The 51,031-nt window shown below is 68.3% G+C and carries 52 protein-coding genes and 1 pseudogene; 39 read left to right on the top strand and 14 right to left on the bottom strand.

The genetic code is table 11. From position 1 onward, the window contains the following. The first annotated feature begins 80 nt into the window (after nt 1-80). The 4 genes from AU193_RS13690 to AU193_RS13675 all read left to right on the top strand — a co-directional run bounded on the left by AU193_RS13690 (nt 81) and on the right by AU193_RS13675 (nt 5,230). Nucleotides 81-548 carry a helix-turn-helix domain-containing protein gene (locus tag AU193_RS13690; protein WP_064422923.1) on the top strand — a complete coding sequence of 156 codons (468 nt, stop codon included), beginning with the start codon at nt 81-83 and terminating at the stop codon, nt 546-548. 71 nt (nt 549-619) lie between these two features. Further along, nucleotides 620-3,280, top strand: a complete 2,661-nt coding sequence (locus AU193_RS13685) for a circularly permuted type 2 ATP-grasp protein (protein WP_064422922.1) — start codon at nt 620-622, stop codon at nt 3,278-3,280. A 5-nt stretch (nt 3,281-3,285) separates the two neighbouring features. After that, nucleotides 3,286-4,209 carry a transglutaminase family protein gene (locus AU193_RS13680; RefSeq protein WP_156425206.1) on the top strand — a complete coding sequence of 308 codons (924 nt, stop codon included), beginning with the start codon at nt 3,286-3,288 and terminating at the stop codon, nt 4,207-4,209. Then, on the top strand, nt 4,202-5,230 hold the full coding sequence (locus tag AU193_RS13675) for a putative zinc-binding metallopeptidase (RefSeq protein ID WP_064422921.1): 1,029 nt from the start codon (nt 4,202-4,204) through the stop codon (nt 5,228-5,230). The genes AU193_RS13680 and AU193_RS13675 overlap by 8 nt, the downstream gene beginning before the upstream one ends. A 96-nt stretch (nt 5,231-5,326) precedes the next feature. Here AU193_RS13675 and AU193_RS13670 read toward each other — a convergent pair whose 3' ends face one another. Both AU193_RS13670 and AU193_RS13665 read right to left on the bottom strand, forming a co-directional pair. Beyond that, entirely contained in the window at nt 5,327-5,800 is a 474-nt protein-coding gene (locus AU193_RS13670) for a nuclear transport factor 2 family protein (RefSeq protein WP_064422920.1), read from the bottom strand. Then, a complete protein-coding gene (locus AU193_RS13665; protein WP_064422919.1) occupies nt 5,797-6,597 on the bottom strand; it encodes an SDR family oxidoreductase in 801 nt (266 codons plus the stop codon). Before AU193_RS13665 ends, AU193_RS13670 begins: the two co-directional genes overlap by 4 nt. Nucleotides 6,598-6,695: 98 nt before the next feature. On the opposite strand from AU193_RS13665, the gene AU193_RS13660 reads away from it, so the two are divergent. The 4 genes from AU193_RS13660 (at nt 6,696) to AU193_RS13645 (ending at nt 9,790) form a co-directional block, all read left to right on the top strand. Then, entirely contained in the window at nt 6,696-7,532 is an 837-nt protein-coding gene (locus AU193_RS13660; RefSeq protein ID WP_064422918.1) for a DUF3097 domain-containing protein, read from the top strand. Nucleotides 7,533-7,552: 20 nt separating this feature from the next. Continuing rightward, a complete protein-coding gene (locus AU193_RS13655) occupies nt 7,553-8,881 on the top strand; it encodes a replication-associated recombination protein A (protein ID WP_064422917.1) in 1,329 nt (442 codons plus the stop codon). A 76-nt stretch (nt 8,882-8,957) separates the two neighbouring features. Continuing rightward, entirely contained in the window at nt 8,958-9,320 is a 363-nt protein-coding gene (locus AU193_RS13650; protein WP_064422916.1) for a helix-turn-helix transcriptional regulator, read from the top strand. Next, nucleotides 9,317-9,790, top strand: coding sequence for an SRPBCC family protein (locus tag AU193_RS13645; protein ID WP_064422915.1), 474 nt, complete (start codon nt 9,317-9,319; stop codon nt 9,788-9,790). Before AU193_RS13650 ends, AU193_RS13645 begins: the two co-directional genes overlap by 4 nt. A gap of 54 nt (nt 9,791-9,844) precedes the next feature. Here the strand turns inward: AU193_RS13645 and AU193_RS13640 are convergent, their stop codons facing one another. Together AU193_RS13640 and AU193_RS13635 are read right to left on the bottom strand one after the other, a co-directional pair. After that, nucleotides 9,845-10,153, bottom strand: coding sequence for a GlsB/YeaQ/YmgE family stress response membrane protein (locus tag AU193_RS13640; RefSeq protein ID WP_064415747.1), 309 nt, complete (start codon nt 10,151-10,153; stop codon nt 9,845-9,847). 74 nt (nt 10,154-10,227) lie between these two features. Beyond that, a complete protein-coding gene (locus tag AU193_RS13635; protein ID WP_064422914.1) occupies nt 10,228-10,854 on the bottom strand; it encodes a hypothetical protein in 627 nt (208 codons plus the stop codon). 131 nt (nt 10,855-10,985) lie between these two features. Between AU193_RS13635 and AU193_RS13630 the strand changes: the two genes are divergently transcribed. From AU193_RS13630 to AU193_RS13605, 6 genes are all read left to right on the top strand, one after another. Next, the gene (locus AU193_RS13630) at nt 10,986-11,387 is read left to right on the top strand and encodes a secondary thiamine-phosphate synthase enzyme YjbQ (RefSeq protein WP_064422913.1); all 402 of its coding nucleotides are present in this window, start codon (nt 10,986-10,988) and stop codon (nt 11,385-11,387) included. A 147-nt stretch (nt 11,388-11,534) separates the two neighbouring features. Next, nucleotides 11,535-14,258 (top strand): alanine--tRNA ligase, encoded by a 2,724-nt coding sequence (gene alaS / locus AU193_RS13625; RefSeq protein WP_064422912.1) that lies wholly within the window; start codon nt 11,535-11,537, stop codon nt 14,256-14,258. 4 nt (nt 14,259-14,262) lie between these two features. Further along, nucleotides 14,263-14,844 (top strand): Holliday junction resolvase RuvX, encoded by a 582-nt coding sequence (gene ruvX, locus AU193_RS13620; RefSeq protein WP_064422911.1) that lies wholly within the window; start codon nt 14,263-14,265, stop codon nt 14,842-14,844. Next, complete coding sequence (mltG, locus tag AU193_RS13615) at nt 14,837-16,078, top strand: endolytic transglycosylase MltG (RefSeq protein WP_064422910.1); 1,242 nt, start codon at nt 14,837-14,839, stop codon at nt 16,076-16,078. Before ruvX ends, mltG begins: the two co-directional genes overlap by 8 nt. Next, entirely contained in the window at nt 16,075-16,881 is an 807-nt protein-coding gene (locus AU193_RS13610) for a shikimate dehydrogenase (RefSeq protein WP_064422909.1), read from the top strand. Before mltG ends, AU193_RS13610 begins: the two co-directional genes overlap by 4 nt. A gap of 9 nt (nt 16,882-16,890) precedes the next feature. Then, nucleotides 16,891-17,316, top strand: coding sequence for an A24 family peptidase (locus AU193_RS13605; protein WP_064422908.1), 426 nt, complete (start codon nt 16,891-16,893; stop codon nt 17,314-17,316). Nucleotides 17,317-17,327: 11 nt separating this feature from the next. Here the strand turns inward: AU193_RS13605 and AU193_RS13600 are convergent, their stop codons facing one another. Genes AU193_RS13600 through AU193_RS13585 form a run of 4 tightly spaced genes read right to left on the bottom strand, consistent with a single transcriptional unit; the run spans nt 17,328 to nt 19,511 of the window. Further along, nucleotides 17,328-17,618 (bottom strand): nitrile hydratase accessory protein, encoded by a 291-nt coding sequence (locus tag AU193_RS13600; protein ID WP_064422907.1) that lies wholly within the window; start codon nt 17,616-17,618, stop codon nt 17,328-17,330. Then, the gene (gene nthA, locus AU193_RS13595; protein ID WP_064422906.1) at nt 17,615-18,235 is read right to left on the bottom strand and encodes a nitrile hydratase subunit alpha; all 621 of its coding nucleotides are present in this window, start codon (nt 18,233-18,235) and stop codon (nt 17,615-17,617) included. The genes AU193_RS13600 and nthA overlap by 4 nt, the downstream gene beginning before the upstream one ends. Then, a complete protein-coding gene (nthB, locus tag AU193_RS13590; protein WP_064422905.1) occupies nt 18,235-18,969 on the bottom strand; it encodes a nitrile hydratase subunit beta in 735 nt (244 codons plus the stop codon). Before nthB ends, nthA begins: the two co-directional genes overlap by 1 nt. Beyond that, nucleotides 18,966-19,511 carry a DUF1097 domain-containing protein gene (locus tag AU193_RS13585; protein WP_064422904.1) on the bottom strand — a complete coding sequence of 182 codons (546 nt, stop codon included), beginning with the start codon at nt 19,509-19,511 and terminating at the stop codon, nt 18,966-18,968. Before AU193_RS13585 ends, nthB begins: the two co-directional genes overlap by 4 nt. Before the next feature lie 145 nt (nt 19,512-19,656). Here AU193_RS13585 and AU193_RS13580 point away from each other — a divergent pair, with 145 nt between their 5' ends. The 7 genes and pseudogenes from AU193_RS13580 (at nt 19,657) to aroQ (ending at nt 24,592) form a co-directional block, all read left to right on the top strand. Beyond that, nucleotides 19,657-20,034, top strand: a complete 378-nt coding sequence (locus AU193_RS13580; RefSeq protein WP_064422903.1) for a nuclear transport factor 2 family protein — start codon at nt 19,657-19,659, stop codon at nt 20,032-20,034. Continuing rightward, the gene (locus AU193_RS13575; protein WP_064422902.1) at nt 20,031-20,522 is read left to right on the top strand and encodes a DUF3237 domain-containing protein; all 492 of its coding nucleotides are present in this window, start codon (nt 20,031-20,033) and stop codon (nt 20,520-20,522) included. The genes AU193_RS13580 and AU193_RS13575 overlap by 4 nt, the downstream gene beginning before the upstream one ends. Further along, the gene (locus AU193_RS13570; protein WP_064422901.1) at nt 20,519-21,127 is read left to right on the top strand and encodes a TetR/AcrR family transcriptional regulator; all 609 of its coding nucleotides are present in this window, start codon (nt 20,519-20,521) and stop codon (nt 21,125-21,127) included. Before AU193_RS13575 ends, AU193_RS13570 begins: the two co-directional genes overlap by 4 nt. 37 nt (nt 21,128-21,164) lie before the next feature. Beyond that, nucleotides 21,165-22,403 (top strand): chorismate synthase, encoded by a 1,239-nt coding sequence (aroC, locus tag AU193_RS13565; RefSeq protein ID WP_064422926.1) that lies wholly within the window; start codon nt 21,165-21,167, stop codon nt 22,401-22,403. Further along, nucleotides 22,403-22,927 (top strand): annotated as a pseudogene (locus AU193_RS13560) (shikimate kinase); the annotation flags it as partial. The gene aroC and the pseudogene AU193_RS13560, both read left to right, overlap by 1 nt. 115 nt (nt 22,928-23,042) lie before the next feature. Continuing rightward, on the top strand, nt 23,043-24,128 hold the full coding sequence (aroB, locus tag AU193_RS13555; RefSeq protein WP_064422899.1) for a 3-dehydroquinate synthase: 1,086 nt from the start codon (nt 23,043-23,045) through the stop codon (nt 24,126-24,128). Then, complete coding sequence (gene aroQ, locus AU193_RS13550) at nt 24,125-24,592, top strand: type II 3-dehydroquinate dehydratase (RefSeq protein ID WP_064422898.1); 468 nt, start codon at nt 24,125-24,127, stop codon at nt 24,590-24,592. Before aroB ends, aroQ begins: the two co-directional genes overlap by 4 nt. On the opposite strand, the gene AU193_RS13545 is transcribed toward aroQ, so the two are convergent. Together AU193_RS13545 and AU193_RS13540 are read right to left on the bottom strand one after the other, a co-directional pair. Next, nucleotides 24,520-25,416: a hypothetical protein gene (locus tag AU193_RS13545; RefSeq protein ID WP_064422897.1), complete on the bottom strand. Its 897-nt coding sequence runs from the start codon at nt 25,414-25,416 to the stop codon at nt 24,520-24,522. The genes aroQ and AU193_RS13545 overlap by 73 nt on opposite strands. A gap of 16 nt (nt 25,417-25,432) precedes the next feature. Next, nucleotides 25,433-25,978 carry a B-4DMT family transporter gene (locus AU193_RS13540; protein ID WP_064422896.1) on the bottom strand — a complete coding sequence of 182 codons (546 nt, stop codon included), beginning with the start codon at nt 25,976-25,978 and terminating at the stop codon, nt 25,433-25,435. A gap of 33 nt (nt 25,979-26,011) precedes the next feature. Between AU193_RS13540 and AU193_RS13535 the strand changes: the two genes are divergently transcribed. From AU193_RS13535 to nusB, 3 genes are read left to right on the top strand one after another with little or no spacing between them, the layout of a single operon-like run. After that, entirely contained in the window at nt 26,012-27,094 is a 1,083-nt protein-coding gene (locus AU193_RS13535; protein ID WP_064422895.1) for a Xaa-Pro peptidase family protein, read from the top strand. A 16-nt stretch (nt 27,095-27,110) separates the two neighbouring features. Beyond that, a complete protein-coding gene (gene efp, locus AU193_RS13530; RefSeq protein ID WP_064422894.1) occupies nt 27,111-27,674 on the top strand; it encodes an elongation factor P in 564 nt (187 codons plus the stop codon). Next, nucleotides 27,667-28,146, top strand: a complete 480-nt coding sequence (gene nusB, locus AU193_RS13525; protein WP_064422893.1) for a transcription antitermination factor NusB — start codon at nt 27,667-27,669, stop codon at nt 28,144-28,146. The genes efp and nusB overlap by 8 nt, the downstream gene beginning before the upstream one ends. A gap of 29 nt (nt 28,147-28,175) precedes the next feature. Here the strand turns inward: nusB and AU193_RS13520 are convergent, their stop codons facing one another. Together AU193_RS13520 and AU193_RS13515 are read right to left on the bottom strand one after the other, a co-directional pair. Continuing rightward, nucleotides 28,176-29,396: an FAD-dependent monooxygenase gene (locus AU193_RS13520; protein WP_064422892.1), complete on the bottom strand. Its 1,221-nt coding sequence runs from the start codon at nt 29,394-29,396 to the stop codon at nt 28,176-28,178. Between the two features lie 17 nt (nt 29,397-29,413). Further along, nucleotides 29,414-30,616, bottom strand: a complete 1,203-nt coding sequence (locus tag AU193_RS13515; RefSeq protein WP_064422925.1) for a serine hydrolase — start codon at nt 30,614-30,616, stop codon at nt 29,414-29,416. Nucleotides 30,617-30,760: 144 nt separating this feature from the next. Between AU193_RS13515 and pyrR the strand changes: the two genes are divergently transcribed. From pyrR to metK, 12 genes are all read left to right on the top strand, one after another. Next, nucleotides 30,761-31,345, top strand: coding sequence for a bifunctional pyr operon transcriptional regulator/uracil phosphoribosyltransferase PyrR (gene pyrR, locus AU193_RS13510; protein WP_064422891.1), 585 nt, complete (start codon nt 30,761-30,763; stop codon nt 31,343-31,345). A 28-nt stretch (nt 31,346-31,373) separates the two neighbouring features. Continuing rightward, nucleotides 31,374-32,324, top strand: a complete 951-nt coding sequence (locus AU193_RS13505) for an aspartate carbamoyltransferase catalytic subunit (RefSeq protein ID WP_064422924.1) — start codon at nt 31,374-31,376, stop codon at nt 32,322-32,324. Then, nucleotides 32,321-33,613, top strand: coding sequence for a dihydroorotase (locus AU193_RS13500; protein WP_064422890.1), 1,293 nt, complete (start codon nt 32,321-32,323; stop codon nt 33,611-33,613). The genes AU193_RS13505 and AU193_RS13500 overlap by 4 nt, the downstream gene beginning before the upstream one ends. A 31-nt stretch (nt 33,614-33,644) precedes the next feature. Then, nucleotides 33,645-34,148: a hypothetical protein gene (locus AU193_RS13495; RefSeq protein ID WP_064422889.1), complete on the top strand. Its 504-nt coding sequence runs from the start codon at nt 33,645-33,647 to the stop codon at nt 34,146-34,148. Further along, the gene (gene carA / locus AU193_RS13490) at nt 34,145-35,272 is read left to right on the top strand and encodes a glutamine-hydrolyzing carbamoyl-phosphate synthase small subunit (protein WP_064422888.1); all 1,128 of its coding nucleotides are present in this window, start codon (nt 34,145-34,147) and stop codon (nt 35,270-35,272) included. Before AU193_RS13495 ends, carA begins: the two co-directional genes overlap by 4 nt. Before the next feature lie 96 nt (nt 35,273-35,368). After that, nucleotides 35,369-38,743 (top strand): carbamoyl-phosphate synthase large subunit, encoded by a 3,375-nt coding sequence (gene carB / locus AU193_RS13485; RefSeq protein ID WP_064422887.1) that lies wholly within the window; start codon nt 35,369-35,371, stop codon nt 38,741-38,743. Then, the gene (gene pyrF / locus AU193_RS13480; RefSeq protein ID WP_064422886.1) at nt 38,740-39,555 is read left to right on the top strand and encodes an orotidine-5'-phosphate decarboxylase; all 816 of its coding nucleotides are present in this window, start codon (nt 38,740-38,742) and stop codon (nt 39,553-39,555) included. The genes carB and pyrF overlap by 4 nt, the downstream gene beginning before the upstream one ends. A gap of 426 nt (nt 39,556-39,981) precedes the next feature. After that, entirely contained in the window at nt 39,982-40,299 is a 318-nt protein-coding gene (gene mihF, locus AU193_RS13475; RefSeq protein WP_003889986.1) for an integration host factor, actinobacterial type, read from the top strand. A gap of 9 nt (nt 40,300-40,308) precedes the next feature. After that, on the top strand, nt 40,309-40,884 hold the full coding sequence (gene gmk, locus AU193_RS13470; protein WP_064422885.1) for a guanylate kinase: 576 nt from the start codon (nt 40,309-40,311) through the stop codon (nt 40,882-40,884). Between the two features lie 131 nt (nt 40,885-41,015). Then, nucleotides 41,016-41,285, top strand: coding sequence for a DNA-directed RNA polymerase subunit omega (gene rpoZ / locus AU193_RS13465; protein ID WP_253867814.1), 270 nt, complete (start codon nt 41,016-41,018; stop codon nt 41,283-41,285). Between the two features lie 32 nt (nt 41,286-41,317). Further along, the gene (coaBC, locus tag AU193_RS13460; RefSeq protein ID WP_064422883.1) at nt 41,318-42,568 is read left to right on the top strand and encodes a bifunctional phosphopantothenoylcysteine decarboxylase/phosphopantothenate--cysteine ligase CoaBC; all 1,251 of its coding nucleotides are present in this window, start codon (nt 41,318-41,320) and stop codon (nt 42,566-42,568) included. A 128-nt stretch (nt 42,569-42,696) separates the two neighbouring features. Further along, nucleotides 42,697-43,905 carry a methionine adenosyltransferase gene (metK, locus tag AU193_RS13455; RefSeq protein ID WP_064422882.1) on the top strand — a complete coding sequence of 403 codons (1,209 nt, stop codon included), beginning with the start codon at nt 42,697-42,699 and terminating at the stop codon, nt 43,903-43,905. Between the two features lie 95 nt (nt 43,906-44,000). On the opposite strand, the gene AU193_RS13450 is transcribed toward metK, so the two are convergent. Continuing rightward, on the bottom strand, nt 44,001-45,482 hold the full coding sequence (locus AU193_RS13450) for an NAD(P)/FAD-dependent oxidoreductase (protein WP_064422881.1): 1,482 nt from the start codon (nt 45,480-45,482) through the stop codon (nt 44,001-44,003). A 29-nt stretch (nt 45,483-45,511) separates the two neighbouring features. Then, complete coding sequence (locus tag AU193_RS13445; protein WP_064422880.1) at nt 45,512-46,480, bottom strand: alpha/beta hydrolase; 969 nt, start codon at nt 46,478-46,480, stop codon at nt 45,512-45,514. Between AU193_RS13445 and AU193_RS13440 the strand changes: the two genes are divergently transcribed. The 3 genes from AU193_RS13440 to AU193_RS13430 form a co-directional block, all read left to right on the top strand. Further along, complete coding sequence (locus tag AU193_RS13440) at nt 46,479-47,201, top strand: lysoplasmalogenase (RefSeq protein WP_064422879.1); 723 nt, start codon at nt 46,479-46,481, stop codon at nt 47,199-47,201. The two genes, AU193_RS13445 and AU193_RS13440, sit on opposite strands and share 2 nt — an antisense overlap. Before the next feature lie 77 nt (nt 47,202-47,278). Continuing rightward, complete coding sequence (locus AU193_RS13435; RefSeq protein ID WP_172798301.1) at nt 47,279-49,225, top strand: primosomal protein N'; 1,947 nt, start codon at nt 47,279-47,281, stop codon at nt 49,223-49,225. Nucleotides 49,226-49,262: 37 nt separating this feature from the next. Beyond that, on the top strand, nt 49,263-51,031 hold a 1,769-nt coding region (locus AU193_RS13430), incomplete at its 3' end, for a DUF2207 domain-containing protein (protein ID WP_064422877.1).

Raw genomic sequence — 51,031 nt, 5'->3', positions numbered from 1 at the left:
GTCTTCGGCCATCTCCACACCGACCAAACCAACCGACAAGAGCCTTGCCAACCGGCAGCGGCTTGACATAGGAGAAAGCCATGACAGTTCTGCAGGGGAGACTGGCCGACCGGGACGCCTGGTCGGCGGTCGGGGAGTGCCCGATCGAGAAGACGATGGCGGTGCTGGGCACGAAGTCGGCGATACTCATCATGCGCGAGGCCTACTACGGCACCACCCGCTTCGACGACTTCTGGCGCCGGGTCGGGATCACCAAAGCCGCTGCGGCGGCGCGGCTTTCGGACCTGGTCGAGGCGGGCCTGCTGGAGCGGCAGCCGTATCAGGAGCCGGGCCAACGCAGCCGCGACGAGTACGTGCTCACCGAGGCCGGCCGGGATTTCATGCCGGTGATCTGGGCGATGTTCGAGTGGGGTCGACGCCATCTGCCCAACCGCACGCCGTTGCGACTTGCGCACCGCGGGTGCGGCGCCCAGGCCACCGTGGAGATCCGGTGCGCCGACGGCCACCGCGTTCCGCCCGAGGAACTGGCGGTGCGCGTCAAGCGCTGAGCCTGTCGGTCGGGCGCCGACGGTCACGCGCTGCGCCGAATCGCGTGAGGACCGGTTACCGTTCAGCACTGATGGCACTACCGGCACCGGATGTTCCCGACGACCTGCTGGGCAGATACCGCACCGCCCGCAGTCAGCAGGCGCTGTTCGACGTCCGACCGGGTGCCGGCAGCGGCTACGACGAGTTCGTCGACGCCGCAGGCGATATCCGCCCGGCATGGGAAGAGCTCGCCCAATGCGTCACCGAGCGCAGCCGCACCGGCCTGGCGCAGTTGCGCGACGTGGTCCGCAGCCTGGTCGACAACGACGGCATCACCTATGTCCAGGTCGACAGGCGCGGTTCGGTGGTCGGCCAGCCGGACGTCGACGGCCACGAGCCCGCCGAGCCGGGGCCATGGCATCTCGACGCGCTCCCCCTGGTGGTCTCGGCCGACGAGTGGAACACGCTGGAAACCGGTCTGCTGCAGCGCTCCCGACTGCTCGACGCGGTCCTCACCGACCTCTACGGGCCTCAGGTGTCCATCACCAGCGGCGTGCTACCCGCCCCGCTTCTCTTCGCCCACCCCGGTTATGTGCGCGCCGCGCGGGGCATCGACATCCCCGGGCGACACCAGCTGTTCCTGCACGGCTGCGACGTCAGCCGGGTCGCCGACGGGAGCTTCCGGGTCAACGCCGACTGGACGCAGGCGCCCTCGGGCGCGGGTTACGCGCTGGCGGACCGGCGCGTGGTCGCGCACGCCGTCCCCGAGCTCTACGAACGGATCGGACCACGGCCGGCGTCGCCGTGGGCGCAGGCGCTGCGGCTGGCGCTCATCGACGCCGCCCCCGAGTCGGCCGAGGAACCGACAGTGGTGGTGCTGAGCCCGGGCATTCACTGCGAGACCGCGTTCGATCAGGCGTATCTGGCAGGCGTGCTGGGCTTTCCGCTGGTCGAGAGTGCCGACCTGATGGTTCGCGACGGCAAGCTGTGGATGCGCTCGATGGGAACGCTCAAGCGGGTCGACGTCGTGCTGCGCCGAGTCGACGCGCACTTCGTCGATCCGCTGGATCTGCGTTCGGACTCGCGACTCGGAGTCGCCGGGCTCGTCGAGGCGCTGCGCCGCGGCACGGTCGCCGTCGTCAACACGCTGGGCAGCGGCATTCTCGAAAGCCCCGGGCTGCAGCGGTTTCTGCCCGAACTCTCGGAACGGTTGCTCGACGAGTCACCGATGCTCGACACCGCGCCGATGTACTGGGGCGGCATCGGCACCGAACGCTCGCACCTGATCGCCCACCTGGCGTCGCTGTTGGTCAGACCGGTGACCGGGGGCCGGGCGATCGTCGGCCCGGCCCTATCGGCCGAGCAGCGCCGCCAGCTCGCCTCGTGTATCGAAGCGACACCGTGGCAGTGGGTCGGACAGGAACTACCCGAGTTCTCCTGTGCACCAAGCGTTGTCGATTCGGGCAGCCTGTCGGCGACGAACGTCGGCATACGGTTGTTCACCGTCGCTCAGCGCGGCGGCTATGCGCCGATGATCGGCGGGCTCGGCTATGTACTGGCACCGGGTGATGCGGCGTACACACTGAACACCGTTGCGGCCAAGGATGTCTGGGTTCGGGCACCGGAGCGGGGCACCGTGGAGCGGGTTCCGCCGGTCGATCTGCCCGCGATCACGCCGAGCCCGACACGCGCGGTGAGCTCGCCGCGCGTGCTGGCCGACATGTTCTGGGCGGGCCGCTACGCCGAACGCGCCGAGCACATGGCGCGGCTGCTCACCGTGACCAGGGAGCGCTATCACGAATTCCACTACCGCCCAGACATGGACGGCAGTCAGTGCGTGCCGGTGCTGCTGAGCGCGCTGGGCCACCAGACCGGCACCGACACCGGCGCCGACGGCGACGACGCGGAGCTGATCGCCACCGCCCAGTCGACCCTGTGGTCGTTGACCGCAGACCGGCACCGCCCGGGCTCGCTGGCGCAGTCCGTCGAACGTCTGGGCCTGCTCACCCGTTCGGTGCGCGACCAGATGTCCAACGACACCTGGATGGTGCTGGCCGCTGTCGAACGGGCGCTGCTTCATCCAGCCGCGTCATCGTCCGGCCGTTCCGCCGACGAGCCGCCCGATTCGCAGGCCGAGGGTGAGGCGTTCCTCACCGCGACGGCCAGCCTGACCCTCGCGGGCATGCTGGCGCTGTCGGGCGTGGCGGCGGAGTCGATGATCCGTGACGTCAGCTGGACGATGATGGACATCGGCAAGCGCATCGAACGCGGACTGAACCTCACCGCGTTGCTACGCGCGACACTCACCACCGCCCGTAGCCCGGGCGCCGAGCAAACGATCACCGAATCGACTCTGGTGGTGTGCGAGTCGTCGGTGATCTACCGGCGTCGCATGCACGGCAAGGTCAGCATGTCCGCAGTCGCCGACCTCGTGCTGTTCGACGCCGACAACCCGCGCTCGCTGGCCCACCAGCTGGAGCGGCTGCGTACGGGCCTCAAGGCGCTGCCCGGTTCCTCGGGTTCGTCTCGGCCCGAGCGCATGGTCGACGAGATCGCCACCCGCCTACGGCGACTCGACCCTGATGACCTGGAGGACATCGTCGACGGTAGGCGTGCCGAGCTGGCCGAGCTGCTCGACGGAATGCATGCCGACCTGCGCGACTTGGCCGACGTCATCACGGCGACCCATCTGTCGCTGCCCGGGGGCATGCAGCACCTGTGGGGCCCGGACGAACGGAGGTCGATGCCGTGACCGGGATTCCGGACGACTCGAGCTCGTCGACTACCAGCCGCACGTACCGCATCACGCACCGCACCGTGTACCGGTACGCCGCCGACGTCACCAGTTCCTACGGCCGCGGTTTCCTCACCCCACGAGACACGGCGCGTCAGCGTTGCCTGTCGCATGAACTCGAGATCGATCCACCGGCTGCGGACAGCTCCACCAGCCGCGACGTCTACGGCAACATCAGCTCGTACTTCCATGTGACCGAACGCCACCGGACGCTGTCGGTGACCAGCCGATCGGTCGTCGACGTCGACCCACCGCCGCCGACGCTGTACGGGGCCGGCTCGGCGCTGGCGCCGTGGGAGATCGCCCGCCCGGTCGGCGTGGACGCGGCGTTGGCGACCCAGTTCACCCTCGACCTGCAGCCGCCGGAGATCACACCGGCCCTACGTGATTACGCCGCACCGAGTTTCGAGCCGGAACGGCCGCTGATCGACACACTGCGCGACCTGACGCATCGCATCTACTCCGATTTCACCTACCGATCGGGTTCGACGACGGTGTCGACTCAGGTCAGCGAGGTTTTGGCGGTACGCGAAGGGGTATGTCAGGACTTCGCACGGCTGGCCATCGCCTGCCTGCGCGCCAACGGGTTGGCCGCCAGTTATGTGTCCGGGTATCTGGCGACCGATCCACCGCCCGGAAAGGAACGGATGATCGGCATCGACGCGACCCACGCGTGGGCGGCCGTATGGACACCGCAGAACCAATGGCTCGGACTCGACCCCACCAACGACCAGATGGTCGACGAGCGCTACATCGCCGTCGGATACGGCCGGGACTACGCCGACGTACCACCCCTGCGCGGCATCATCTACACAGACTCGCAGAGCAGCGCGATCGATGTCGCCGTCGACGTCGAACCGTTCGAGGGCGGAGTGCTGCATGCGTGATTTCCTGTGCCCCAACTGCGGACAGCGCCTCGCCTTCGAGAATTCGTTGTGTCTGTCGTGCGGCCGGCCGCTGGGGTTCTCGCTCGGCGACATGGCGTTGCTGGTGATAGCCACCGGCGACGAGCACAACCACGCCGGCTTCGTCGACGGAGACAAATACCAGCTGTGCGCGAACATGCATCTGGCGGAATGCAATTGGCTGGTGGAGAAGGACCCCGTCCACAAGCTGTGCGAGGCGTGCAGCCTCACTCGCACCCGGCCGCGGGACTCCGACACCAAGGCGCTGGCGGCGTTCGCCGACGCCGAGCGCGCCAAGCGGCGCCTGCTGGCCGAACTGCACGAACTCAAGTTGCCGATCGTCGGCCGCGACGAGGATCCCGACTACGGCCTGGCCTTCGACTTGCTGTCCAGTGAACATCAGAAGGTGTTCACCGGCCACGAAAACGGTGTCATCACATTGGATCTCGCCGAAGGCGACGACGTGCACCGCGAGCAGTTGCGCAAGGCGATGGACGAGCCGTACCGCACGCTGCTCGGGCACTTCCGCCATGAGATCGGGCATTACTACTACTACCGCCTGGTCAGCGTGTCACCCGACTACGACGCCCGGTTCCGCGAACTGTTCGATGATCCCGACACCGACTACCAGGCCGCCCTGGACCGCCACTACAACGACGGCCCGCCCGACAACTGGGGCCAGAGCTACGTATCGTCCTACGCCACCATGCATCCGGCCGAGGACTGGGCTGAGACCTTCGCGCACTACCTGCACATCCGCGACACCCTCGACACCGCCGCCGCGTTCGGGGTGGCGCCGGCAGCGGCGACGTTCGAGCGAAAGGTGCTGGGCCCGAGCAGCTTCGATGCCATCATCGAGATGTGGCTGCCGCTGTCGTGGGCGTTGAACATGCTGAACCGCTCGATGGGCAAGGAAGATCTCTACCCGTTCGTGCTGCCCGTCCCGGTGCTCGAGAAGATGCGGTTCATCCACACCGTCGTCGACGAGATCACCCAGGCCTGAACTCCAACCCAGCCCCAACCTTCTCCGCGAGCGACCGTGTCTGCGCGCGACATGCCGCGCGATTGCGTCATTTCGCGGTCGCTCGCGCCGATCGAATCACCGCCCCGCGACCCCGGTCGCCAACAGCTCGCGGGCCTCGTCGCCTCCGTCGAGCCGGCGGGTCCGCCGCTGCACGATGACCCACCGCCCGTCGCTGCGGCGCAACCGGAAGTGGTTGGCGCCCGCCCGCGATACCGCGAAGCCGTCGTCGTGGGTCGTCACCAACAGCGACTCGCAGACCGCCACGGCCGCGTCGCCGTCCACCGTGACCACGGCGGGTCCCAGGAAGTGGCAGCATCCGCGACGGATCAGCCCCTGGTGCGCCCCGGAGCGGACCATCGCCGCGACTTCGTCACGACTGGACATGTGCCAGCCCTCGACGTCGTAACTGCCGTCCTCGGCCCAAAGATCAGCTGCCGCATCGGCTTCGCCGGCATCCACAAGCGGGCCGTAGGACGCGATCAGCCGCTCGATCGCGCGCTCGTCCTCGATGCGGGCAAGCCGCCGCTCCAGATCCGCCAGCTCGGTCATCGGCTTCCTCTCTCACCCAACAACTTTCGCATCATCCGGTCCGTGCCCAGCACGACCTTGGCGCGGTCGGGATCATTGCGGCGGGCGACGTCATCGGCGTTGCCGCCCGCCACATGCACCGGTCCGTTCGCCAGCTGCTCCAGACCTTCTCGCGCCACATCGGCTGGCTCGGCCACCCGCATACCGGGGACGTCGAAGTTCAAGCCCACCCGCTCCATCGCCGGGGTGCGGGTCACGCCGAGGACGAGTTCGAGCACGTGGACGTCGTACTCGCGCAGTTCCAGCCAGAGACTCTCGGCGAAAATCCGGCCGAACGCCTTCACCCCGCCGTAGACCGTGTGGCGCACGGAGCCGAGATAGCCCGCCATCGACCCCACCAACAGGATTCCGCCGCGGCGACGGTCCCGCATCGGGCGGCCGAAGTGCTGCACCATCGCGAGCATGGTGGCGACGTTCAGGTCGATCACCCGCTGAAAGTCCCCGAGGTCGCCGTCGAGGAAGTGCTCGCTACAGGTGTTAGCGCCCGCGTTGTAGACGAGCAATCCGACCTCGAGGTCACCGGTGATCGCCGCGATGCGCTTCATCGCGTCAGGTGACGCCAAGTCGGCGGAGAGCGTGCGCACGTCGACGCCGCTGCGACGGCAGGTGTCGGCTGTCTGCTCGAGGGCCTGGGGTTTGCGCGCGATCAGCACGAGGTTGATCCCCGCGCGGGCGAGTTGGTGGGCGAACTCGGCGCCGACCCCTTCGGAGCCGCCGGCGATCACCGCCCAGGGTCCGTACCGGGCCAGATCTGTCACGCCTCGAATTGTCGCCGACGCGACGTTCGGCAGACATCCCGGCGTGTCGGAAGCACTTTCCGTCCGGTGGCGGCAAGACACGGCCCTACGATCGCCCGGTGGCTGATCGATATGGCTCTGATGTCCTGGCCGACAACCCCCACCAGCGCAAGGTCCGCTCCACCGAACAACCGGCCGAGATCGGCCTGGTGGTCGAGGACGCGCAGACGGGATACGTCGGCGCCATCGTTCGTGTCGAGTACGGCCGCATGGAACTGGAGGACCGCAACGGACGTCGTAAACCGTTTCCCGTCGGGCCGGGCTACCTGGTCGACGGCAAACCCGCGATTCTGACCGCGCCCCGTCGGGCCGCGCCGAAAACCACCCGCACCGCGTCGGGATCCGTCGCCGTGCACGGCGCGCGGGCCAAGGTCGCGCTCGCGAGCCGCATCTACGTCGAAGGTCGGCACGACGCCGAACTCGTCGAACAGGTCTGGGGTGACGACCTACGGATCGAGGGTGTGGTCGTCGAACACCTCGGCGGCGTGGACGATCTCGTGGCGATCGTCGAGAACTTTCGCCCCGGACCCGGCCGTCGCCTTGGCGTACTCGTCGACCACCTGGTCGCGGGTTCGAAGGAGGCCCGTATCGCCGACGCGGTCCGGCGTGGCCCCGGCGGCGCGCACACCCTGGTCGTCGGCCACCCGTTCGTCGACATCTGGCAGGCCGTCAAGCCCGGGCGGCTCGGTGCCGAGAAGTGGCCCATTGTGCCCAAGGGCGTCGACTGGAAGACCGGCGTGTGCCGCGCGCTCGGCTGGCCCGCCGCCGGGCAGGCCGACATCGCACGGGCGTGGCAACGCATCCGCGGGCGCGTGCGTGACTGGAACGACCTCGAGCCCGCGCTGATCGGGCGGGTCGAGGAGCTGATCGACTTCGTGACGCAACCCGCGTCGTGACGGCGTGGTAAGCAGAAGGCGTGTCCGACGGTCTGTTCGACGTCCCCGGTGAGGCCACCACGCCGGCGGCCGGGCCCGTCGGCGCGTCGGCGCCGCTCGCAGTGCGAATGCGTCCGGCCACCCTCGACGAGGTGGTCGGTCAGGATCACCTGCTCCAACCCGGCTCTCCGCTGCGCCGGATGGTGGAGGGGTCGGGGGCGGCGTCGGTCATCCTCTACGGCCCGCCCGGCACCGGTAAGACCACGCTCGCGTCGCTGATCTCCCAAGCCACGGGCCGCCGATTCGAGGCCCTCTCGGCGCTGTCGGCGGGCGTCAAAGAGGTTCGCGCCGTGATCGACGTCGCCAGGCGCGCCGCCGCCTACGGCGAGCAGACGGTGCTGTTCATCGACGAGGTGCACCGCTTCTCCAAGACACAGCAGGACGCGCTGCTGTCCGCCGTCGAGAACCGCGTCGTCGCTCTGGTCGCCGCGACGACGGAGAACCCCTCGTTCTCGGTGGTGGCCCCGCTGCTCTCGCGGTCGCTGATCCTGCAGCTGCAGCCCCTCGACGCCGAAGCGGTCCGCACGCTGGTCCGTCGCGCCATCGACGACCCGCGCGGTCTGGCAGGCAAGGTCGAAGTCACCGACGAGGCCGTCGACCTACTGGTGTCGCTGTCGGCCGGCGACGCCCGCCGTGCGCTCACCGCGCTGGAGGTCGCAGCCGAAGCGGGCGCCGAGGTGACGGTCGAGACCATCGAGCAGTCGCTGGACAAGGCCGCCGTCCGCTATGACCGCGACGGCGACCAGCACTACGACGTGATCAGCGCGTTCATCAAGTCAGTCCGCGGATCCGACGTCGACGCCGCACTGCACTACCTGTCCCGGATGCTGGTCGCGGGGGAGGACCCGCGTTTCGTGGCGCGGCGGCTGATGATCCTCGCAAGCGAGGACATCGGCATGGCGGACCCGACGGCACTGCAGACCGCGGTGGCCGCAGCGCAGACCGTGCAGTTGATCGGCATGCCAGAAGCCCAACTCACGCTCGCGCACGCCACGGTTCATCTCGCGACGTCCCCGAAGTCCAACGCCGTGACCACCGCGCTGGGGGCGGCGATGGCCGATATTCGGGCGGGTAAGGCCGGTTTGGTGCCGCCGCATCTGCGCGACGGCCACTACTCCGGCGCGGAAAAACTCGGCAACGCGGTCGGCTACAAGTACAGCCACGACGATCCGGACGGCGTTGTGCCGCAACAGTATCCGCCCGATGAACTGGTCGGCGTCGACTATTACAAGCCGACGTCTCACGGCGTCGAGCGGGAGATCGCCGCCCGGCTCGACAAGCTGCGCGCGATCATCCGCAGAAAACGCTGACTATGCCTTGACACGCCCTAGCGGCCGGTCTACCTTGGTATTCAACTTTAAAGTTTATCAAGTAAAAGGTTGATAATTGGAGCGTGATGGTGATGCTGACGCCGCGCTGGACCGCGCCTTTCTGGCGCTGGCCGACCCGGTCCGACGTGCCATCGTGGCGCGGCTTTCTCGCGGGCCGGCCACGGTCAACGAGCTCGCCGAGCCCTTCGACATCACCAAACAGGCTGTGTCCAAACACATTCAGGTTCTCGAGCATGCCGGCCTGGTCACCAGAACCCGTGAGGCCCAGCGCAGGCCGGTGCACCTGGACGCCGCCGCGCTGGAGCGGCTCACCGCATGGATCGACCGATACCGGCTCGACGCCGAACGCAGCTACCGCCGGCTGGATGCCCTGCTGGCTGACATGACCGACACACCAGAGAAAGGAACCGACAGATGACCAATGCACTCGATCTCACAGCCCCGGTCGACACCCTGGCCATGGAATTCACCCGGGAGTTCGACGCTCCCGTCGAGGCCCTGTTCCGCGCACACGCCGAGCCCGGCCTGCTCAAGCAGTGGCTGGGCCCGCACGGACTGGAGATGACCATCGAGGAGTGGGAGTTTCAAAGCCACGGCGGGTACCGCTACGTGCACACGGATCAGGGCGGCGCATACCGCTTCAACGGCACGTTCCACACCGTCCGGGACAACGAGTTCATCCTGCAGACGTTCGAGTTCGATGGGGCGCCGGATCAGGTCAACATCGAGTACCTGTGGTTCGAGGACCTCGGCGGCGGTCGCAGCCGGCTGCGCGGCCGGTCGATCTGCCCGACCGTCGAAGCCCGCGACGCTTTGCTGTCCTCTGGAATGGAGGGCGGGATGACAGAGGGCTACGAGAAGCTCGACGAATTGCTGAAGACCCTGTGACAGAAGCGATCCCGGCCGCCGGGGGGTGCAGCCGGGATCGCCAGGGGTGGTTGGCTAGCGCAGAACGCCGCCGCGGCGGCCGCCCGTCACGCCGGTGCGCCTGCGTCCCATGAGCGCGGACACCAGCGCCACGCCGATCACGGCGACGACGACCTGGCATAGCAACTCGATCCAGTCGACGCCGCTGGTGGCGGTCGGAAGCCCCAGGGCTCGGGCGATCGCCGTGCCGATCAGCGCTGAGACGATGCCGACGAGGACGGTGACGATGATGCCGATGGGCTGCCTGCCGGGCAGGATCAGGCGGGCGAGCACGCCGACCACTGCGCCGATGAGAATTGCGGTGATAACGCCGGTGACGGTCATGGTTCCTCCAGGGTCTCGGGGTGCAGCTGAGATACCCCGACACCGACGTCAATAAACGAAGCGGCTGGGCCAGGTCAGATCAGAACCATTTCCGGGATGCGCAGATGTGCGACCGCCAAATCGAACTCGCCGACATCGACGATGTCGGCGCCCAGTTCACGCGTGCGGGCGTTGCGCAGTTCCCTGGCCTGCTCGCGGTTCCCGGCCATGGCTTCGTGGCCGTCGAACGTCGTCGACGACACGGCGCGGCCCGTATCGGGGTTGATCAGGTAGCTGGCGCTGCAGAACCCCTCGAGCTCCTCGAGGGCCGGCAGCACATCGGTCTTGTAGAACTCGACCGAGCGTGCGATGTGCTCTCGGGGCACCCGCAGCCAGGTGACGCGGACGCAGGCGCCCTCCGCCGAGCGGTGGTCGCGGTGCATGGCGCCGATACGCCACTCGTCGACGGTCACCTCACCGCCGAAGACATCGGCCGCGCGGTCCCGCAGCGGCGCCGACCGCTCGGTGCTGGTCCGCAACGCGTCGTCGGAGTCCCAGGCGCTGGTCGCGATGCAATGGCCGGATTCACGATCCACCAACAGCGACAAGCCGACGAACCCCTCCATGGTTTCCAACGTCGGCATGACCTCGGATCGGATGAAGGCGACGCCGTCATCTATCGACGAAGGTTGTGCTTGGACGGTGGTAGAGCGTGCGTACACGGCCGACCCCCTTTGCTCGGGGCAGCGCCCCAGCGGCGCCGCCGGACCACTTCTCAGCTTCCTCTTGACCGGTGGCCGATTCAATGGACGATCGGATGGATTCTTCAGACTCGCCTCGTACGCTCGATGACGTGGATACCGACGTGATCGACATCGAGACCGGCCAGCGCCGCATCATCGATCTGACCGACGCGGTGCGCTCGTTTTGCGGTCGGCACGGCGACGGCTTGTGCAGCGTCTTCGTACCGCACGCGACCGCGGGTGCGGCGATCATCGAGACCGGTGCGGGTTCCGACCACGATCTCGTCGACACCCTCGAGCGCCTGCTCCCACGCGACGATCGCTACCGCCACTCGCACGGCTCGCCAGGACACGGTGCCGACCATGTGCTGCCCGCTCTGGTGTCGCCGTCGGTGACCATTCCCGTGCAGGACGGCGAGCCGTTGCTCGGCACCTGGCAGAGCATCGTGCTCGTCGACCTCAACTGCGACAATCCGCAACGGACGGTACGGCTGAGCTTCATCGACGGATGACGTGACGTCGGTGACATCCGACCGAATCTGACCTGGGCACTGCCGGCGCCGCCGGTTCGTTGTCTTTTCGGCGCGACAACCGCGACCGGTACTGTAGTGCGGTCGAATAGTCGCAGATATCAGCCAAACTTCAAGGATGTATCAGACGTGCAGACACACGAGATCAGGAAGCGTTTCCTCGATCACTTCGTGAAGGCGGGCCACACCGAGGTGCCAAGTGCCTCGGTGATACTCGACGACCCGAATCTGCTCTTCGTCAACGCCGGCATGGTCCAGTTCGTGCCCTACTTCCTGGGGCAGCAGGCCCCGCCGTGGAAACGGGCCACCAGCGTCCAGAAGTGCATCCGCACACCCGACATCGACGAGGTGGGCATCACCACCCGGCACAACACCTTCTTCCAGATGGCGGGCAATTTCTCCTTCGGCGACTACTTCAAGAAGGGCGCCATCGAGTTCGCCTGGACGCTGCTCACCAATCCGGTCGAACAAGGCGGTTACGGGCTCGACCCGGCGCGGCTGTGGGCCACGGTCTACCTCGACGACGACGAGGCGATGGCCCTTTGGCAGGAGGTCGCCGGACTGCCGGCCGAGCGCATCCAGCGTCGCGGAATGGCCGACAACTACTGGTCGATGGGGATTCCGGGACCGTGCGGGCCGTCGTCGGAGATCTACTACGACCGGGGGCCCGAGTACGGCGTCGAGGGCGGCCCGATTGCCAACGAAGACCGCTACATCGAGATCTGGAACCTCGTCTTCATGCAAAACGAGCGTGGCGAGGGCACCTCGAAGGAAGACTTCGAGATCCTCGGGCCGCTGCCCCGCAAGAACATCGACACCGGTATGGGCGTCGAGCGGGTGGCCTGCCTGCTGCAGGACGTGGACAACGTCTACGAGACCGACCTGCTGCGCCCGGCCATCGACCTGATGGCGGCGCGCGCTCCGCGCGGCTACGGGGAGGGCAGCCACACCGACGACGTCCGATACCGCATCATCGCCGACCACAGCCGCACGGCGGCGATCATCATCGGCGACGGCGTGAGCCCGGGCAACGAGGGCCGCGGATACGTGTTGCGCCGCCTGCTGCGCCGGATCATCCGCGCCGCGAGACTACTGGGCGTCGAACAACCGATCATGGGCGACCTGATGGCCACCGTGCGCGACGCGATGGGTCCGTCGTACCCGGAGCTGGTCGCCGACTTCGACCGCATCCAACGCATCGCCGTGGCCGAGGAGACCGCGTTCAACCGGACGCTGACCTCCGGCTCGCGGCTGTTCGACGAGGCGGCCAGCGCGACGAAGGCCAAGGGGGCCACGGTGCTGTCGGGCTCCGATGCTTTCACGCTGCACGACACATACGGCTTCCCGATCGAGCTCACGCTGGAAATGGCGGCCGAGCACGGGCTGTCCGTCGACGAGGAGGGCTTCCGCGGCCTGATGGCCGAGCAGCGGCAACGCGCCAAGGCCGACGCCGCGGCGCGCAAGCAGGCGCACTCGGATCTGTCCGCGTACCGCGAGCTGGTCGATGCGGGTCCGACCGAGTTCACCGGATTCGACGAGTTGTCCTCGGAAGCAAGGATTCTGGGCATCTTCGTGGATGGCGAGCGCGTGCCCGTCGTCAGCCACGACGGCGCCGGTTTCGGCGGCTCGGCCGCCGGCGGAGGCCCGCCGCCCGATCGCATCGAATTGATCCTCGACCGCACACCGTTCTACGCCGAGTCCGGCGGTCAGATTGCCGACGAGGGCACGATCGCCGGATCGGGCGCCTCCAGCGCGGCCAAGGCGGCGGTCACCGACGTGCAGAAGATCGCCAAGACATTGTGGTCGCACCGTGTCCATGTCGAGTCCGGCGAGTTCGTCGAGGGCGACACGGTCATCGCCGCCGTCGACCCGAAGTGGCGGCACGGTGCCACGCAGGGGCACTCCGGAACGCACATGGTGCACGCCGCGCTTCGACAGGTGTTGGGTCCCAACGCCGTTCAGGCGGGCTCGTTGAACCGGCCGGGGTATCTGCGCTTCGACTTCAACTGGCAGGGACCGCTTTCCGAGGAACAGCGCAGCCAGATAGAAGAGGTGACCAACGAGGCGGTCGAAGCCGACTACGAGGTGCACACCTTCACCACCGCGTTGGACAAGGCCAAGGCGATGGGCGCGATAGCGCTGTTCGGCGAGCAGTACCCCGAACGGGTCCGCGTGGTCGAGATCGGTGGGCCCTTTTCGCTGGAGCTGTGCGGCGGCACCCATGTGCACAACTCCGCGCAGATCGGTCCGGTCACCATCCTCGGTGAGTCGTCGGTGGGCTCCGGAGTGCGTCGAGTCGAGGCCTACGTCGGCCTTGAGTCGTTCCGCCATCTGACCAAGGAACGGGCGTTGATGGCCGGGCTCGCCTCGACGCTGAAGGTGCCGTCCGACGAGGTGCCCGCGCGGGTGGCGAATCTGGTCGAGCGGTTGCGGGCGGCCGAAAAGGAACTGGACCGGTTGCGCCTGGCCAACGCCCGTGCCGCGGCAGCGAACGCCGCCGCGGGTGCGGAGCTTGTCGGTAAGGTCCGTCTGGTGGCGCAGCGCATGGCCGGTGGGATGTCGGCCGGTGATCTGCGCACGCTGGTCGGCGACGTCCGCGGCAAGCTCGGCAGCGATCCCGCCGTTGTCGCGTTGATCGCCGAAGGCGAGGACGACAGCGTCCCGTTCGTGGTCGCGGTCAATCCGGCCGCCCAAGACCTGGGGTTCCGGGCCAACGATCTGGTCAAGACGTTGGGTGCGGCGGTCAACGGCCGCGGCGGCGGAAAGGCCGATCTGGCGCAGGGTTCTGGCAGGGGGGCGGCAGAAATCGACGCGGCGCTGGCCGCACTCCGCGCAGAGATCGACCGGGGCTAGCGGCGTGAACTCCACACCGGCGGGCGACGATGCACACACGCGAGAGGCGTCAGGCGAACGGCTACCCGATCGGCCTGGGGATTCGTTGAGCCCGCCGGATCCGGGTCGCGGCCGCCGGATCGGCATCGATGTCGGCAGCGTCCGGATCGGCGTGGCCGCCAGCGATCCGGACGGCATTCTCGCCACGCCTGTCGAGACGGTCCGTCGCGACCGCACGAACCGGCACATCCGGCGGCTCGCCGGGTTGGTCGAGGACCTGGACGTGGTGGAGGTCGTGGTGGGGTTGCCGCGCACGCTCGCCGAGCGATCGGGGTCCTCGGCCCAGGACGCCGTCGCAGTGGCTGACGCGTTGGCTGCGCGAATCTCCCCGATACCGGTGCGCCTCGCCGATGAACGACTCACTACGGTGGTGGCTCAACGCTCGCTGCGGGATGCCGGTGTTCGCGCCAGAGGTCAGCGCTCGGTGATCGATCAAGCGGCGGCGGTGGGCATTCTGCAGAACTGGTTGGACCAGCGGCGTGGAGCGGCGCGCACGCGAGGAGCGGATGAGCACGTTGCCGCGCATGGAGAGGTCGCAGATGGCTGACCATTGGGGCGGCGAGCGGGCCGAGCCCGTTGCGGTGGGCCCGCCGCGGCGCCGGATGACCCGCGCGGAGCGGATGAGGGCGGCCCGCAACCGGCGCAAGCGCCGACTGGCGGGCGGCTTGGCCGTTGGCCTGCTGATCGCGGTCGCCATCGGCGCGGTGTTCCTCGGTTCCAAGTTGTGGCACTCACTGTTCAGCGGCAACGACTTCACCGGCGACGGCGTCGCGGACGTGGTGATCCAGGTGCACGACGGCGACTCCACCACCGCGATCGGCAAGACGCTGCAGGAACACAACATCGTCGCGACAACCAGCGCGTTCGTCGACGCGGCCGAAGGCAACGACGCGATTTCCGCGATCCAGCCGGGCTTCTACAAGCTGCGGACCGAGATCCCGGCCGCCAACGCCGTTGCGCGGTTGTCGGATCCAAAGAACCGGGTCGGCAAGCTGACCATCCCCGAAGGACGCCAACTCGACGACGTGCGTGACGTCAAGACCAACGCGGTCACCGAAGGCATCCTCACCCTGATCTCCCGGGCGACGTGCGTGGACCTCGACGGGCAGCGGCGCTGCGTGTCCGCGGACGCGCTGAAGAACGTGGCCGCGACGGCGACCCCGGCGTCCCTCGGGGTGGCCGACTGGGCAGTCGGACCCGTCGAGGCGATGGGCAACGACCATCGTCGCCTCGAGGGGTTGATCGCCGCGGGCACGTGGAACATCGACCCGTCGGCGCAGCCGCAGGAGATCCTGTCGAATCTGATCTCCACCAGCTCAACGCAGTACGCGAACGGTGGGCTGCTCGAGACGGCCGCGGCCATGGACATGTCGCCGTACCAGATCCTGATCGTGGGCTCGCTCGTGCAGCGGGAATCGACACCCGAAGACTTCTCGAAGGTGGCGCGCGTCATCTACAACCGGCTGGCCGAGAACCGCACGCTCGAGTTCGACTCCACGGTGAACTATCCGCTCGACCGCATCGAGGTGGCCACCACCGACGCCGACCGCGCGCAGCACAACGACTGGAACACCTATGTGCGGCCCGGCCTTCCCGCGACGCCGATCTGTTCTCCGAGCACGGCCGCGTTGAGCGCTGCCGAGAACCCCGCCCAAGGGGACTGGCTGTATTTCGTCACCATCGACATGCAGGGAACGACGTTGTTCACCCGGGATTACCAGCAGCACCTCGCGAACATCGAGCTCGCCCGGCGTAACGGTGTGCTCGATTCCGCGCGGTGAGCGCCGCCCGCAGGGCGGCGGTGCTCGGGTCGCCGATCGCGCATTCCCGTTCGCCTCAACTGCACCTTGCGGCCTATCGTGCTCTGGGCCTGGACGACTGGACCTACGAGCGCATCGAGTGCACCGCCGAGCAACTGCCGGGTCTGGTCGCCGGTTTCGGTCCGGAGTGGGTGGGCGTCTCGGTGACGATGCCCGGCAAGTTCGCCGCGCTCGCGGTCGCCGATGAGCGCACCACCCGTGCGGAACTGGTGGGTTCGGCGAATACGTTGGTCCGGTCACCGGCGGGCTGGAGAGCAGACAACACCGACGTCGGCGGTGTGACGGGCGCTCTCGATGACGTGTCGGCCACCTCCGGCATCGTGGTCGGCTCCGGAGGCACAGCGCCCGCGGTGGTCGTCGGGTTGGCCGAACTCGGGGTGCAGCGGATCACCGTGGCGGCCCGCAGTCGCGGCAAGGCTGCCCCTCTGGTGGATCTGGCCACGCGGTTGGGTGCCGACGCACGGTGGTGCGACATCGGCGGACCCGAAATCAGCGAGACGGTCGCCGATGCGGACCTGATGGTCAGCACCATTCCCGCCGACGCGGCCGCGACGTACGCATCGACGTTCGCCCGGATTCCGTTGCTGCTCGACGCGATCTACGACCCGTGGCCGACACCGTTGGCGGTAGCGGTCGAAAACACGGGCGGACGGGTGATCAGCGGTCTGCAGATGCTGCTGAACCAGGCCTACGCCCAGGTGGAGCTGTTCACCGGGATGGGTGCGCCGAAAGAGGCGATGAGGGCGGCGCTTGAACGGCGTTAGTCTCCAGTCATGGGGGTCTCGGTCGTCGTCGTGGTGGCCTGGTTGGCGGCGCTGAGCGTCTTCGACGTCCGGCACGCTCGGCTGCCGAACTGGCTGACGTTGCCCGGAGGGCTCGCGATCCTGGCCGTTGCGGCCCTGGGCGGGCGGGGGCTTCCGGCCGCCGCCGGTGCCGCCGCGCTGTTCGCCGTGTACCTGTCCGTGCATCTTGTGGCCCCGGCGGCGATGGGTGGCGGCGACGTCAAACTCGCGATCGGGGTCGGCGGGCTCACAGGCGCCTTCGGTGCCGACGTATGGACGCTCGCCGCGATCGGAGCACCGCTTCTCACGGCCGCCTGGGCGGTCGTCGCCGTGGCTCGGCACCGGGAAACCACTGTTCCGCACGGTCTCTCGATGTGCTTGGCGACCGCCGCGTCGACCACGTTGGTGGTGATCTAGGAACGGTGGTTTCAGCCGTGGCTGTCTCCGGTCATCCGGGAGGGTGCGGTCAGCAGATGGTGGTCGTGAACCACCTTTTCCAGGGCGCTCACCCAATGGTCGTAGTACTGCCAGTCGCCGCGTTGGTTTTCGGGCGTCTCCTCCCACCGCCCGATCGTCTCGATCAGGCTCTGCTGGAAGTCGACCCAATCGAAGTGGCGGAATTCCGACAGAGCCAGTGCCAAACCGAACGCCCGGCGCTGCCAGTCGTGATCGAACTGTGGCGCGGCCTGGTCGGTGGTGCAGGTCTCGTGCAGGCTCATGAGACCGGTCCCGCCAGCGCCACACCCATCATCGATTCGGTCGTGACCAGTTCCATCAACTCATCGTGGGTGAATTGTTCTGTGCCGGAGGGACGTTCGGGAATGACGAACCACCGTGAGTGACCGCTGCTGTCCCAAACCTTGATCTCGGTCTCCTCGGACAGCTCGACGCCGATCTCGGCGAGTACCTTGCGCGGTTCTCGTGCCGCCCGCGCACGGAAGACCGGGTCCTTGTACCAGTACGGCGGCAGACCCAGGACAGGCCACGGGAAGCACGAACACAGCGTGCAGATGACCAGATTGTGCACACCGGGCGAGTTGGCGACCGCCTGCAGATGCTCACCCTCGGCGCCGGCCATGCCCTCGGGCAGGTCGAGTTCGGCGATGGCCGCAGGTGTGTCGACCACGACGCGAGCCGCGAACTCCGGGTCCGTCCACGCCTTGAGGACGATCTTGCGTCCGTTGAGCGGTGTCATCTCCGATTCGAAGTAGGACAGCACCTTGTCCACGGTCTGGTCGGTGATCACACCCTTCTCGATCAGAAGTGATTCCAGCGCAGCGACTTTGGCGGCGCTGGACAGTTCGCGGTCCCCGGGGTAGTAGAACTGGCCGCTCATCACGCTCCTTCCAGGTAGGCCTCGAACAGTTCGGCGTAGATCGTCAGCGGACCGTCCTCGGCGCGCTCACCGAACAAATCCTGCGGGTCGAACGCGACGATGTAGATCGGCATCGGGTCACCGATGCCGTCACCCGTATGGGTGAAGTATGCGTAGTCGCCTTCGAAGATGCGCTCCACGGTGCCCACGCGGCCGCGCAGGTAGCCGGGCAGGCGGGTGTGGGCGGCGGCGGGCACATTGGTGATTCGCACACAGTCACCGACGGCGAACTTCGGATGCGCGACGTCGCGACGGGGGCTATCACCCCGGCGCAGGTAGTCGACGACCTGTTCGTCGATCGCCGGTACCGGGTCGACGACGGGAGCCGCCGCCCCCGCGGCCAGTTCGTCTCCGCGCGAGGACAATTCGTCCTCCGACACGTAACCCTTGTCGATGAAGAACTGCGTGATGCCGCCCAGCCACTTCTCGTAGTAGCGGAACTTGAAGTAGTCGAACGGGTTCATCGCCTCGGCGCCGGTGCGCAGGTCGGCCCATGTCCACTCGTCCTTGAACGCGGTGGGCACGTTGTCGATCGGGTACCGGGGAAGGGCCGAGCCGAGGTGATTCGACAGGCCCATCATCGCGACGTGGATGCCGAAAATCCGTTTCTCCCACTCTTCGACGAAGACTCGCTTCTCGAGGCTGAGCGGTTCGGGCAGCCCTTCCAGGCCGCCGAGGTAGTGCTGCAGTTTCATGACGCGGGGCTGCCTTCCGTCGTGGGTGAGCTCTGGAGACTTGCGCGGTCCGGTTCGGGCGCGCGGGTCAACACTTTCGCGACGTACTCGGACAACAGCCCGAATGAGCACCCGAGCACACACGCCACCGCGGCGACGAGCCCCGGATGCGATACCGACGTCACGGTGATCGCGGTGCCCGTCCCGGCCACCGTGGAGACGGTGCTCGCGAACCCGACCACCACCGCGGGCGTCGTCGACAGCAGCGGCACCCAGGACGCCTGCACCATAACCGCGCTGCCGATGCCGACGGCGACCGCGACCGCCAACAGGCTGCCGCCCAGCAGATGACCCGCATAGAGGCTGGCCGACGCAATCAGCACGCCGACCAGATTGTTCGTCAGCGACCGCACCCATCCGCCGATTCCGCCGCCGACGAAGAAGAACGACGCCCACGCCAGGAAGACCACCCAGATCGGGACCGTGATGACCTCCGCGGTCAGGGCCACCGCGAGTCCGCCGAGCACACCGATGCTCACCGTCAAAGCCGATCTTGAATCCATGGAAGAACTGTGCGGCCACGGTGTTTCGCCCGAGTAACGACCATGTTGGATTTGTGGCAACTGCGGGAGATCGGCGCGGGCTCCTCGGCGACCGGTCCGACGGCGCCTGTTGCATACTCATAGAAGGTTAGTACATACTGCGAGTATGCAAAATGATCTGAAGGCCCTTTCCGAGCGCTACTTCGCCGCGTGGGCCGACCGCGATCCCGACGCGATCGCCGAGTTGCACACCGCCGACACCCGGTTCTGGACTCATCTGGACACCGAGCCCGCGGTCGGCCGCGACGCCGCCCGGGAGGCGTTCGCGGGTGTCTTCCACCAATTTCCGGGCTTCACCTTCGAGATCAACCGGGTTCTCTACGGCGAAGCCCATTGGGTGCTCGACTGGGTGTTGATCTCCGGTGACGTGCGATTCGACTGCCTCGACGTGGTCGTCGTCTCGCCCGAGGGGCTGGTCGCACGTAAGGACTCGTTCATCGACTCCGCACAAATGGCGGCATCGATGAGCGGAGGTCGTTCGTGACCGCGGCAGCCGCGCTCGCCCAGCTGCCGCTCGTCGACGCCCTGCCGGTGGAGCACCTGTTCGACATGAGCGTCGATCTGCTTCCAGCGCAACCGATTCCGACGGCCACCGGAATGCGGATGACGTTCGTCACCACCGGCGGGACCGTGGACGGGCGAGGGCTGCGGGGCGAGCTGCTACCCGGGGGCGGTGACTGGCTGCTCGTCGGCGACGACGGGTGCGGCAGGGTCGACGTCCGCGCGACGCTGCGCACGCACGACGGCGTGCTCATCCACTTCGAGAGCTCGGGCGTCATCAACGTTCCCGCCGACGGCCTCGACCGGTTGGCGCGCGGGGAAGTGCTCGGTTTCGACGAGACGTACGTGCGGACCACGCCGCGATTCGCCACGGCCGACGAGCGGTACGCATGGCTCGGCGGAATCGTCGCGGTGGGTTACAACATCCTCTCGCCCGACCACGTCGACTACCGCGTCTATCGAGTGCTGTGAACGACGCAAGGCGCACCCAGGCGCAGCGCACGAAGGAAACCACCGCGGCGCTCGTCGCGGCGGCGCGCGCGTTGTTCGCCGAGAACGGATACGAGGCGACTTCGCTCGACGCGGTCGCGGCTCGGGCGCAGGTGACCAAGGGCGCCGTCTACCACCACTTCGACGGCAAGCGCCGGCTGTTCGAGGCGGTCTTCACGGGCGAGATCGAGCGGATGGCGGTGCCCCTGGCCGAGACCTATCAGCATGCCTACTCGCGGAAGAAGGATCCGTGGGACGCGTTCGGGGCGGCCTGCCGGGCGTTCCTCGACGAGTGCCTCGAACCGGGGGTGCAGCGGATCGTGCTGCTCGACGCGTTCACCGCGCTGGGTTGGGAGGAGATGCGCCGCCTCGAGACCCCGCTGCTCGACATGATGGAGGTCGCCATCGCTCATGCGGTGGACGCGGGGCGCATCGCGAAGCGGGCGCCCGGGCCGCTGGCGCACTTCCTGTTCGGCGCCCTCTGCGAGACGGCCATGATGGTCGCGCGCGCGGCCGATCAGAAATCCGCGCACCGGCAGGCTCTGGCCGAACTGGCCCGGATCCTCGACGGCCTGATCACCGGCTGATTCGGGGTCGGGCGGCCGACGTGGGAAGATGGGACGCGTGTTGCGATGGACCACTGCTGGTGAATCTCACGGCCGCGCGCTGGTGGCCGTGGTCGAAGGCATGGTCGCGGGCGTGCACGTCACCTCGGACGACATCGCCGGTCAACTGGCGCGCCGACGTCTCGGGTACGGCCGCGGCGCCCGGATGAAATTCGAACAGGACCAGGTCACGGTGCTCGCAGGGGTCCGGCACGGCGTCACCCTCGGCGGCCCGATCGCAGTCGAGATCGGCAACACCGAATGGCCCAAGTGGGAAACCGTGATGGCACCCGACCCCGTCGACCCCGCAGAGCTGGCCGAAAGTGCCCGTAATGCGCCGCTGACTCGGCCCCGGCCCGGGCATGCCGACTATGCGGGCATGCTCAAGTACGGCTTCGACGACGCCCGTCCGGTGCTCGAGCGTGCCAGCGCGCGCGAGACCGCGGCCCGCGTCGCCGCGGGGACCATCGCCCGTGCGTTCCTCTCCGAGGCCCTCGGTGTCGAGGTGCTGTCCCATGTCATCTCGATCGGGGGGTCGGACCCGTACGACGGCCCGCCGCCGCAGGCCGCCGATCTCGCGGCGATCGACGCCAGCCCCGTGCGTGCCTACGACAAGGACGCCGAGAAGTCGATGATCGACGAGATCGAGGCGGCCAAGAAGGACGGTGACACGCTGGGCGGCGTCGTCGAGGTCGTGGCGAACGGCCTCCCGGTCGGGCTGGGTTCGTTCACCAGCGGCGACAACCGGCTGGACAGCCAACTCGCCGCCGCGGTGATGGGCATCCAGGCGATCAAGGGGGTGGAGATCGGCGACGGCTTCACGACCGCGCGCCGTCGCGGCAGCGTCGCCCACGACGAGATGTATCCGGGGCCCGACGGCGTCATGCGCTCGACGAACCGCGCGGGCGGCCTGGAAGGCGGCATGACCAACGGGCAACCGCTGCGGGTGCGTGCCGCGATGAAACCGATCTCCACCGTGCCGCGCGCCCTGGCCACCGTCGACCTGGCCACCGGCGACGAGGCCGTCGCGATTCATCAGCGCTCCGACGTGTGCGCGGTGCCCGCCGCGGGCGTGGTCGTCGAGACGATGGTGGCGCTGGTGCTGGCGCGCGCGGCGCTGCAGAAGTTCGGCGGCGACTCGTTGACCGAGACGCGCGCCAACATCGACAACTACCTGCGGGCGGTGCGCACGCGAGGAGCAAGAGAGCAGGATGCCGAGCGTGAGCCCTCTCCGCAACGGGTCCAGGCTTCGGGCTGATGGCGCCGCGAGCAGTGCTGGTGGGGTTGCCCGGCTCGGGTAAGTCCACCATCGGGCGACGGCTGGCCAAGGCGCTCGACCTTTCGCTGCTCGACACCGACGCCGCGATCGAGGAGACCACGGGCCGCACGATCGCCGACATCTTCGCCACCGACGGCGAGCGGGAGTTCCGCAGGATCGAGGAGGAGGTCATCCGATCGGCACTGCAGACCCACGACGGCGTGCTGTCGCTCGGTGGCGGCGCGGTGACCACACCTGGCGTACGCGAGGCGCTGGCCGGCCACACCGTCATCTATCTGGAGATCAGCGCCGCCGAGGGGGTGCGCCGGACCAGCGGTAGCACGGTGCGTCCGCTGCTGGAGGGCGGTGACCGCGCCGAGAAGTTCAAAGCGCTGATGTCTCAACGGGTCCCGCTGTATCGCCAGGTGGCGACGATCCGGGTCAACACGAACCGGCGTAACCCGGGCGCTGTGGTGCGCTACATCGTGACCCGCCTGGAGAACGCCGAAACCTCCCACTCGTCGCGACGCAAGCGCCGCTCGCCGTGGCGCAGGGGGCCGTCGCAGCTGACCGCAGAACCCAGTACCGAAGCCCCGCCGTCCCCGGCGGCGGTCGCCGCCCGCAATCCGAAGGCCAACCGTGACTGAGCCCGTGACCATAGACGTCCTCGTTGAGGTTCCCTATCCGGTGATCGTCGGAACCGGACTGCTCGGCGATCTCGAGCGGGTGCTCGCGGGCAGGCACAAGGTCGCGATCCTGCACCAGCCGACGCTCGCGCAGACCGCCGAGGTCATTCGAAGCACCCTGGCCGACAAGGGCATCGACGCACATCGCATCGAGATTCCGGACGCCGAGAAGGGCAAGGACCTGCCCGTCGTCGGGTTCATCTGGGAAGTGTTGGGACGCATCGGGATCGGTCGCAAGGATGCGATCGTCAGCCTGGGCGGGGGAGCGGCCACCGATGTCGCCGGGTTCGCCGCCGCCACCTGGCTGCGCGGAATCGACATCGTGCACGTGCCGACCACGCTGCTCGGCATGGTCGACGCGGCGGTCGGCGGTAAGACGGGCATCAACACCGATGCGGGCAAGAATCTGGTCGGCGCGTTCCATCAGCCGGCGGCCGTGCTCGTCGACCTCGCGACCTTGGAGACGTTGCCGCGCAACGAACTCGTGGCTGGTATGGCCGAAATCGTCAAGGCGGGCTTCATCGCCGATCCGACCATTCTCGACCTGATCGAGGCCGATCCCGAGGCGGCGCTCGATCCGACGGGCACCGTGCTGCCCGAACTGATCCGGCGCGCGATCGCGGTCAAGGCAGAGGTGGTGGCCGCCGATGAGAAGGAATCGCAACTGCGCGAGATCTTGAACTACGGCCACACGCTGGCCCACGCGATCGAACGTCGCGAGCGATACCAGTGGCGGCACGGCGCCGCCGTCTCGGTGGGTCTGGTGTTCGCCGCCGAACTCGGCCGGCTCGCGGGTCGGTTGGACGACGAGACCGCCGACCGGCACCGTTCGGTTCTCACCTCGCTCGGGCTCCCGGTCAGCTATGACCCCGACGCATTCGGCGAGCTGCTCGAGAACATGGCGGGTGACAAGAAGACCCGCGCGGGTGTGCTGCGGTTCGTCGTGCTCGACGGTCTCGGCAAGCCGGGACGCCTGGAAGGGCCCGACCCGTCACTCTTGGCGGCAGCGTATGCAGAAATAGGGGCGGTGACGTCATGACCCAGACGGTGCTCGTCCTCAACGGTCCCAACCTCGGTCGGCTGGGCCGGCGCGAACCCGACGTGTACGGCAGCACCACCCATGACGAGCTGGTGGCACTCATCGACCGCGAAGCCGAGGCCCTCGGCCTCAAGGCCGTTGTGCGCCAGAGCGATAACGAGGCCGACCTGCTGGGCTGGATCCATGCGGCCGCCGACGCGGGGGATCCGGTGATCATCAACGCCGGCGCGTTGACGCACACGTCGGTCGCCCTGCGCGACGCGTGCAGTGAACTGCGCGCCCCGCTGGTCGAGGTGCATATCTCAAACGTGCACGCGCGCGAGGAGTTTCGGCGTCACTCGTACCTGAGCGCGGTGGCCACCGGTGTGATCGTCGGGCTCGGGGTGCAGGGCTACCTGCTGGCCCTGCGGTATCTGGCCAGCCTCGGCGAGGAGCCCCGTCCGTCGGTGCTGGCCACCGAATAGCAGATCGCCGTCGAGATCACCGTCGGCAATACGAGGGTGAGCACCAGCACGCAGATGACGATCGCGGGGTTCGGCGCCGTGAGCCACGCCTCGGGGATGCGGGCCAGGCTGACCGCGAGCCAGGAGCCGGCGATCGCGAGCACCACGGTGCCGATGGTGGCGAACTTGATCGACCGCAGTTCGAGGAGGGTCGGTTCCGCGGTGTCGGCCAACGACTTTCGCAACGTCCGGGTGCGCAGATACACGAGCACGAAATCGGTGACGACAAATGCCGCCGCCGCGAGGACGATGGTGGCTTCGACCCACACCGCGGGCCGGTGCCCCCACATGAAGCGCAGGTAGTCGATCGAGGTCTCGGATACGATCAGCGTCGCCGTCATCGCGGCCGCGAACGTCAGCCAACCGCCGAGTTCGGCCAGGAAGCAGTACGCGCGCACGTCGGCGGGATCCTGGTCGCTGACCTTGTTGACGGCGTGGCTGGCCAGCATCCACCCCAACCCTCCGAACAACGCCGTCGCACCGGCGGCCAGCATCCCGGTCGACACCGCGCCCTGGGTCCAGGCGATCGCGCACGTGGCCCGCCGTGCGCCGTCGGGTACCTGCGTTCCGGTGATCAAGCTGAACAGGAAGCTGTCGAGCATCAGGACCAGCACGGCCGAGGAGAACAGCGCGAGGGTGTGCACGCCTTCGCGACTGTTCTTGTCGAACAGCAGAGCGATCGCGGTGATCAGGAAGCCGCCGAGCACCCCGGCGAGTTGCGAGTTCGACGCCGCGGACGACAGCACGCTCCATTGGTCGGACGTGCAGAACTCGTCCGGGTTCACGGGAAGCTAGGTAGCGCTAGACCCGGTCGTCGCGGCGCGAGGTCTCGGTGGTCTCGTCTGAGCGCGGTTGGCTGACCGCGGCGAACACGTCGGTGTCGGCGCGGTCGTCCTCCCCGGCGCGGTGCAGGTGCGGGGTCGGGTCGGCCTTGCGGTCGACCAGCCAGCGGCCGAGCGCCACGCCCGCGAGCGCCATCAGGAACACCACCAGGGCGGTGAACGCCGCGAACGTGGTGAGCTCGTTGACGAGTGCTTCCACGTAGAGCGCCTTGTAGAACAGCGAGATGAACCAGGCCACCGCGCCGCTGACGATCCCGGCGAACAGGCCCGCCAGCAGCCAGGTCATCGCCAGGTCCCCGCGGCGGTCCGGATCGGGGTTGGCGCGGGCGTCGGCCCGCCCGTCGGCGAACCCCCACAGGAACACCGCGACGGCGAACGCAACGACCAGCACGAGGCTGATCAGACCCGCCTTGGTCTCCCACGCGTTGATCAGCGCGCCCTGCAGCAATCGCACGATCACCATCAGGGCCGCGAACACCAGTCCGCGCAGCAACCACTTACTCATGGGGCCTCACCTTAGCGAGTAGCGTCATCGACCGTGACTATTTCACAGCGCCGGGACCGGCTGCGCGAGCGGCTGGTCAAATCCGAAATCGATGCGATGTTGATATCGGACCTGGTCAACGTGCGCTATCTGAGCGGGTTCACCGGCTCGAACGCCGCGCTGCTCATCAAGGCCGACGACGAAACGCCGGTGCTGGCGACCGACGGGCGCTACCGCACGCAGGCCGCGCAGCAGGCGCCCGACGCCGAGATCGTCATCGAGCGGGCCTGCGGACCGCACCTGGCCGGTCGTGCCGCCGCCGACGGGGTGCGCCGGCTCGGCTTCGAAAGTCATGTGGTGACCGTCGACGCGTTCTCGGCGCTGACGAAGGCCGCCGGCGAGCAGACCGAACTGGTGCGCGCCGCCGGAACCGTCGAGTCGCTGCGCGAGGCCAAGGACGCCGGCGAGGTGGCGCTGCTGCGGTTGGCGTGCGAGGCGGCCGACGCGGCACTGCGGGACCTGGTCGACCGCGGCGGCCTGCGGGCCGGCAGGAGCGAGAAGGAGGTCGCCCGCGAACTGGAGTGGCTGATGCTCGAGCACGGCGCCGACGGCCCGTCGTTCGAAACCATCGTGGCGGCCGGACCGAACTCGGCGATCCCGCATCATCGGCCCACCGATGCCGTGCTGGCGGCCGGAGACTTCGTCAAGATCGACTTCGGCGCGTTGGTGAGCGGCTACCACTCGGATATGACCCGGACCTTCGTGCTCGCGCCGATCGCTGACTGGCAGCACGAGATCTACGCGTTGGTGACTGCCGCGCAGAAGGCGGGCCGTCAGGCGCTGGCGCCCGGAGTCGCGTGCAAGGATGTTGACGCCGCGTCGCGGCAGGTCATCGCCGACGCGGGTTATGTCGAGTACTTCACCCACGGCCTCGGGCACGGGGTCGGATTGCAGATCCACGAAGCGCCGGGAATCAGCGGGGCGTCCGTCGGTACACTGCTTGCTGGCTCCGCGGTGACCGTGGAGCCCGGTGTCTATCTGCCCGACCGTGGCGGTGTCCGCATCGAGGACACGCTCGTCGTCGGAACCGCGCCAGACTTGCTCACCCGGTTCCCCAAGGAACTGGCCATCCTCTGACAGGAGTACTACCGACGTGGCAACGACCGCCGACTTCAAAAATGGGCTTGTCCTGGTGATCGACGGCCAGCTCTGGCAGATCATCGAGTTCCAGCACGTCAAACCCGGCAAGGGTCCGGCCTTCGTGCGCACCAAGCTCAAGAACGTCGTCTCCGGCAAAACCGTGGACAAGACCTACAACGCCGGGGTGAAGGTCGAGACCGCGACCGTCGACCGGCGCGACGCGACCTACCTGTACCGGGACGGTTCGGATTTCGTGTTCATGGATTCCGAGGACTACGAGCAGCACCCGCTGCCAGAGTCGTTGGTTGGCCGCGCCGCCGACTTCCTGCTGGAGAGCATGCCGGTGCAGATCGCCTTCCACGACGGCAACCCGCTCTACCTCGAGCTGCCGGTGACCGTCGAACTCGAGGTGACCCACACCGAGCCGGGCCTGCAGGGCGACCGGTCCAGCGCGGGCACCAAACCGGCGACCGTCGAGACGGGAGCCGAGATCCAGGTGCCGCTGTTCATCAACACCGGCGACAAGCTCAAGATCGACTCACGCGACGGCAGTTACTTGGGTCGGGTGAATGCCTGACCGCAAAGGCGATCGGGGAAGGCATGCGGCCCGCAAGCGCGCCGTCGACCTGCTCTTCGAGGCCGAAGCGCGCGGGCTCACCTCCGCAGAGGTGGCGGAAGCACGAAATGCGTTGGCCGAGAACCAGTCCGACGTATCGCCGCTGAATCCCTACACCGTGACGGTGGCTCGGGGGGTAACCGAACACGCCGCCCACATCGACGATCTGATCGCCGCGCACCTGCAGGGCTGGACGCTCGAGCGGTTGCCCGCCGTCGATCGAGCGATCCTGCGGGTGGCGGTGTGGGAGTTGCTGCACGCCGACGACGTTCCGGAGCCGGTGGCCGTGGACGAGGCGGTCGAACTGGCCAAGCAGTTGTCCACCGACGACTCACCGGCTTTCGTCAACGGCGTGCTGGGGCAGGTGATGCTCGTGACGCCACAGATCCGGGCCGCCGCGCAGGCGGTGCGGGGTGAGGGCAGCGGGGGATAGCGCGCCCGACAGGCGTTGACGCGAACGGGCTACGCGGCGGACAGAGTCGGATAGTTCGGCAGTTCGATCGAATCCGCCGTCGTGAACCATAGCCGTGCAGCCACCGGTCGAAACGGCCAGCGCTGCATCCACTTCATCACCGCCGCGTTGACCGCGATATCGGACTCCGACATCGGTGCGTACCGGTCGATGGTGTTGTTCAGCTTCTGGCAGGTGTCGACGTACGGGCGCATCAGCGACTCGTACCGCGCCAGCGCCTTGGCAATGCCCTCGGGCTCGAGCGAACTCGCGGGTCCGAGCTCACCCGCGAGAAGGTAGGCGCCCACCAGTGCCAGGCTCGTGCCCATACCCGACAGCGGCGATGCGCAGTATCCGGCGTCTCCGACCAGCGTGACCCGGCCCGTCGACCAGGTCGGCATGTGGATCTGAGCGAAGGAATCGAAGTAGAAGTCGTCGGCTTCGTGGGCGGCGGCCAGCAGCGCGTCGCATTCCCATCCGGCGCCTGCGAACCGCTCGACGAGGATCCGGCGCTGTTGGTCGAGGTCATGCCGGTCGTACTCGAGCGGCTCGGAGCGAAAAGCCAAGCCGGCCTTGGCGATTGCTGGGTCGTGCGAGGGCCGCATCGAAGCGTTGAGGCCACCGGGAGCCTGGTAGAGCAGGAACCAGCCGTCGAGTCCGACGCTGTCGGGTGCGGAGAACCACGCGTTGTATCCGCCGATCGGCTTGACGAACTGTTCCTCTGGGCCGAAGGCCAGACGGCGCACCGCCGAATGCGGACCGTCGGCCCCGACGACGAGGTCGGCCCGCACGACAGTACCGTCGGCCAGCGTGGCCTCCACACCCGCATCGACTTCGCGTAGCTCCGAAATCCGCGCTCCGAAGCGGTATTCGACCGAATCCCGGGTGGCCTGGTACAGCACGTCCACCAGATCGCCGCGCAGGATCTCCAGCTTCGACACCAGACCGTTGCCGTCGAACGCCGTCACCGGCATCTCGGCGCGTCTGCTGCCGTCGGAACGCACCCAGGCCGCGCCTCGCTGCTCGAGCGCGCGGGCCCGCATCTGGTCGATCAACCCCATCCGCTCGATGACGTCGCCGCCCGCGCCCCGCAGGTCGACTGTCTGGCCACCGGGCCGGACACCGGGTGCGATCTCCACGACGATGACGCGATATCCGTTGCGTGTCAACCAGAAAGCCAACGACGGTCCGGCGATCCCGGCGCCGCTGATCAGGACGGTCGGCTGGGTCATGCCGTCACACTAAACGGTCAGATGTCCAGCGCCCGGTAGGTTCGGCGGACGAATTTCGGCTGAGCGCTCTGCAGTTTGGCCAGCGACGTGTTACCTGCGATCGCGGCCGCGTCGACGGTGAGGTCGGGCAGGTTCTGGACCAGGTAGATCAGGATCAGGTCCGCCGACGGGTCGGCCTGCCACCAGGTGCCGTAGGCGCCGGGCCAGCTGAAGGTGCCCAACCCGCCCGGACCGAACAGCGGACGGGATTTCGCCGGATCGGTCACCACCGAGAGGTTCAACCCGAATCCGCGACCCACCCAGAACGGCGCGCCGAGGAAGTTCTGGCGCTTCTGCTCGTCGGTCAGCCGGTCGGTGCGCATGAGGCGCACGGACTCCTCCGAGAGCACCCGGACCCCGTCCAGCGTGCCGCCGGCCAACAGCATCCGCGCGAAGCGCAGGTAGTCGTCGACGGTCGACCACAACCCGGCACCGCCGGTGCAGAAAGGGGGATCGCTGATCGGTGCGGGTCCCATCACGTCGTGCCGCAGGGTGTTGTTCTGGTCGAGTTTGTACATGGTCGCGGCGCGGTGTCGTCGCGACGTGCCCACCGAGAACCCGGTGTCGGGCATCTGCAGCGGCTCGAAGATCCGTTCACGCAGAACGTCGGACAACGGCTTGTCCTCGATGCGCGACAGCGCGATTCCCAGCACGTCGGTGGCATGGCTGTAGGTGAGCCGGTCGCCGGGCTGGTGCGCCAGCGGAAGCCGGGCGAGCTCTGCCAGCCAGCGGTCCTGGTCCTGGCGAAACGACATCCGGCCGTATGCGCGGCTCAACGGTCCCAGCACCGAGAACGCGTACGCGAGGCCGCTGCGGTGCGTCATCAGGTCGTCGAAGGTGATGGGGCGGCGGGCCGGCGTCGTCTTGTCGAGGTCGCCGTGCGGGTCGACAAGCACCTGCATGTCGGCGAGTTCGGGCACCCACGTGGTCACCGGGTCGGTGAGCGCGAAACGGCCCTCCTCGAGGAGGCTCATCGCGGCCGCGACCGTCACGGGTTTGGTCATCGAGGCGATACGGAAGATCGTGTCGCGCTGCATCGGCAGCCCGGCTCCGACGTCCCGATGCCCCAACTCGTTGACCTGAAGCACCTCACCGGCGTGCCACACCAGAGTCACCGCGCCGGCGAGGAGCCCGGCGTCGATGGCCTCGTTGATGGACGCAGAGTTGCCGGCGAGTTTCATCGCGGCAAGCCTACTGATGCGGCGGTGCGGGCCGTCGCCCTCGTGGCGTGGCCGGACCACCGCCGGCCGGGTGCTAAGCTTCCCCGCAGTTTCGACGTCCTTTAAGGAGCCGTCCAGAGAGGCGGAGAAGGAGGTCAGAGTCGCTTGGGCGCGCAGTCAGGCTCGTCGGGCACCGACCGGGAGCTGATGTCCGCAGCGGACCTCGGCCGCACCGTTTCCCGCATCGCCCACCAGATCATCGAGAAGACCGCACTCGACGGCAACGATGCTCCCCGCGTCGTGTTGCTCGGGATCCCGACCCGGGGCGTGACGTTGGCCACCCGGCTCGCCGAGAAGATCAAGGAGTTCTCGGGGGTCGTCGTCCCGCACGGCGCCCTGGACAACACGCTGTACCGCGACGACCTCGACTTCAAGCCTCCGCGTGCTCTGGAGGAGACCTCCATTCCCGAGGGCGGCATCGATCAGGCGTTGGTCATCCTCGTCGACGACGTGCTCTACACCGGCCGCTCGGTGCGCGCTGCCCTGGATGCCCTGCGCGACCTCGGACGACCGAAGGCGGTGCAGCTGGCGGTCCTCGTCGACCGCGGCCATCGTGAGCTGCCGCTGCGCGCCGACTATGTGGGCAAGAACGTGCCGACGTCCCGAAGCGAGAACGTCAAGGTCCGGTTAACCGAAGACGATGGCCACGACAGTGTGTCCATTGCGCCGTACGGAGGTCCGATTCGGTGATGAGCGCTTGCGCGAAGAACAGACCATCATGAAGCACCTGCTCTCGGCGGCGGATCTGTCGCGCGACGATGCGCTGGCGATCCTGGACAACGCCGACCGTTTCAGCCAGGCCCTGCTCGGCCGCGAGGTCAAGAAACTGCCCACCCTGCGTGGGCGCACGATCATCACGATGTTCTACGAGAACTCGACCCGCACCCGGGTCTCCTTCGAGGTCGCCGGCAAGTGGATGAGCGCCGACGTGATCAACGTCAGCGCCTCCGGATCGTCGGTGTCCAAGGGGGAGTCGCTGCGCGACACCGCGCTGACGCTGCGCGCCGCGGGGGCCGACGCACTGATTTTGCGCCACCCCGCCTCGGGTGCGCCGCAGCAACTCGCCGAGTGGACGGCCGCCGAGAACGGACACGGTCCGGCGGTCATCAACGCCGGCGACGGCACCCACGAGCACCCCACTCAGGCGTTGCTCGACGCGCTGACCATCCGCCAGCGCCTCGGCGACATCGAGGGCAAGCGGGTGGTGATCGTCGGCGACGTCCTGCACAGCCGGGTGGCCCGCTCGAATGTTCTTCTGCTGCACACCCTCGGCGCGGAGGTGGTGCTGGTCGCGCCACCGACGCTGCTGCCGGTCGGGGTCGCTGATTGGCCGGTCACGGTGTCGCACGATCTCGACGCCGAACTGCCGCTCGCCGACGCGGTGCTGATGCTGCGAGTGCAGGCCGAGCGCATGAACGGCGGATTCTTCCCGTCGGCGCGGGAGTACTCGGTGCTCTACGGCTTGTCCGAGAAGCGCCAGGCGCTGCTTTCGGGCAACGCGGTCGTGCTGCACCCGGGGCCGATGGTCCGGGGTATGGAGATCGCGTTCTCGGTCGCCGACTCGCCGCAATCGGCGGTGCTGCAACAGGTTTCCAACGGCGTGCATATCCGGATGGCGGTGTTGTTCCACCTGCTCGTGGGCGCCGAGGAAGGGGCGATCAGCGCATGAGCGTCGTGATACGAGGGGTCCGGCTCTACGGCGAGGGCGATCGCGTCGACGTCCTGGTGGCCGACGGACAGATCACCGACATCGGGCAGCGACTTCCGATCCCCGACGACTCAGACGTCGTCGACGCCACCGGCCAGGTGCTGCTGCCGGGATTCGTCGACCTGCACACCCACCTGCGCGAGCCTGGCCGCGAGTACGCCGAGGACATCGAAACCGGTTCGGCCGCAGCGGCTTTGGGCGGGTACACCGCGGTGTTCGCGATGGCCAACACGAATCCGGTCGCCGACAGTCCCGTCGTGACCGACCACGTCTGGCGACGCGGACAGCAGGTGGGACTTGTCGACGTGCATCCGGTGGGCGCGGTGACCGTCGGCCTGGCGGGTTCCCAGCTCACCGAGATGGGGATGATGGCCGGCGGCACCGCACAGGTTCGGATGTTCTCCGACGACGGCATCTGCGTGCACGATCCGCTGATCATGCGCCGCGCGCTCGAATACGCCACCGGGCTGGGCGTTCTGATCGCCCAGCACGCCGAGGAGCCGCGGCTGACGGTCGGCGCCGTGGCCCACGAGGGTCCCAACGCCGCCCGGCTCGGTCTGGCCGGGTGGCCGCGTGCGGCCGAGGAGTCGATCGTCGCGCGTGATGCGCTGCTGGCGCGCGATGCCGGGGCACGGGTGCACGTTTGCCACGCTTCGACAGCGGGCACCGTCGAGATCGTGCGATGGGCGAAGTCGCAGGGCATCTCGATCACGGCCGAGGTGACCCCGCACCACCTGCTGCTCGACGACGAACGGCTGGCCACCTACGACGGGCGCTACCGGGTGAACCCACCGCTGCGGGAGGCCTCCGATGCCCGGGCGCTGCGCCAGGCGCTGGCGGACGGGATCATCGACTGTGTGGCCACCGATCACGCCCCGCACGCCGAACACGAGAAGTGTTGCGAGTTCTCCGTCGCCCGCCCCGGCATGCTCGGATTGCAGACCGCGCTGTCGGTGGTCGCCGAGACGATGGTGCGCCCGGGTCTGCTGACCTGGCGCGACGTCGCCCGGGTCATGAGCGAGCGGCCCGCCGAGATCGTCGGTTTGCCCGACCAGGGCAGGCCGCTGGAGATCGGCGAGCCGGCCAACCTGGCCGTGGTCGATCCCGAGGCGACGTGGACCGTCGAGGGTTCCGCACTGGCCAGTCGCTCGGCCAACACGCCCTATGAGGCGCTCGAACTGCCCGCGGCGGTCACGCTGACGTTGTTGCGCGGCAAGGTGACTGCGCGGGATGGGAAGTGCCCCGCATGAACTTCGAGCGTGTAGCGCAGGCGGACCGCGGATGAACACGGGCACGCTCGTCGGGTCGTTGATCATGGCCGCCGTCGTGGCCGTGCTCATCGCGGTGCTGATCCAGGCGATGATCCGCGGATGGCGCCGCCGCGCCGAGCGCCAGGCTGAGCTCATCGGCACGCTGCCGACGCTTCCCGACACCGTCGGGCCGGCGATCGTGCCGGCGACCAAGGGGCTGTACGTCGGCAGCACGCTGGCCCCCAATTGGAACGACCGGATCGTGGTCGGCGACCTCGGCTTCCGCACCAAGGCCGTGCTGACCCGCTACCCCGAAGGAATCATGTTGCAGCGCAGCGGCGCACGGCCGATCTGGATTCCCGACGAGGCGATCACCGAGATTCGCACCGAACGGGGGATCGCGGGTAAGGCGCTGACGCACGAGGGCATCCTCGCGATCCGGTGGCGACTGCCGTCGGGCACCGAGATCGACACCGGGTTCCGCGCCAACGACCGTCGCGAGTACTCGCACTGGGTGGAACAGGAGGCGGCGTGAAGCGAACCGGCAAGGCCGTACTCGTGCTCGAGGACGGCCGGGTCTTCACCGGCACGACGTACGGTGCGGTCGGGCAGGCGCTCGGCGAGGCGGTGTTCTCCACCGGCATGTCCGGCTACCAGGAGACGCTCACCGATCCGAGCTACCACGGGCAGATCGTGATCGCGACGGCACCGCAGATCGGCAACACCGGATGGAACCACGAGGACGCCGAAAGCCGTGGCGACAAGATCTGGGTCGCCGGCTACGCGGTGCGTGATCCCTCGCCGCGGGCCTCGAACTGGCGGGCCACCGGCACGCTCGAGGAGGAACTCGAACGCCAGGGCATCGTCGGCATCGCGGGTATCGACACCCGCGCGGTGGTGCGTCATCTGCGCAGCCGGGGCTCCATGAGGGCAGGCGTGTTCTCCGGGCCGGCGCTGGCCGACCCCGACGACCTGCTCGAGCGGGTTCGCAGCCAACCCGGCATGCTCGGCGCGAACCTGGCGGGCGAAGTCAGCACCGACGTCACCTATGTGGTGGAACCCGAAGGGCCGCAACGGTTCACGGTGGCCGCCGTCGACCTCGGTATCAAGACCAACACCCCGCGCAACTTCGCCAAGCGCGGTATCCGCAGCCATGTGTTGCCGGCCTCGGCGACCTATGAGCAGATCGCCGACCTGAAGCCCGACGGGGTGTTCCTGTCCAACGGCCCCGGCGACCCCGCCACCGCCGAGCACATCGTGGCCGTCACCCAGGAGGTGCTCGGCGCCGGCATCCCGCTGTTCGGCATCTGCTTCGGTAACCAGATCCTGGGCCGTGCGCTGGGGCGCTCGACGTACAAAATGGTGTTCGGCCACCGCGGGATCAACGTGCCGGTGATCGACCATCAGACCGGCAACGTCGCGATCACCGCGCAGAACCACGGATTCGCCCTCGAAGGCGAGGCGGGCGAGCGCTTCGACACCCCGTTCGGCGAGGCGATCGTCAGCCACACCTGCGCCAACGACGGCGTCGTCGAGGGCATCAAACTCGTCAGCGGGCTGGCCTTTTCGGTGCAGTACCACCCGGAGGCCGCGGCGGGACCGCACGATGCGAACTATCTGTTCGATCAGTTCGTCGACTTGATGGAGGATCGGCGGTGAGCGACCGCTTTTGTACAGATCGGCGCGGCGTGTCGTGTGCAGACACGGTCATTCGCGGAAGTGGGGAGTCACGCGGAAGTGGAAGTGGGGCGATAGATGCCTAAGCGGAGCGACCTCAACCACATCCTGGTGATCGGCTCCGGGCCCATCGTGATCGGTCAGGCCGCGGAGTTCGACTACTCCGGAACCCAGGCGTGTCGGGTGCTGCGCGCGGAGGGGTTGCAGGTCACCCTGATCAACTCGAACCCGGCGACGATCATGACCGACCCCGAATACGCCGACCACACCTACGTCGAGCCGATCACGCCGGCGTTCGTCGAGCGGGTGATCGCCCAGCAGGCCGAGCGCGGCAACAAGATCGACGGCCTGTTGGCCACGCTGGGCGGCCAGACGGCGCTGAACACCGCCGTCGCGCTGTCGGAGTCCGGGGTGCTGGCCAAGCACGGGGTGGAGCTGATCGGCGCGGACTTCGAGGCCATCCAGCGCGGCGAGGACCGGCAGCGGTTCAAGGACATCGTCGCCAAGGTCGGCGGCGAATCCGCCCGCTCCCGAGTGTGTTTCACGATGGACGAGGTGCGCGAGACGGTCGAGGATCTCGGCTTGCCGGTGGTGGTGCGGCCGTCCTTCACGATGGGCGGTCTGGGTTCGGGCATGGCGTACTCCGCCGAGGACGTCGACCGGATGGCCGGCGACGGGCTCGCGGCCTCGCCGAGCGCCAACGTGCTGATCGAGGAGTCGATCTTCGGCTGGAAGGAATACGAACTCGAGTTGATGCGCGACGGCCACGACAACGTGGTCGTGGTGTGCTCGATCGAGAACTTCGACCCGATGGGTGTGCACACCGGCGACTCGGTCACCGTCGCGCCGGCCATGACGCTCACCGACCGCGAATACCAGACGATGCGCGACCTGGGCATCGCGATCCTGCGCGAGGTCGGCGTCGACACCGGCGGCTGCAACATCCAGTTCGCCGTCAACCCGGCCGACGGGCGCCTCATCGTGATCGAGATGAATCCGCGGGTGTCGCGGTCGAGCGCGCTGGCCTCCAAGGCCACCGGGTTCCCGATCGCCAAGATCGCGGCGAAGCTGGCCATCGGCTACACGCTCGACGAGATCGTCAACGACATCACCAAGGAGACCCCGGCCTGCTTCGAGCCGACGCTCGACTATGTCGTCGTCAAGGCCCCGCGCTTCGCGTTCGAGAAGTTCCCCGGCGCCGACGGCACGCTGACCACCACCATGAAATCGGTCGGCGAGGCGATGGCGTTGGGCCGCAACTTCATCGAAGCGCTCGGCAAGGTGATGCGCTCGCTGGAGTCGGGCCGCGCCGGGTTCTGGACCAAACCCGACCCCGACGAGGACACGGTCACCGTCGACGAGTTGTTGGCGCGGCTGGGCACACCATCGGACGGACGCCTCTACGACCTCGAGCTGGTGCTGCGCAAGGGCGCGACCGTCGAGCAGGTGGCGCAGGCCTCCGGCGTCGACCCGTGGTTCGTCGAGCAGATCGCCGGGCTGGTGGCGCTGCGCGCAGAAGTCGTCGACGCCCCGGTGCTCGACGCCGACCTGTTGCGCCGCGCCAAGTACCACGGACTGTCGGACCGCCAGATCGCCGCGCTGCGACCCGAACTCGCCGGTGAGGTCGGCGTGCGGGCGCTACGGCAGCGGCTCGGCATCCACCCGGTGTTCAAGACCGTCGACACGTGTGCGGCCGAATTCGAGGCCAAGACCCCGTACCACTACAGCAGCTATGAACTCGACCCCGCCGCCGAGACGGAGGTGGCCCCGCAGACCGAGCGGCCCAAGGTGCTGATCCTCGGCTCGGGCCCCAACCGCATCGGGCAAGGCATCGAGTTCGACTACAGCTGTGTGCACGCGGCGACGACGTTGAGCGCCGCGCACGTGAGGAGCGAATGGGGCCCCGGCGGCTTCGAGACGGTGATGGTCAACTGCAACCCCGAAACGGTGTCCACCGACTACGACACCGCCGACCGGCTCTACTTCGAGCCACTCACGTTCGAGGACGTGCTCGAGGTGTACTACGCCGAATGCGTCTCCGGTGCAGGCGGTCCCGGTGTCGTCGGCGTCATCGTGCAGCTCGGCGGCCAGACACCGCTCGGACTGGCCGAACGCCTGCAGAACGCCGGCGTGCCGATCGTCGGGACCAGCCCCAAGGCGATCGACCTCGCCGAGGATCGCGGTGCGTTCGGCGAAGTGCTGAGAAACGCCGGCCTCCCTGCGCCGCGGTTCGGCCTGGCCACCAGCTTCGAGCAGGCGCGGCGCATCGCCGCCGAGATCGGTTATCCCGTGCTGGTTCGGCCGTCCTACGTGCTCGGCGGTCGCGGCATGGAGATCGTCTACGACGACGAGACGCTGCAGGGCTACATCACTCGGGCCACCGAGCTCTCGCCTGAGCATCCGGTGCTGGTGGACCGGTTCCTCGAAGACGCCATCGAGATCGACGTCGACGCGCTGTGCGACGGATCGGAGGTCTACATCGGCGGCATCATGGAGCACATCGAGGAGGCCGGTATCCACTCCGGCGACTCCGCGTGTGCCCTGCCGCCGGTGACGTTGGGTCGCAGCGACATCGAGGCCGTGCGCCGTGCCACCGAAGCGATCGCCCACGGTATCGGGGTGGTGGGCCTGCTCAATGTGCAGTACGCGCTCAAGGACGATGTGCTCTATGTGCTGGAGGCCAATCCCCGCGCCAGCCGCACCGTGCCGTTCGTCTCCAAAGCCACCGCGGTGCCGCTGGCCAAGGCGTGTGCACGGATCATGCTCGGCGCGACGATCGCTCAACTGCGTGAGGAAGGCGTGCTGGCGCGCACCGGTGACGGCGCGAGCACCGCACGCAACGCGCCCGTCGCGGTCAAGGAAGCGGTCCTGCCGTTCAACCGGTTCCGCAAACACGATGGCACGCAGATCGATTCGCTGCTGGGACCGGAGATGAAGTCGACGGGCGAGGTGATGGGCATCGACTACGACTTCGGTAGCGCCTTCGCCAAGAGCCAGACCGCCGCCTACGGGTCGCTGCCGGTCGAAGGCACGGTGTTCGTGTCCGTGGCCAACCGCGACAAGCGTTCGCTCGTGTTTCCCGCCAAACGGCTCGCCGACCTGGGCTTTCGGGTGCTGGCCACCGAGGGCACCGCGGAGATGTTGCGGCGCAATGGTATTCCGTGCGAAGAGGTGCGCAAGCACTTCGAGGAGCCGAGCGAGGGCAGGCCCGCCTCGTCGGCGGTCGACCTCATCAAGGCCGGGGAGGTCGACATGGTCATCAACACCCCGTACGGCAATTCCGGCCCTCGCGTCGATGGATACGAGATCCGCTCGGCGGCAGTGGCGAACAGCATCCCCTGTGTGACGACGGTGCAGGGCGCGTCGGCGGCGGTACAGGGCATAGAGGCCCGGATCCGCGGTGACATCGGCGTGATGTCGCTGCAGGAACTGCACAGCGTGCTGGGGACGTGACGGGTTTCGGCCTGCGGTTGGCCGATGCGGTGGCCCGGCGTGGACCGCTGTGTCTGGGCATTGATCCGCACCCGGAGTTGATGCGCGCGTGGGGCTTTGCCGCTGGGGCCGACGGGTTGCGCCGGTTCTGCGACGTGTGCGTGACGGCGTTCGCCGACTTCGCCGTCGTCAAACCGCAGGTTGCGTTCTTCGAGGCGTACGGCGCCGCCGGGTTCGCGGTACTGGAACACACGATCGCCGCGCTGCGCGACGCGGGAGTGCTGGTGCTCGCCGATGCCAAACGCGGTGATATCGGCTCCACGATGGCGGCATACGCCGACGCGTGGGCGGGGGATTCGCCGCTGGCCGCCGACGCGGTGACCGCATCGCCCTACCTGGGCTTCGGCTCGCTGCAGCCGCTGATCGACACGGCGATGGCCAATGACCGCGGAGTGTTCGTGCTCGCGGCCACCTCGAACCCCGAGGGCGCGTCCGTGCAGCGCGCTGATGCCGACGGTCGCACCGTCGCGCAGTCGATCGTCGACGCCGCCGCCGCGGTCAACCGAACCGCCGCGCAACCGGGCCCGGTCGGCGTCGTGGTCGGCGCCACCCTGGCCGAACCGCCCGACGTCAGCGCCCTCGCGGGACCGGTGCTGGTCCCGGGTGTGGGCGCCCAGGGAGGGCGCCCGGAGGCGTTGGGCGGGCTCGGGGGCGCCCGATCCGGCCAGCTGCTGCCCGCGGTGTCACGGCAGGTGCTGCGCGCCGGTCCGGAGGTGGCCGCGATGCGCTCGGCCGCCGAGACGATGCGCGACGCGGTCGCCTACCTGGCCTGAGCCGTCATCGACGAGCAACATGGGCAACGTCAGCCTCAACTGTCACAGAGGTCACAAATGGGTTGTTCGCGACACGCCCGAAAGCGGATGACCAGCGAAAATTTTCTTTTGCAGCGGCGCCGGCCGGCCAGAGTGTGGCGCAGGTCACGTGCTGAGCGGCCGAACAGCGTCTCCGCACGGTCCGAATTGCCTTGATATGCAGGCGGTTCCGGCGACGCAAAACGACACTTCGCCGCTTCCGGTGGCGGAAGGCCGCTTGCGCGGGCCGCGTGCGACCGCCCGACACGCTGGGCTTTTGACGCCACAACCAGGGGGTGGGGTTAGCTTTCGTCAGCCTGCGTGGGTACGGTCGTCGTCGCTGGCTGTTTCTGGATTTTCCCATCAGCCGAGGCAGTGGAAATTGATCGTGATGAGACGGAGGAACCCGTGGCCCTTCCCCAGTTGACCGACGAACAGCGCGCGGCCGCGTTGGAGAAGGCTGCCGCCGCACGTCGAGCCCGCGCCGAATTGAAGGATCGGCTCAAGCGCGGCGGCACCAACCTCAAGCAGGTGCTCAAGGATGCCGAGACCGACGAGGTCTTGGGCAAGATGAAGGTTTCAGCGCTTCTGGAGGCGTTGCCCAAGGTCGGCAAGGTCAAGGCGCAGGAGATCATGACCGAACTCGAGATCGCCCCCACCCGCCGGCTGCGCGGACTCGGCGATCGTCAGCGCAAGGCGCTGCTGGAAAAGTTCGACCAGTCCTAGGCGCTTGAGTTGAGCGCCGGCCGAGGGGCCGGCCGGGTAGTCGTGCTGTCCGGCCCCTCTGCCGTCGGGAAGTCGACCGTCGTTCGCTGTCTGCGCGAACGCGTTCCCGACCTGCACTTCAGCGTGTCCGTCACCACCAGGGCCCCCCGCCCCGGTGAAGTCGACGGCGTTGATTACTCCTTCGTGACCCCCGACGAATTCGATGACTTGATCGCCGACGGCGCCCTACTCGAATGGGCGGACATCCACGGCGGCCTGCACCGCTCCGGAACCCCCGCCCGGCCCGTCCGCGAAGCGATCGCGGCGGGCAGGCCCGTTCTGATCGAGGTGGACCTCGCGGGCGCGCGGGCCGTCAAGACAGCGATGCCCGAGGCCCTCACGGTCTTCCTCGCCCCCCCGAGTTGGGAGGAGCTTGAGAGCCGGCTGACCGGACGTGGCACCGAGACACCCGAGGCGATGGAGCGCCGGCTGGCGACCGCCCGAGCCGAACTCGCCGCGCAGGACGGCTTCGACACCGTGGTCGTGAACCGTCAATTGGAGTCTGCCTGCGCCGAATTGGTATCCTTGCTGGTGGGCCACCGATGAGTGCGCGCCGGAGACGCGCCGTGAGGCCCGCCAGCTATCTCGCATTCAGCTATTGACCGCCAGGAGAATTTTTCGTGAGCACCCCGCACGCCGACACGCAGCTGGCAGCTGTGGACGGCCCCGACACGTCCATGGACGTGTCAGCCACCGCCTATGACACGCCGTTGGGCATCACCAACCCGCCCATCGACGAGCTGCTGGATCGCGCGTCGAGCAAGTATGCGCTGGTGATCTATGCCGCCAAGCGCGCCCGCCAGATCAACGACTACTACAACCAGCTCGGCGACGGCATCCTCGAGTACGTCGGCCCGCTGGTCGAGCCCGGCCTGCAGGAGAAGCCGCTGTCGATCGCGCTGCGCGAGATTCACGCGGACCTGCTCGAGCACACCGAAGGCGAGTAGCAACACCGCGAGGCATTAGGGGAGCGGCCGCCATGGAGCCCAAGCGGATCATCGTCGGCGTCGCCGGCGGTATCGCCGCATACAAGGCGGCCACGGTGGTCAGACAGCTCACCGAGGCCGGGCACGACGTCCGCGTCGTCCCCACCGAGTCTGCGCTGAGGTTCGTCGGTGCGGCCACGTTCGAGGCTCTCTCGGGGCATGCCGTGCACACCGGCGTCTGGGACGACGTCCACGAGGTGCCGCACGTCCGCTTCGGCCAAGAGGCCGACCTGGTCGTCGTCGCGCCCGCTACCGCGGATCTCCTGGCGCGTGCCGTCGCGGGTCGCGCGGACGACCTGCTGACCGCGACGCTGCTGACCGCCCGATGTCCGGTGCTGTTCGCGCCGGCCATGCACACCGAGATGTGGTTCCACCCCGCGACAGTGGAGAACGTCGCCACGCTGCGTCGTCGCGGTGCCGTCGTCCTCGAACCGGCGTCGGGCCGGTTGACGGGAGCCGACAGCGGCGCGGGCCGCCTGCCCGAAGCCGAGGAGATCACCACGCTGGCCCAGCTCCTGCTGACGCGGCCCGACGCGCTGCCCTACGACCTGGCAGGGGTCAAGGTGCTGGTTTCCGCGGGCGGCACTCGTGAGCCGATCGATCCCGTGCGCTTCATCGGCAATCGCAGTTCGGGCAAGCAGGGCTATGCGATGGCCCGGGTGATGGCTCAGCGCGGTGCCGACGTCACACTGATCGCGGGCAACACCGCCGGGCTGATCGACCCGGCAGGCGTCGAGGTGGTGCACATCGGCTCGGCCGCCCAGCTCAAGGACGCGGTATCCAAGCACGCACCCGACGCGCACGTGCTGGTGATGGCGGCCGCGGTCGCCGATTTCCGGCCCACCGCGATGCAGAGCAGCAAGATCAAGAAGTCGGCCGATCCGGACGCCGCCGCGCCGGTCATCGAACTGGTCCGCACCGAGGACGTGCTGGCGGGCGCCGTGCGGGCTCGGGCCGATGGACAGCTGCCGAATATGCGGGCCATCGTGGGGTTTGCTGCCGAGACCGGTGACGCGAACGGCGATGTGCTTCACCACGCTCGCGCGAAGCTGCAGCGCAAGGGATGCGATCTGCTCGTGGTCAATGCGGTGGGCGAGAATCGGGCGTTCGAAGTCGACAACAACGACGGTTGGCTGCTCGCGGCCGACGGCACGGAGTCCGCGCTGGAGCACGGATCGAAGACCCTGATGGCCAGCCGTATCGTGGACGCGATCGTGGCCTTCCTGCACAGCGGCAGCGGGTAGCCCGAATCACGCAACTGGCTGCGTGAAATGCTTGCGCGCGACGGAAGCCCGGGCTTGGGTGCAACAGGGCACACCTACAATTTGATGAACTAACTACCTCAAGATGACTTGAGCGGAAGGATCACCCCGTGAGTGAAGCTCGGCTGTTCACCAGTGAGTCGGTAACCGAGGGCCACCCCGACAAGATCTGCGACGCGATCAGCGATTCGGTGCTCGACGCTTTGCTCGCGGGCGATCCCAAGTCGCGGGTCGCCGTGGAGACACTGGTCACCACCGGGCAGGTGCACGTCGTCGGGGAGGTGACGACGGCCGCCAAGGAGGCCTTCGCCGACATCGCCACCACGGTGCGTGAGCGCATCCTCGAGATCGGCTACGACTCGTCGGAGAAGGGCTTCGACGGTGAGACCTGCGGCGTCAACATCGGCATCGGCCGCCAGTCGCCCGACATCGCGATGGGCGTCGACACCGCGCACGAGACCCGCGTCGAGGGCGCCGGCGACCCCCTCGACCTGCAGGGCGCGGGCGACCAGGGCCTGATGTTCGGCTACGCGATCAAGGACACGCCCGAGCTGATGCCGTTGCCGATCGCGCTCGCGCACCGGCTGTCGCGCCGGTTGACCGAGGTCCGCAAGAGCGGCGTGCTCGATTACCTGCGGCCCGACGGTAAAACCCAGGTCACGGTGCAGTACGACGGCACCACCCCGGTGCGCCTCGACACGGTTGTGCTGTCGACGCAGCACGCGGCGGGCATCGATCTCGAGGAGACGCTCACGCCGGACATCCGCGAGAAGGTCGTCAACACCGTGCTGGCCGACCTGGGCCACGACTCGATGGACACCTCCGACTTCCGTCTTCTGGTGAACCCGACCGGCAAGTTCGTGCTCGGCGGCCCCATGGGTGACGCGGGGCTGACGGGCCGCAAGATCATCGTCGACACCTACGGCGGCTGGGCCCGGCACGGCGGCGGCGCGTTCTCGGGCAAGGATCCGTCCAAGGTGGACCGGTCGGCGGCGTATGCGATGCGCTGGGTGGCGAAGAACGTCGTCGCAGCGGGTCTGGCCGAGCGCGTCGAGGTCCAGGTCGCCTACGCCATCGGCAAGGCCGCTCCGGTCGGTCTGTTCGTCGAGACGTTCGGCAGCGAGTCGGTCGATCCGGCCCGCATCGAGAAGGCCATCACCTCGGTGTTCGACCTGCGCCCCGGCGCGATCGTGCGCGATCTCGACCTGCTGCGCCCGATCTACGCGCAGACCGCCGCGTACGGCCACTTCGGCCGCACCGACGTCGAGCTGCCCTGGGAGCAGCTCAACAAGGTCGACGAGCTGAAGGCTTCGGTCTAAGAGTCTGCTCGAGACCGACACTGCCGCCGAGACTGCGCTTTTTGATCGATTTCGAGCGAATTCCGTCAGAAACCGTAGTCTCGGCGTTCGGCCGATCAGCGGCTGAACGCGTAATCCCGTAGTGGGAAGCGGCGGCTGCGCCAGTACGCCTCGAACGTGGTGGTCGGCCGCAGCGGCGCGTCGCCGTTCTTGTCGAAGTAGTAGCTGTTGGCCAGTTGGCAGCTCTCCTGCCAGAAGATCTGGCGGTGCCGCTTACGCATCATCTCTTCGAAGTACCGGTCGTTGGCCTGCTGCGTCACCTCCACCCGGCGGGCGTTCCTGCGCCGGGCATGCTTGAGACAGCGCACGATGTGATGCGTCTGCGTTTCGATCAGCGCGAAGTACGACGATCCGACATAGCCATACGGCCCGAACACCGTGAAGAAGTTCGGGAAGCCGGGCACGCTCACGCCTTCGTAGGCCTGCAGCCGATGCTCCTGCCAATGCCGGCTCCATGACCGCCCGCCCGAGCCGGTGACGGGATAGGTGGGCATGTCGTCGGCGTCCATCACCTTGAACCCGGTGGCCAGGATCAACACGTCGGCCTCGCGAGTGGCGCCGTCGACGGTGGCCACGCCCGAGCCGGTGATCTTGTCGATCGGGTTTGTCACCAACTCGACGTTGTCGCGGTTGTATGTCGACAGGTACGTGTTGTGGAAGCCGGGCCGCTTACAGCCGACCGCGTAACGCGGGGTGAGCTTGTCACGGACCTCCGGGTCGTCGACCTGCTTGCGCAGATACGCCTCGCCGACCTTCGACATGTTCTTGGCCATCGGGTTGACGGTGAAGTACTGCGCGGGCAGCGTGAAGGTCAGCTCGACGTAGGCCTGGCTGAGAAGCCGTTGCACGACGTGTCCTCCGGGCAGCCGCATCATCCGCCGCGCCATCGGGGACAGCGGCACGTCGAACTTCGGAAAACACCAGATCGGTGTGCGTTGAAATACGGTGAGCTGCTTGACGATCGGCGCGATCTCGGGGATCACCTGTACCGCCGACGCTCCGGTGCCGATGACCGCGACCCGCTTGCCCGTGAGGTCCTGCGAGTGGTCCCAACGCGCGGTGTGCATCGTCACGCCGGCGAACGAGTCGACCCCGTCGATGTCGGGCAGTTTCGGCGTGATCAGTACCCCGCACGCATTGATCAGGAATCGCGCCGTCACGACGTCGCCGGAATCGAGTTCGATCCGCCACAGCGTCTCGTCGTCGTCGAACACCGCGCCGAGCACCTTGGTGTTGAACCGGATCTTGGGTCGCAGACCGTACTTGTCGACGCAGTGCTCGGCGTACGCGCGCAACTCGTGCCCCGGTGCGTACGTGCGGGTCCATTCTGGGCTCTGCTCGAACGAGAACTGGTATGAGAACGACGGAATATCAACGGCGATACCGGGATACGTATTCCAGTACCACGTCCCGCCGGGGCCGTCGCCCGCTTCGACGATCAGATAATCGCCCAGACCGGCCTTGTCGAGGGTGATCCCGGCGCCGATACCGGAGAAACCGGCACCGACGATGATGGTGTCGTGATCGGGCACTGTCATAGGGCCTCCCCGTGTCGCTCACGTCTCGCTCACGGTACCCCTGGGTGCAGTGCGGCGCGCAGCGCCCTCAATCCGCGTTCGGTGGCCTCGGTCGCGGCGGGCACCACCCCGGCGTAACCGAGGTAGCCGTGGACGAGTGTTTCGGCGTTGTGCAGTTCGACGGGCACTCCGGCGGCCGACAGCAACTCCGCGTACCGGGCACCGTCGTCGCGCAGCGGATCATGCCCCGCGATGGCGATATAAGCCGGCGGCAGGCCGGTCAGGTCCCCGGCGCGCGCGGGCGCAAGCGTCGCGGGCATGTCCGACAGATCCATGTCGCCGACGTACCAACGCGAAAAGCCGCCTACTGCATCGAGGTTCAGGATCGGCGCATCGGCGTTCTCGGCGAACGACGGCAACGAGGTGTCCCACGTCGTCGCCGGATACCACAGCAGTTGGAAGCGAATCTCCGGCCCACCGGCGTCGCGCGCCAACTGTGCCACCACCGCGGCGAGATTGCCACCCGCCGAATCGCCGGCCACCGCGAGCCGCGACGCATCGACTCCCAATTCGTCTGCACTCGCGGCGACCCACTGCGTTGCGGCCCAGACATCGTCGACAGCGGCGGGGTAGGGATGCTCGGGTGCCAGCCGGTAGTCGACGGAGATCACCACGGCGTCGGCGTCGGCCGCATGTCGACGGGCGGTGCTGTCGTAGCTGTCGAGGTCGCCGACAGACCAGCCGCCGCCGTGGAAGAACACCACCACCGGGGCGAGTGCCTCGGTCGCGGTCGGCGGCCGGTACACCCGCACCGGGATCGGGCCACCGGGCCCGTCGACCGTGCGGTCCTCGGCACGCACCTCGGGGGAGATCTCGACTTGCGGCAACGCGTTGAACCGTTCGCGCGCGGCCTGCACGCCGCCGTCGGTTGTCAACTGAAACGGCACCGCCTGCAGTACCTTCAGCAGAATGGCGTCTATGGGTTCCGGGCTGGCAGGCCGTACCTCATCGGCTGACATGGGGACACCGTACGTTCACCGGCGAACCAGGTTTCTGTGGGTGGCCGCGGCCGTCGTCGGCGCCTGCTACGGGGTGTTCCTGCTCGTGACCGCGGTGCGGCTGCCCGCCGGCGCCGAGCTCACCGGTCAGTTCGCGCTGCAGCCCGCGGTCAAGGCTGCCGCAGCGGTGCTGCTCGCCGCGGCGGCGCTGACGCATCCGATCATTCGGGAGCGACGCTGGTTGGTGGCCGCGCTGCTGTTCTCGGCGGCAGGTGATTTCCTGTTGGCACTGCCCTGGTCGGAGCCGTCGTTCGTGCTCGGGCTGACCGCCTTCCTCGTGGCCCACCTGTGCTTCCTGGCCGCGCTGTGGCCACTGGTCACCCGCTCCACGCCGAGGCTGGTCGCCGCCGGGATCACGGTCGCGGCCTGCGTGGCCCTTCTGGTGTGGTTCTGGCCGCGTCTCGTCGCCGACGGCATGGCCGTACCCGTCACGCTGTACATCACGGTGCTCGGGGCGATGGTGTGTGCCGCGCTCATGGCCCGGCTGCCCACGCCGTGGACGGCGCTGGGCGCGGTGTGTTTCGCGGTGTCGGACGCGATGATCGGGATCGGCAGGTTCGTGCTGGGTTCGGAGGCGCTGGCGGTGCCGATCTGGTGGGGGTACGCGGCCTCGCTGATGCTCATCACCGCCGGATTCTTCTTCGGCAGGACGTCGGTGCCGTCTGCTACCCATCCTGCGTGACGGGGTCCGACAGTCCGGCCCGCCCGGGCGCCACCAGACAGCCTGCCGAGCACGAGCCGGTCGCCCGGGTGCTGCCCATGCTGACCGTTCCGCACCTGGACCGCGAGTTCGACTACCTGGTCCCGGCCGAGCGGTCCGACGACGCGCAACCCGGTGTCCGTGTCCGGGTGCGGTTTCACGGCCGGTTGGTTGACGCGTTCATCCTGGAGAGGCGGTCCGACACCGACCACGTCGGCAAGCTCGGCTGGCTCGATCGGGTGGTTTCACCCGAGCCGGTGCTGACGCCCGAGATCCGTCGACTGGCCGACGCCGTCGCGGCCCGCTACGCCGGCACCCGCGCCGATGTGCTGCGACTGGCCATCCCGCCGCGGCACGCCCGGGTCGAGAAACAGGTTCCACCGCCCACGGCGCCGATCGACCCGCGCCCCGTCGAGACCGTTGCCTGGAACACCTACGGCGGAGGTGAGCAGTTCCTGGCGGCGCTGGTGGGTGGACGCGCCGCCCGTGCGGTCTGGCAGGCGCTGCCCGGCGAAGCGTGGCCCGATCGGCTGGCCGAGGCAGCCGCGGTGATGGTGAACTCGGGCCGCGGCGTGCTGGTGGTCGTGCCGGATCAGCGCGACATCGACGCGGTGCACGCCGCGGCGCTCGGTCGTGTCGACGAGGAGCTCGTCGTGGCGTTGTCGGCGGGACTCGGTCCCGCACAACGCTATCGGCGCTGGTTGTCGGTTCTGCGCGGGCGCGCCCGGCTCGTCATCGGCACGCGCAGCGCGGTTTTCGCGCCCGTCGCCGACCTCGGTCTCGTGATGGTGTGGGACGACGGCGACGACACGCTCGCCGAACCCCGCGCGCCGTATCCGCATGCTCGGGAGGTGGCGATGTTGCGGGCCCACCAACTCCGCTGCGCCGCACTGATCGGCGGGTACGCCAGGACCGCGGAGGCGCAGGCGTTGGTGCGCAGCGGCTGGGCGCACGACCTGGTCGCGCTTCGGCCGGTGGTGCGGGCGGCCTCACCGCGCGTCGTCGCCCTCGAAGACAGTGGTTTCGAACAGGAACGCGACCCGGCCGCCCGGTCGGCCCGGCTCCCGTCGATGGCGCTGCAGGCCGCGCGCAAGGCGCTGGAGTCGGGCGCGCCGGTGCTCGTACAGGTGCCCCGCCGCGGATATGTGCCTGCGCTCGCGTGCGCGCGCTGCCGGACCATCGCCAGGTGCCGGCACTGCACCGGACCCTTGTCGCTGCCCGACCGCGATGCCGCCGGCGCGGTGTGCCGGTGGTGCGGGCGCGCGCATCCGTCGTTGCGCTGCGTGCGGTGCGGTTCGGATGCGGTGCGCGCGGTCGTCGTCGGAGCCCGGCGCACCGCCGAGGAACTCGGCCGGGCTTTTCCGGGCACGACGGTCATCACCTCGGGCGGCGACGCGATCGTCGCCGCGGTCCCGCCGCGGCCCGCGCTCGTGGTCGCCACCCCCGGCGCCGAACCGGTGGCCGCGGGCGGGTACGGGGCCGCGTTGCTGCTTGACAGCTGGGCGCTGCTCGGCCGCCAGGATCTGCGCGCGGCCGAGGACACCCTGCGCCGCTGGATGGCCGCGGGCGCCCTGGTACGCAACCGCGCCGACGGCGGAGTGATCGCGGTGGTGGCCGAATCCGCCATACCCACGGTGCAGGCGCTGATCCGTTGGGACCCCGTCGGTCACGCGGACGGCGAGCTGAACGCGCGCGCAGATGTCGGTCTGCCGCCAGCCGTGCATATGGCCGCCGTCGACGGGCCGCCCGAGGCGGTGCGCGCCTTGCTCGACAGTGCCGACACGCCCGAGAGCACCGACCTACTCGGCCCGGTCGATCTGCCGGTCGGCGCGCGCCGCCCGCCGGGACTGGCCCGCGACGCGACGGTGATCCGGATGCTGCTCCGGGTTCCGCGCGACACCGGCCTGGCCCTGTCCTCGGCGCTGCGCCGGGCCACCGCCGTGCTCAGCGCCCGTCACGACCAACAGCCGGTTCGCATCCAGATCGACCCGTTGCACATAGGGTGAACCGGAAACCTGGCGTCGCAGGCAACAGGAGGTCCGCATGCGCCGGCTCTTCGCGTGGTCGATCACGTTGCTGGTGTTGGCGTTTGCGGTGCTGTGGCCCGTCGTGTTCACCGGCGGCTCAGAGTCCGCGCCAGCCGACGACCCCGTCGTCATCGCGGACTACGACGTGGACCTCGTCGTCGACGGTGACGGGCGGCTCGACGCCGTCGAGACCATCACGGCGGATTTTCCCAGCGGTCGGCATGGAATCTTCCGGTACTGGGATGTGACCAACCCCAACAGTCCTCGCGTGCGCCAAGTGCCGGAGATCGAGTCGATCCTTCTCGACGGCGACCCGGCGCCCTATCAGATGCTGTGGGAAGGCGGTGAGCGGTTCCGGGTGGCCAAGATCGGCGATCCCGACAGTTACCTCAGCTATGGGCGGCACGTCTACGAGATCCGCTACTCCGTCGACGGCGTCCTCGACCCCGGAAACACCGGCGCCGACCGCAGATTCGCCACCTCCTCGGGTGACGCCGACGCCCCGGGCTCGGTGTTCTTCTGGAACGTGATCGCGCCGGCCTGGAACAACCGCATTCAGCGCGCCGACATCTCGATCCGGCTGCCCGGAGACGTTCCCCGCGTGCAGTGTTCGGTCGGATACGGCGTCGGCGGGCCGTGCCTCGACCTGACGGCCACCGGGAACCAGGTGACGTTCTCGGCGCGAAACCTGCCGCCGCGCACACCGGTTACGGTGCGTGCGAGTGTGGACGTGCCGACGCCGACGCGGCCCGAGCTGCCGTGGACCTACGAATGGGACCGCGTGCTGGGACGGTCGCTGACCGGAGTGCTGTGGGTCGCGGCGCTGACGGTGGCGGCGGGCTTGGCCGGACTGCTGTGGTATCGCACCACGGTCGAACCGTCGCCGGGCTTTCCGCTGCAGTACGCGCCGCCGCAGGGTCTCGGCCCGGTGCAGACCGAATACATCCGGACCGAGGCGGTGCCCAAACAAGCCCTGACCGCGACGCTGTTCTACCTCGCCGAGCGGGGCCTGATCGACCTGCAACAGGTCAACGAGCAGCACTGGCGGATCCGCGGCATCGCCGAGCACGGCGCCTGGGTCGACGTCGATCCGGTCAGTGTGACCGTCGGGTCGGTGTTGAAGGTCCTGCATCCGGGCAGCGAGTTCGAAGCCAAGAAGACCGTCAAGTCGGGACAGAAGCTCAACAAGGCCAAGACCGATCTGGCCAAGGCCGTCCAGAACTGGGCGTTGGACAACAAGCTCCTCGTCAAGCGGAGCAAGGAACTGTGGCTTCGCACCGCGAACGCGATCGCGTTCCTGCTCATGCTGTGTGCCGTCTTCCGCTGGCTGTTCCCGACCACGATGTGGGCGTTGCCGTTCGCGGCGTTCTTTCTGCTGTCGATCGGTTCGTGGGGTCCCGGCGTGGAGACCCGGCGCACGGAGGCCGGCCGCGAACTCTGGTCGCGCGCAGGCGGTTTCCACCGCATGTTGACCACCGATTCGGCCGAGGCGCGCTTCGACTTCGGGGCGCGAAAAGACCTCTACTCGGCGTACGTTCCGTTCGCCGTTGCCGCGGGTGCCGCGGCGCTGTGGGCCAAGAAGTACGAAACGACGATGGGAACGGCTGCACCGCAACCGGATTGGTACCACTCGACCTCATCCGGCGGAATCGGCTTCGTCGGCAGTTCCGACGGGGCGAACTTCGACAGCTTCGAGTCCGCGTTGTCCTCGTCGATCGGCGCGTACACCGCATCGCAGTCGTCCAGCGGAAGCGGCGGGTCCAGCGGCGGTGGGGGCGGCGGCGG

Origin of the sequence: Mycobacterium sp. GA-1285 (assembly GCF_001499905.1) — a bacterium.
Taxonomy (GTDB): domain Bacteria; phylum Actinomycetota; class Actinomycetes; order Mycobacteriales; family Mycobacteriaceae; genus Mycobacterium.
The sequence above is the reverse complement of the archived record's forward strand: the minus strand, read 5'-3'. Positions and strand labels throughout refer to the sequence as shown.

Coding starts and splice junctions, on each gene's coding strand:
- AU193_RS13690 (WP_064422923.1), top strand. CDS start 81: ATGACAGTTCTGCAGGGGAGACTGGCCGACCGGGACGCCTGGTCGGCG.
- AU193_RS13685 (WP_064422922.1), top strand. CDS start 620: ATGGCACTACCGGCACCGGATGTTCCCGACGACCTGCTGGGCAGATAC.
- AU193_RS13675 (WP_064422921.1), top strand. CDS start 4,202: ATGCGTGATTTCCTGTGCCCCAACTGCGGACAGCGCCTCGCCTTCGAG.
- AU193_RS13670 (WP_064422920.1), bottom strand. CDS start 5,800: ATGACCGAGCTGGCGGATCTGGAGCGGCGGCTTGCCCGCATCGAGGAC.
- AU193_RS13645 (WP_064422915.1), top strand. CDS start 9,317: ATGACCAATGCACTCGATCTCACAGCCCCGGTCGACACCCTGGCCATG.
- AU193_RS13640 (WP_064415747.1), bottom strand. CDS start 10,153: ATGACCGTCACCGGCGTTATCACCGCAATTCTCATCGGCGCAGTGGTC.
- mltG (WP_064422910.1), top strand. CDS start 14,837: ATGGCTGACCATTGGGGCGGCGAGCGGGCCGAGCCCGTTGCGGTGGGC.
- AU193_RS13605 (WP_064422908.1), top strand. CDS start 16,891: ATGGGGGTCTCGGTCGTCGTCGTGGTGGCCTGGTTGGCGGCGCTGAGC.
- AU193_RS13600 (WP_064422907.1), bottom strand. CDS start 17,618: ATGAGCCTGCACGAGACCTGCACCACCGACCAGGCCGCGCCACAGTTC.
- nthA (WP_064422906.1), bottom strand. CDS start 18,235: ATGAGCGGCCAGTTCTACTACCCCGGGGACCGCGAACTGTCCAGCGCC.
- nthB (WP_064422905.1), bottom strand. CDS start 18,969: ATGAAACTGCAGCACTACCTCGGCGGCCTGGAAGGGCTGCCCGAACCG.
- AU193_RS13585 (WP_064422904.1), bottom strand. CDS start 19,511: ATGGATTCAAGATCGGCTTTGACGGTGAGCATCGGTGTGCTCGGCGGA.
- AU193_RS13580 (WP_064422903.1), top strand. CDS start 19,657: ATGCAAAATGATCTGAAGGCCCTTTCCGAGCGCTACTTCGCCGCGTGG.
- aroQ (WP_064422898.1), top strand. CDS start 24,125: ATGACCCAGACGGTGCTCGTCCTCAACGGTCCCAACCTCGGTCGGCTG.
- AU193_RS13540 (WP_064422896.1), bottom strand. CDS start 25,978: ATGAGTAAGTGGTTGCTGCGCGGACTGGTGTTCGCGGCCCTGATGGTG.
- nusB (WP_064422893.1), top strand. CDS start 27,667: ATGCCTGACCGCAAAGGCGATCGGGGAAGGCATGCGGCCCGCAAGCGC.
- AU193_RS13520 (WP_064422892.1), bottom strand. CDS start 29,396: ATGACCCAGCCGACCGTCCTGATCAGCGGCGCCGGGATCGCCGGACCG.
- AU193_RS13515 (WP_064422925.1), bottom strand. CDS start 30,616: ATGAAACTCGCCGGCAACTCTGCGTCCATCAACGAGGCCATCGACGCC.
- AU193_RS13505 (WP_064422924.1), top strand. CDS start 31,374: ATGAAGCACCTGCTCTCGGCGGCGGATCTGTCGCGCGACGATGCGCTG.
- AU193_RS13500 (WP_064422890.1), top strand. CDS start 32,321: ATGAGCGTCGTGATACGAGGGGTCCGGCTCTACGGCGAGGGCGATCGC.
- AU193_RS13495 (WP_064422889.1), top strand. CDS start 33,645: ATGAACACGGGCACGCTCGTCGGGTCGTTGATCATGGCCGCCGTCGTG.
- carB (WP_064422887.1), top strand. CDS start 35,369: ATGCCTAAGCGGAGCGACCTCAACCACATCCTGGTGATCGGCTCCGGG.
- rpoZ (WP_253867814.1), top strand. CDS start 41,016: ATGGACGTGTCAGCCACCGCCTATGACACGCCGTTGGGCATCACCAAC.
- coaBC (WP_064422883.1), top strand. CDS start 41,318: ATGGAGCCCAAGCGGATCATCGTCGGCGTCGCCGGCGGTATCGCCGCA.
- AU193_RS13450 (WP_064422881.1), bottom strand. CDS start 45,482: ATGACAGTGCCCGATCACGACACCATCATCGTCGGTGCCGGTTTCTCC.
- AU193_RS13440 (WP_064422879.1), top strand. CDS start 46,479: ATGGGGACACCGTACGTTCACCGGCGAACCAGGTTTCTGTGGGTGGCC.
- AU193_RS13445 (WP_064422880.1), bottom strand. CDS start 46,480: ATGTCAGCCGATGAGGTACGGCCTGCCAGCCCGGAACCCATAGACGCC.
- AU193_RS13435 (WP_172798301.1), top strand. CDS start 47,279: ATGCTGACCGTTCCGCACCTGGACCGCGAGTTCGACTACCTGGTCCCG.